Origin of the sequence: Lapidilactobacillus mulanensis, assembly GCF_003946215.1 — a bacterium.
GTDB lineage: Bacteria > Bacillota > Bacilli > Lactobacillales > Lactobacillaceae > Lapidilactobacillus > Lapidilactobacillus mulanensis.
On sequence record NZ_RHOW01000017.1, the window covers coordinates 1 to 55,362 of the forward strand.

Genomic DNA, 55,362 nt, shown 5'->3' on the forward strand with positions numbered 1-55,362 from the left:
AAAAGGAAGAATTAGTCGCTTAAATTATACATAAACGTGTCCGGATTCTTGACTCAGATCCATTTAATACTGGTTTCGATCTGATGATAAGTTTCAGTTGTTGTATAAGTTGTTGTGGTATCACCGTTCTCTGCAGTAACGACGGATTTGACTGGGGTAGAGGTGTTGATCAACTTGTATCCGTCTGTTGATGTTAAAGTCGCGCCAGCTTCATCTTGTTTCACGACTACATTTATATCTGTGTTAACTGGGACATGCGTATCAACATGTTTCTTATAAATAATTGTCGTCGTATAAGTTGTTGTCATGTTGCCATTCGCATCAGTCACTGATTTCCCAGCATCTGTTGAACGTGAAACCTCATCATATCCATCAGTCGAAGATAAAACGTTGCCGGCTTCATCAGTGGCAACAGTAACTTTCTCGCTAGAATTTGTGCGCTGATTATAAATTGTTGTCGTTGTATAAGTTGTTACTGTGTCACCATTCTCCGCAGTAACTACTGTCTTGTAGGGCTTTGAGACTAGGGCAACATAATAGCGACCAGAAGCTAATTGTTCTGCGGTCAAGACGTTACCAGCGCCATCGACCTTAACTGTCACATACTTGTTAGTGTTGACTGGAACGTGAACCGGATTCGTTGGATCTACCGGTGTCGTATCATCGTGTAACTTATAAACAACAGTTGTCGTGACGGTGATCGTCATATTTCCGTGAATGTCAGTAACAGAATTACCCTTATCACTCGAACGAGAAACTTCATCATAACCATCAGTTGTTGATAAAACTTTACCCGATTCATCGACGTTAATGGTGGCTTGCTTCGTTGTTGTCGTGATCTTATTATAAATAGTCGTTGTCGTATAAGTTGTGACCGTATCCCCGTTAGCAGAAGTGCCCACGGTCTTATGTGGAACCGAAGTTGATGAAACATAATATCTGCCAGACGCCACTTGTGCAGCAGTTAAAACATTACCGACACCGTCGATATTAGTCGAGACGTATCTGTCAACGTTTACAGGTATATGACTTGATGTTGACGGAGCCCCAGTTTTAGTACCCGCATTGGCGGTATTAGTGCTTGATTGTTTAGGAGTACTTATACTACTAGTTGTGTTCGTAGTTGGTTTAATTGCTATTTTATCTGTAGAGGTGCCAGTTGAAGAATCTGGTGATGCGACAGAAGTTGTGTCTTCACTAGGTTGTAGAATTAATTGGGTGCCCGCATAAATTAAATCAACGTTAGTAATATGATTTATTTTTGCCAATTGCTTAACACTCGTATTAAAGCCCGAATTATTGAGTGCTTCCGCAATTGTGGATAAAGTATCTCCCCACTTGACGTCATAAACTTTCTTCTCTGATTCATCATATTGCTTTTTTATTTCTTGAATCGGTCTCACTGACCATGCTGGTGGTGAACTGATATCAGTGGTCGTAGAAACAGCTCCTGCCGTATCAGGCGCTGACGCACTGACAATTCGATTAGAACTTAACCCAATGCCACCAGCTATAAAGGCAACAGTCAACCCGACTGTTAGCCACCCTTTACGACTGCTATGTACAAGTTTAACGTGTTGTTTGTGCGTTTCTGTTGCTTGCTGTAATCGTCTCTGCTCTCTAGTCATATTCATTTCCATTTCTCCTCAAAAATTTCTAGTCAACCCAGTGCTTAATCGTGAGTGCAATCGTAAATTTATAATTACGCTCACAATCAATATTATCCATACATCTTTGAAATTACTTTTGTGGATAATACGTTACTGCCGTATATACTACAACTTGACTGCGATATATAATGTCGTTTGAAATATATTTGTGAAGAAATGTTATTATTTTCTATTTAGTAGATAACCCGACTTTACTTAAGTTGAAATTCACCAAAACTCCAGAGGATTTCTGGCGCGCCCCATTTTATAGGCCGATGTTTCTGTCAAAAACTTTTATCTAAACGTAATCCATTATCTATAGAATAAGAAAAGTCATTAACTTTTAAGTAATCGCTTTATTCCCTGCTAATATCTGCTAGAATATGAATCAGCAGACACAATCGAATCGGAGGGCAAGATGATGATTGAATTAACGCACGTGAATAAAACTTACGGGGAAACTGTTGCACTAAAAGATTTGTCGCTGGAAATTAAATCCGGCGAGATATTCGGGCTATTGGGGCACAACGGCGCTGGTAAATCGACTACGATCAAAAGTTTAGTCAGTATTATTGAGCCTACTTCTGGAACAATCACTTTTGATGGCAAGGACTTGAAAGAAAATCGGCTCGCCATCAAGCAACGTATTGGTTACGTGCCAGATACACCGGATATCTTTTTACAACTGACTGCTGCGGAATATTGGGATCTGATCGCCGCGGCTTATCAGCTACCCGATGCGCAAGTTCAACGGCGAATTGACGAATTGACGCAACTGTTCGAAATTGCCGGCAAAGAGAATGAAACAATCGAGAATTTTTCGCACGGGATGCGTCAGAAGACCATCTTGATTGGGGCCTTATTGCCCGATCCTGACGTTTGGATCTTGGATGAGCCAATGCAAGGGCTTGACCCGCAGGCGGCCTATAACCTCAAGCAATTGATGAAATCGCACGCTCAACGAGGTAAGACGGTTATTTTTTCCACTCATGTATTGGATACGGCGCAACAATTGTGCGATGACTTAGCTATTTTGCGGCAAGGTGAGCTCATTTATAACGGCTCGGTCGATGATTTGTTGGCGACAGAACCCGACCAAAGTTTAGAGACTATTTACCTGCACCTCACTGGCCAAAAAGATAACGCCGCACTCTTGAACAACGTGCAAACAGATGGTGAGTCGCATGAATAAAAGCCAGCTCAAACAATTGATCAAGATTAATCTACTCTACCTTAATCCGCAACAAACCCAACAGTATCGCAAAAAAGGCAAGACTGGTTCGGCGATTACGGCGGCGATTTTGCGTCAATATTTAATGTTGACGATTCTGTTTCTGGTTCTTTATAGTGGCCAATTGTTCCCAGTCAATTTTCTCAAGTTTCCCGGACTCTTCACCTATTATTTAGGGCTATTTGCCATCATGGAGATCACCCAGATCATCACGTCCGTTTACAGCGTTTTTTATAATAGCCAAGACTTCGAAGCCTATGCGCCACTGCCGTTCAGTCGCAATGCCATCTTTTTCTCAAAGCTGATCGTCGTGGGCCTGTCGGTGACGCCGTTCTTGATTCCACAAGTCGCGCTGTTTATCCTAACCGGAATTCGCGCCACATATGGGGTTGTGCTTGGGGCGATTTGGGGAGTTTTGCTGATCTTGGTTGTCTTACTTCTCGTTTTTTGTATCGGCGCCTTACTTGTATTCGGCATTAGCAAAATTAGTTATTTACAACAACATCGTAAATTATTAACTTCGATTTTGGTCTTCTTGCCAGTGATGCTCATGTTCTTCAGTATCTTCATCATCAACTTCACCACCAATTCGAGCTCGGCAACCAGCGTAGACGTGAAACCATTTGCACTTTTACTACCCTTCTATCAATTACTGAAAGCACCCACTCAAGTGAGCCAATTATTATTCTTCGTCGCGATTCTTTTGGTGATTGCGGTCACACTCTGGTTGATGATCAAGTTTCTGTTGCCAACTTTTTACGCCACCAAGTCTGTTTCTGTTAGCAAGAAAAAAACGCGTCACCATCGATATGGTGCGCGCAATTTACGGCGGCAACTTTGGCATTATAACTTTGGCTTGATCAAGGATCCCAACTTACTGATGCAAGTTTTTGCAAATAATCTGATGCCGATCATGATGATCATGATCGTTTTAATGGGCGGTGGTCGTCTGTCACTGGCGAAAGTTTCCGCCAATTATTGGGGCGCCTTCATCCTCGCCGGCATCTTTTTCGCGGTCTTCTCCATCAATCAAGCCTCGATCGTCGCCAACGTTATTTCGTTAGACCGCCAGAATTTCAGTTTCATCAACACCTTGCCTATTGAAATGAACACCTATCTGCGGCATAAATTTAATTTTGCTGCTTTCTGCCAGATCCTGATTATGACTGTGATCCTCGTGATCGCCAGTCTATTTCTGAAAATTCCGATATTGTTTGCGCTCATTTTACTTGCCAGCAATATTATCGCTGGCATTCTTGTGAGCGAGATTTATTTCACACGTGATCTGCGCCGTTTGAATTCGGAGTGGACCAACGTGAATCAATTATTTACCCGCGGTGGTGGCAATTTCATGGTGATGATCACCTTATTTCTGACGATCATCGCTGCCGTGGCCGTGATCGGTATTTATTTCGCGCTGCTGATGATCCCGCTGATTTCGCCAGTAATTATTAATTTAGTCATCCTCCTGATTGCAATTATCGTTGGCGGTTCAGTTGGCTGGCATTACCATAACAAATTCTGGCAACAATTAGATCACGTTGATATTAAGACGTTTATTAAAACTCAAGAATAGTTAAGTCCACAAAAATAACCGCTAGCAGGAAGATAATTCGACCTGCTAGTGGTTATTTATTTCAACAATTAAATAAATTGAATGACTTGCATCAAAATTGGCATTACGATCACAAACAAGATCGTACTCGTGGTTACCACGTTAGTCGCGTACTCAACGTCACCGTGCGCTTGGCCAACTAGAATTGGTAAGACGGCTAAACCTGGTGCGGCTGATTGAATGATCAACGTATTTTGTTCGAGTGAAGGAACAACTTGTCCCATTCCTTTGAACACTGTCAAAACAACGATCATGATAATTGGGGCAATGATGAAACGGCCAGCCAATGCGCCGATCGTATCTTTATCGAAGTGGATTGATTTCAATCCGGCATCGGCTAAAACAATCCCAATATAGATCAATGACATTGGTGTGACGATATTGCCGACCATTGTGAAGGTGTCCTTGAAGAACGTCGGGAATGGTAAGCCTAACAATAACCAAACTAACGCAACCAAGAAACCGAGTAATGGTGCTGGTAATAATTTTTTCCAATTGAATTTTTCTTTAGACTTTTCTTTTTTACCCGTTGGATCATCGCCGGAGATGAAGAAGACGCCGACAGCCCACGTTGAAACAGTATTCATGACGTAGTAAATCAGGAAGTAAGGCATGCTGACCTTGCCGAACAAAGCCATGTTCAGAGGCAAACCGATAAAGATTGTATTGGCGTTCACAAACATATTTACGAAGGCTCCCTTTCTACCGGGACGAACTCGTAAAACTTTCACCATAATAATGGCGACGATATAGCCAAGCAAGAAACTGGCCAGTGTATAAGCCAATCCGCTCGATAAACCGATCAACGTTTTACGCGTCAAGTTACCTAATACCGACACGAAGATCGAAGCCGGCAACGCAATGTTCATGATCAAAAACGAAATACTACTCTTAAATTTCTCGTCCAACTTGCCCGAAGAACGTAGCCAAAACCCTAAAGCAATGACAACAACGATTTCACCAACGCTGGATAATGAAGTTAGAAACGCACTCATCTGTATAACCCCCGTATTTTAAGTTGTTCGAACCGAAGATATGACTGCGTTAACTTTTTCATCGCAGACAATCGGTGAGAACATTTTTACTATTGTTGCTTGATTCCGCAAAACAGAACCCTTTTAATCTAATGATCGATATTCTGGTACCCATTTTTCATTGGCAACTGCTGCTTTCGCATCCGCAATTGGTTCGCGGTTCAAGCCTTGCGCAACGACGTCTTCCGCAACTGCTTGCGCAACCGTTTGCGAAAAAGCATCGAGTTTAGAAACGGGTGGTAAAATTGCCGCACCAGCCTGGGCTGGATCGACGATACCACCTAATGAATGAGCGGCCTTGCTAATTGTTTGGTCGTTCAAAACTTTAGCGGTTGATGCGATCGCGCCTAAACCTAAACCGGGATAAACTAACGCATTGTTAGCCTGACCGATTTCGTACGTAACGCCGTTATATTCCACTGGATCGGTAGGAATTCCGGTTGCAACTAACGCGCGGCCTTCAGTCCATTCGATCAAATCAGCGGCTTTAGCTTCAGCAAGCTTGGTTGGATTAGACAACGGTAAGATAATTGGGCGTTCAGTGTGAGCGGCCATTTCTTTAATAATTTCTTCTGTGAAGGTTCCTGGTTGTGTAGACGTCCCGACTAAAATTGTGGGATGGATAGCCTTAACAGCTGCGGCTAAACTAGTCAGCTCATCTGCATTGGCAAATTCAGAACGTGAACGTGCAAATGGCTTCTGTTCTGGTGTCAAATCAGGCATATCATCAAACAATAAGCCTTGCTTGTCGACCATGTAGAAATGTTTGCGTGCTTCTTCTGGATCGACGCCAGCCTGGATCATTTCTTGCCAGATCCGCGACGTAATCCCAGCACCGGCAGTACCAGCACCGAAGCTCAGATAAACTTGGTCTTTGATCGACTGCTTAGAAATATTTAACGCACCTAGAATCGAAGCTAGAACAATGATCCCAGTGCCTTGAATATCGTCGTTGAAAACAACATTCTTTTGTTGATAGCGGCGTAATAATTCAGCAGCTGTACTACGACCAAAATCTTCGAAGTGCAAGTAGACATTAGGGAACAATTTTTCAGCGGCATTGACAAACTTGTCGACAAATTCGTCGTAGCGTTGGCCGCGGACACGTTCGTGACGATTACCCAAATATAAAGGATCATCTAATAAACTCTGACGATTTGTCCCAGCATCTAAAGAAACGGGCAAAACTTCGCTTGGATCGATTCCTGCGGCAGCCGTGTAAACCATCAGCTTACCAACAGAAATATCGACACCTTGCACGCCCCAATCACCAATGCCAAGAATTCCTTCGCCGTCAGTAACAACGATCAAACGAATCTTGCGACCATCCGCGGCGTTTTTCAAAATTGATTCGACCTGATCTGGTTCATCGATCGACAGAAAAGCGGCGTTTTGTGGCTGAACGAATAACGCACTATAATTTTCAATCGTGTCGGCGATCGTTGGATCATAAACAACTGGCATGAATTCAGCGATGTGTTGGCTGAACAAGTTATAGAATAAGACGCGGTTCTCGTTGAATAATGACATCAAGAAGATGCGTTTTTCGAGTGGGCTAACTTTAGTTTGATATTGGGCATAAGCCTGTTGTGTTTGTTCGGAAACAGTTTGGATATGGCTGGGAATTAAGCCGGCTAAGCCTAAGCTTGCGCGTTCCTCAGCAGTGAATGCAGTCCCTTTGTTTAAAAATGGGTTATTGATAATGCTTTGAGCAGATAATTTCATATGAAAAACCTCCCGTATTTAATTTACTTACGCATTGTAAAACGTGGTTTAAAATATAGTCAAAAGATGGTAGGATGATAAATATAATTTATAACGAGATTGTGCTGAGACCATCTTCAATCTTCGATTGGGTTGATTTTGTGCGGTTCCGGCTAAATTTGTGGTGGGAACTGGGAAACTGCTGTGGGGACGGCTGCAGGATTTCCAAAGTACGGAAATTCTTCCGCCTGAAATCTGAGCTCTTCCAAGAACGGGAAGATCTCAGATTTCCCCATTTTGTAAATTCGCCAAAACCGCTCATTAACAAAATTGCCACTGCAGTCCCAGTTCCCACCACAAATTTTGCCTCGTCTATTCGGACGAGCTCGATATATTCAACGTCAAATATTTAATTTACTTTTCTATTCCCATCAATATTTTTTTAACGCGCAAAACTAAAATCGGTAATTTAAGTACACGACCAATTTAAAAATAAGCGCAATCTGTTGTCTAAAACGCCTTGTTGTCGGTTCTTGAACTAATCTGCACCTATTTTAAAATTTGTCGTGTCCTAATATGCTCAGATTTGAAATTCATCACAATTTTTATTTTGTTATTCCTAGTAAAGGCTACCTTGAAAATCAACTTCCAGGAACCCTGTTATTCATTTCCTACACTAAACAAATTAAGTTTAGGTCGAAAGTGCTGGGGCAGGCAGTCGTGGCAGTGACAACCATGTTGGTGGGCCGTTTTTGCCCGCCTTACATGGTGGATCGATTCGAGATTTTGCCGGTTTTGCAAAAGCTCAAATCGAAGCTTGAAGACTTCCATGAACCTCGGAAGGCTTCAAGCGATCCCACAGCCACAGACCTGCCTGACCCAGCACTTTCGACCGAAGGTAGATCTATTATTTAAATCAAAAAAGGAAGGTACCCCATGAAACTCCAAGACTTATTCTACTTCGATAAATTAGTCGAGCTCAAAAGCTATAGCGGCGTTGCAAAACACTTTGACGTCAGCCAACCCACCATTTCTTACGCCATCAAACGCCTAGAAGAAGAATTCGACGTTGCGCTCGTCAATCGCGACGTTTATCAACAGATCAGCATCACACCCGCCGGTCAACAGTTTGATCGGCATATCAAAATTGTGATCAACGAACTCAATATCGCCCAAATGGATTTGGCAGCCAGCCAAGAAAAAGTAATTAATTTCGGTTTGCCGCCGATCATCGCCAATTATTTTTTCCTTCAGTTCGTCGATCAACTCGTCAAAGCTGATCTATTGAATAATTTGAAGACAACTGAAGGTGGATCGAAGGCTCTATTGCCCGAGCTGGAAAATGGCCACCTAGATATGGCGTTGCTAGGATCACTCGCCCCATTACAATCAGAAAAGTTACAAGCAACCATCTTAGCGCGACACCATTTCAAAATCATCACCGCCGAAAATTCACCCCTCGCCACCAAGAAAACGGCCAATTTTCGCGACTTAAAAAACGAGCCGTTCATCATTTTGACCGATGGTTTCATCCATCGCCAGATTTTCGATCTACTTAGCGCGGCCAATCAGGTTTTTCCACTGATCATTTATCAAGCAACCGATGTAGAGTTGCTGAAACGGCTTGTCGGTCAGGGTATGGGCGTCGGTATTTTAACAGAGACCGCCATTTTGCCCACGGATCATTTACACGTAATCGATTTAATCGATGACAATTTGCCGGATTTTATTATTTCGTTGGTTTACCGCAATTCGACTTTACTCACACCACACCAGCAACAATTGATTTCAATTCTGAGGGGGAATTAACTCATGAGTATTTATCTTTATGACGTGCGCATGGCCGTGACTATTTTTCCATTCGTGGCGATCCTGATCACCCTGCCCATTCTCACTTGGCATTATCATAAATACGGCGCGATCACCAATTGGACGATCGTGATGCTGTATAGTTTCGTGTTATATCTGATGTGTGCGTATTTCCTGATCATGTTGCCGCTGCCGACGCGTGCCTCCGTGGCCAAATTGACGACGATCAAATATAATCTCGTCCCCTTAACTTTCGTCGGCGAATTTCTGAAGTATAATCCACTACGGCTGAGCGATACCAGTACTTGGATCCCTGCACTCAAAAACGCATCGTTCATTCAGCCGGTCTTTAATATTTTCCTGACTGTACCACTGGGTATGTATTTGCATTACTATTTCCATCGTAATTGGAAACAAACTTTAGCCTTTAGTTTCTGCCTTTCATTATTCTTCGAGCTCACCCAGCTCTCCGGATTGTACGGCATTTATCCGCGACCTTATCGTTTATTTGATGTCGACGATCTGCTTCTGAATTCGTTGGGTGGCTTGCTTGGCGCCGGCATTGCCACCTTGATCAGTCCACTTTTACCGAGCAAAGAAAGAATCAATGCGTCGATCAAAGAAAACACTCAGCGAATCTCTATTTTTCGGCACGCCGCCGCGTTCTTCTTGGATTGGGGCGCGATCTTGATCTTAACGATCATCAGCACGGTCCTGCTCGATCAGCGCGGGTTGCCACTTGTCTGGATGATATTTACCTGGGTCATCATCTGGCTGATCATTCCAGAACTAATTTGGCAACGCACCCTCGGTATGAAAATTATCCATCTCAAAATCACCGATCATAACGCCGATACGCTGAAACGCCGGCGGATTTTATGGCGCAATTTTCTCGGATACGGTTGGTTATTTGGATTGCTTTTCTTAATGACGATTATTGATGACCTACTGACGAATAGTGTGCATAAGCAACTGGCCACGCTGATTTTTCTCGGTTTAGCGTTAGTGTTTCTCACCATTTGGGCAGTGGATCTGCTCATCTACTTATTCCGGCCACAGCACGAACTTTTTTTCGAAAAATGGAGTCGCACCGAATTAAGCTCGACGATTCATTAGGCAGCCGTAATTGTCGTTCGCAATCAAGACACAATTTTCCAAGCGAGATGACTGTTTGCAACCTTGATCAGGCTAACTTTTGATCAGGCTTTCTACTCTAATAAGCATTGTCTAAACTGCTTGGGTGCAGTAAACTGGGAGTAATCACAAAGAAATATCGATTAGAAACACGGGGGATATGGGATGAGTATTTACTTAGTTGGACCAGATAATAAATCACTTTTTCATCAGAGAAGCACTTGGGATTTCGACCAAGCATTAGCGGCCGCTGAAGACGGCGACACGATTGAATTGCAAGAAGGATTTAACCCTTCAGAGTTTCAAGAAGGTAAAAGTGTATCGATCACGAAAAGTATCACCATTCAGGGTACTGTCAAAGAAACCGATGAGGGACCGACTTTCACGAATACGATCGATGGCGTTTATATTGCTAATGGCGCGACCGTCACTTTAAAAGAGTTGGTTCTTTATAAGTGGGCGGATCAAAGTAACAATGTTCGCGTCACAGAGGGTGCGACGCTGATTTTGGATGATGTTTCCATTGCCTCTGGCGCTACAGAAGGTAAGAATTATCCGGCCGTTTATATTGACGATCATTCGACGGTGCAATTTAACCAGGTCGTCGTTCATCCCGGTGAGATTCACGATGCCAACTGGCGCGTTTATGTAGCCGATTCAAAAATCGAATTGAACGACTGTGACATCAATGCAAAAGTAGAACTCGTTAATGCGACCCTGGTTTGTGAAGATACCACCATCACCTACTCAGAAGCAAATGCCGTGAATCTTTCTAAAAAGTCGGTGGCAACGATCAAGTCATCGACCATTGACGGTGGCAATGCAAAATTGAGCTTACCCTGTTTGCGGCTGGATGACTCGAGTCTGACCGCCGACAACATCAAGGTCATCGAACCCAATTACACAGCCGCTTTATATAGTGTCGATTCAAAGATCGTCCTAAATAACGGCGAGTTTGATTCTGCCTATTTTAATCACAGTGACGTGCAAATCAACTACACCAAATTTATCGAAAGTCTCATCGTTCAGAAACATTCAACCGTTAAATCCGAAAATAATATTTTTATCAACGGTCGCGCAAACGGCAAAATTAATTTGTGGGCAGCCGAAAATTCGTCGATCGAAGCCAAGGGTCTTTATTTCGGTCGTGCGACTACTCCGAATATCAAACTCGAACGAAATGTTAAATTCAAGGTGCCCTCACTGAAGTTTCTCGAGTACGATCAAGAAACAGAAACCTTCACTGCCAACGAGCAAGGTGAATTTCCATTCGTCAAAGATGCCAGTCAGATCGACTATTACGGCGACAAGACCGCTTGGGAAAAGCTCAATGAGTTGGTCGGCATCAAGAGCGTGAAAGATGAGATCACGGAATTTATCGCCGTGACCGAAGTTAATAAGAAACGTGCAGATCAAGGTTTTAAAAGTAGTGCAATCACCCTGCATTCACTTTTCTTAGGCAATCCCGGAACTGGGAAAACAACGGTTGCTCGAATTGTCGGTGAATTATTATACGAAAAGGGAATTATTGCTAAAAATATCTTTATTGAAGCCTCACGTTCTACCTTGGTCGGTCAATATGTTGGTCATACGGCACAAAAAACCAAAGAAGTTCTTGAATCAGCTTTAGGCGGGGTTTTATTTATCGACGAAGCCTATACACTAGCTAGTGAAACGGCTAATGATTTCGGTCACGAGGCCATCGATGAGATCCTGAAGTTTATGGAAGATCATCGTAGCGACATTGTCATTATTTTTGCCGGTTATACAGATAGCATGGAGAAATTCTTGGCAATGAATGAAGGATTGCGTAGTCGGATTCCAAACCGTTTCACCTTCGAGGATTATTCAGAAGATGAGCTGGTGCAGATGGGTCTCATTCAACTTCATGCTCAAGGTCTCAAGATCGATAAAGATGCCTATACTGATCTGATCCATCATAATTTCTCACTGTCAGATGATCACAGTAACGGCCGTTGGGTTCGTAACCTAAACGAGAAACTCATTCGCAAGCAGGCCGTTCGTCTCTCTGGGAAAGATGATGTGGATCTCACAACACTCACGCAAGAAGATATTCAGGCTGCTTATCTTTAAAACTTTTTTTCGTCAGCCCCACTTATTGATCGTCATTCAAAATTTAAATTGTATCTAACTCAGAAAGAGGCGTTATAATGCCCAGCAATAATCAACAGTATGTTCAACCACCAAAGCAAAACAAAGTTAAGTCAGCCACGACTCAATTGCGGGGTGCCTACCAATATCTCCAGCCCAGCTATTGGAAACGCAAGATATGGCATCTCCTCTTCGTATTCCCGATCGTTCTTATGATCGATGAAGTTATTGTTGGCGGTCTCTTTTCTACCTCGCCATTATTACCCGTAGCTGTTATCGTAGCCCTAGCCTTAGCCGTGGTCAGTGCTTACTTCTATCCATTTTCACTTTATTGGTATAAAGGCAGTTTCATTGGCAGAGTCCTGAACGGCATGTTTTACTTCGGCGGCTTCTGGGCAGTCATTGGTAAAATCATCGCAACGATCGTTGGTGGCTGTTTGATTGCCGGTGTCCTTGCCCCAATCGCCGGTCCACTAACCTTAAAAAAAGCACGGAAGAATAATTGGGTGCTCGGTGAAGATAAAGACTTCGACTAAAATAAATTGCTCCAGAAAACCGGTTTGCGCATCGTGCGACGGATTTTCTGGAGTATTTTTTTGCAGACGTGCGCTAAGTCGCTTTCATTCTGCTATTTCAATCACTAGCGTTATAATATAAATGACTTGGCAGTTTTTTCTGCTAAAAATAATATTCAGCAACATTTATGGGAGGTTCTTTCAATGACCGAAAAAGTTTATACCGATTATTTCTATGATGAGCCAGCATTTAACACGCACGATGGTGGCTATGTGCCACTTGAACGCATGGACGTTCCCGAGCAGCCTCTAAGCATTCCGCCGCTACTGGAGCCGGATAAATCAACCGATACCGATACTTATTACACTTTGATCGCCCAAGCTGGTGAAACGCAGATTTTGCCAGGCGCCAAGACGAAAACTTGGGGTTATAACACCACGCTTCTTGGCAAGACGATCGTTTTTGAAAAAGGCAAACATATTCACGTCACCTTGAAAAACGAACTGCCTGAATTGACGACTTTTCACTGGCACGGCCTAAATGTGTCGGGTCCGATCGTCGATGGTGGCTGTCACGCCCCCGTTTATCCTGGTGAGACGAAACAGATCGACTTCACGCTTGATCAACCGGCCGCAACCACTTGGCTACATGCGCATCCATGTCCTTCTACTGCCGAACAAGTTTGGCACGGCCTGGCTGGCATCACGATTATTAAAGATAAAGAAGAAGCTAAATTACCTTTGCCACGCAATTACGGTGTCGATGATATTCCGTTAGTCTTGCAAGACCGCCGTTTCCACGAAAACAATCAGTGGGACTATCATGCCGATTACGATCCAGATGGCGTACAAGGTCCAACCGCATTGATCAATGGCACAGTCAATCCTTATTTCGACGTTAAAACACAAAAAGTTCGTCTGCGAATTTTAGACGGTGCCAACCGTCGCGAATGGCGGTTGCATTTCAGTGACGATTTAGTTTTCACCCAGGTCGGTTCTGATGGTGGTATTCTGCCAGCACCCGTTAAATTTACGAAGCTGATGTTAACTTGTGCTGAGCGCGCAGAAATTGTGGTCGACTTCGGTCAATATCATAAAGGCGACGTTGTGACGCTCTATTCTGACGATGTGCCGATCGTAAACTTCCGTATTGGCAACTTCGCCCCAGACGACAGCGTCATCCCCGAACACTTGGCAGCGATTCCGAATCCAGAACCAACACCTGATCTACCCGTTAAAAAAGTAGTCATGTCTGGTATGGATGAAGAAGTCATGATCGACGGGAAAAAATTCAACATGCAACGAATCGATGCACGACAAAATGTCGGCGATGTTGCCATTTGGGAAATCACGAACACCAATAATATGGACGGCGGTATGGTTCATCCGTTCCATATGCATGGCTGCCAATTTTTAGTTTTGTCACGAAACGGCCATGAACCTTATCCTAACGAACATGGATTCAAGGACACAGTCGGCGTTAACCCAGGCGAAATTGTGCGTATTAAAGTCTGGTTCACCTTGCCTGGCGTTTATATGTATCACTGCCACATCATCGAGCACGAAGATGGCGGCATGATGGCCCAAATCGAGGCCGTCGATCCCAAACATCCACAAACTTACGAGTTGATGGACATGGACACGCTGATGAACGCCTTCGCAAAAGAACGCGGCATCGACGTTAAAGACCTCTGGATGGCCGGCATGGATTCCTACGACAAAATGGGAATGGAAATGTAAAAAAACAAGCTGTGAGAGCTGATGGTTGGCTGCGTAAGATAAGTTTCATTCATGACTTAATTTGTTCTTTGAATTCAGTCATGAATGAACTTATCTCTAGCAGACAATCAGCTCGAACGCGATTAGCTACGGAACAACACGGGTTGAAATTGAGGATTAACTTTAAAACACACCAGAATTCGTTCCTTAATTCTGATGTGTTTTTGAGTTAACCGGAAATTTCAGTGTTGTGGAGCGCGATTATGCTGTGAGAGCTGATGGTTGGCTGCGTAAGATAAGTTTCATTCATGACTTAATTCGTTCTTTGAATTCAGTCATGAATGAACTTATCTCTAGCAGACAATCAGCTCGAACGCGATTAACTGCGGAACAACACGGTTGAAATTGAGGATTAACTTTAAAACATACCAGAATTTGCGCCTTAATTCTGATGTGTTTTTGAGTTAACCGGAAATTTCAGTGTTATGTAGCGCTGATGGTTAATATTAATCAGGCCAAACAAAATGACGCTTTCTAATTTTGAGTTATCCTCAAAAATAGAAGGCGTCATTTGTTTACGATCATTTATTTAGAAGTGATCTCGCCATATTCGACAACGTCGCGTGCAATCATCAATTCTTCATTGGTAGGCACGACTAGAACTTTCACTTTAGAATTCGGTGTGCTGATAATTTGTTCGGTGCCACGCGTCGTTTTGTTGACTGCTTCGTCAATTTTAACGCCTAAATAACCTAGCGCTTGGCAGATCCGACTACGAATCAGCGATTCATTTTCACCAATGCCGGCTGTAAAAACTAACACGTCTAATCCGCTCAATTGTGCAACGTAAGAGCCAATATATTGCACAATGCGATCAACGAAAATTTCCACGGTAACTTTAGCCTGTGGATCAGTTCCTTCATGAGCCAACAAATCACGCATGTCTGAGGAAACGCCTGACAATCCCAACAAACCAGACTTCGTATTTAAGATATGAATCATCTGTTCTGTGGACAAATCCATTTTTTCTTCTAAGAAAGCCACTAATGAGGCATCAATATCGCCTGAGCGCGTGCCCATCGTAACCCCGGCTAACGGTGTGAAACCCATGCTGGTGTTAAATGACTTGCCGTCTTTGATCGCGTCAAGTGAAGTCCCGTTGCCTAAATGCGCGACGATCATCTTCAAATCGGTTAATGGTCGTTGTAACAGATCGGCGGTTCGTTGAGAAACATAACGATAACTCGTGCCATGGGCGCCGTATTTACGCGCGCCAAACTTCTTGTAGTATTCATAAGGAATACTGTACAAGTAGTTGACTGCTGGCAAAGTCTGATGGAATGACGTATCAAAGACCGCCACCTCAGGAACGCCGGGCAATGCTGCCATAAAAGCGCGAATGCCCGCAGCTTCGGCCGGATTATGCAGTGGTGCATATTCGGCGAGCGATTCAATTTGGGCAATAACTTTCTCATCGATCAGAGTTGAACGATGAAAGATTTCACCACCGGCAACAACGCGATGACCTACGCCGACAATTTCCGTAAAACCGGTAATAATCTTATTCTCGGTCAATGACGTGAGCAACATTTTGACCGCTTCTTGGTGAGAAGGAATCACGACTTTGCGCTCATCGCTCCGGCCATTAGCCACAACTTTAATTCTGCCGAGCTCCTGACCAATTCGTTCGGCGACACCTTTCGCAATAACTTTTTCAGCTGGCATTTCAAATAACTGCCACTTTAGTGATGAACTTCCAGCGTTGATTGCAAGTATTTTCGACATAACAACAGCTCCTTGAATAGACACTAACGTATAATTAAAAAGTTATCGATTATCTGTCTAGATTTCTTATAGCAATTTATATCATACTGAAAATGATTTCAAAAAGCAACTATGATGTAGCCTGTGGTAACACTATTTTACAATCAAGCGGATACATTTATTTCTGAACAAAATTAACGTTTTTTTCATAGCAGAGATTATAAATCGTAAACAAATCATGCTTGGTTGCCAATTTATTTTCAGGTGCTGATTATCTTTGGTGATTTTATGATTCGCGTTCCGCAATCGTGACCATGACTTGATCGCCGATTTGTTTATTGATTTGCGCGCGTATCGCTCTTTGAATGCCAATGATATAACAAATCGACCCGTCCGAATTTTTGACACCCATATTTACAACGCTGCCGTCATATGGCACGTCGTCAAAAGTGGCGTGCACTTTTACCCGGCCGCGGCCAAACTCGGTTCGAACATCGAATGGAAAAATAACGTACGCGCCCCCTTTGCCAACTTCAGAGGCGATAATTTCAGATTCAAATCGATAAACTTTCTCATTCATGATTGATTTACCTTCTCCCATTTCGTAAATGGTTTTAATTATTGATCGTATCACCGACGCTGAAATTATCGGAGAGCCATAATTGCTAACCTTTGTCTTTTCGCCAATTACAAGTGCTTGACTTTAAACTTTTATCTGATGTTGTGAAGGCATAATCATTTTAGTATAGACTTATCCCAAAGAGGTTGACGACGATGAAATTGAAAGACAATCAAATTATCGCGATACTTGGACAAATTATGATCATTGGCGTTGTTTCCTACCTCGTCATCGGTATCTTCATGACTGGATTGGGCGCGGTGCGTATTCACACCGTTCTGGTCAACGACAGAACCTACCAGAATATTTTGCTGGGTAACGTTGTCAATAATCATGTTGTAAAAACAACCTCACTGGGCTGGTTCGGCAGCTATTTCATCAATTTCATCGATGCGACCATCACCGCACCCGTGACATCCGCCATGAAGCTTAATTTGATTGTTGTGTCTATTTTCAAATCGCTGAAATGGTTGGTCGCGGCTGCTTTGATCAGTCGAATTCTGGTCAGCATTTACCACGGCCAATCTTTTACAGAAAAGAATGCCCATCGTTTATTTGCTGCAGGCATCACCGGAATCGCGCTCAGTCTCTTTAACTTTGCTTTGTTGCCGGGACTAATAACTTCGCTGGCAAATGATCCGATGAACGCCGGCGACAGCGTGCTGTATGTTGATAGCATTATGTTGAATCGCGTCTTCGATCTTAATTCCGACCTGATTATTTGGATCTTATTAATTGTTTTGAGCTATTTAGTTCGCGATCACATTAAAAAAGCGGATAAAAAACAGATTGCCTGAATTTAAACTGTTGTTAGGACCAAAAAAATCACCCCTTGAAAAGAATTTCAGTGGGCGACTTTTTTCGGTTATTTTTTGACGAGCTGCTTAACTAACTGACGGTAGGATAGTTTCGATTGGCGATGAAGCCTGATCAAACTGCCAATGTTTACGGCAAATCCGCCCGCCGTGAAATATAACCCTAAACTTGCCGCGAGGAAAACGAGCGCCACTTTAATCATTGACCTGACCTCCAACTCTGCTAAATAACACTGGCAATTCATTGAGTTGTCACTATCTAACAAGCACAGTATATGCCGATTAGGGAATTAGACAATATTTAAGCTCGAGGCCGCAAATAACGCTTTGCTTATTGGTTGAGTTGATTTAACCACGCAATCAAATCCTGCGCAACTTGTTTTTGTTGTGCAGCATTTGTGATCATGGCTGAGTGGTCGCCTTTTTGCTGACCATAACTGCCGAAGCCGCCATGATTGCCACCTTTAATTTGTTGATAGTTGGTTGTTGTGGGCAGATATTTTTTGGCTTTTTCATAATTCGACCAATTCAAAACCCCATCGCGGCTGGCGGTCAAGGATAAAACCGGCAGCTTTGTTTGATCTAGCCGGCCTTTTTCGTCGGGATAGCTGGCCATGTAGAAAACACCCTTGAGTTGCTGATCGTCATGATTTTTAGCATAGCGACTGGCCATAACGCCGCCTAAAGAATGACCGCCGATTACGTAATCGCGTTTGCTGCCGTTCAAAATTTTTGTCGCCACGTTAGGTGAAAGCACCGCTAAATTCAACGGAAATTTGGCAATATAAACTGGATAACCGGCGGCTGCAACCTGTTGCGCCCAAATACTGTAGCTTGCCGGCGTGACCAATGCGCCAGGATAGAAGACTACCAGCGGTTTCTGATGATCGTCACTAGGAAAATAAAGACTATTTGTGGTGGACTGCGCAGATTTTTCTGCGGTTTTCGCAGCGGTGGTCGGCTGGTAGGCCGTCGCTTTCAAATAGACGATCCCACCCGCGATCAGAACCACGAGCGCAATTAAAAGCGGCCACAGAATTCGTTTCACTTTTTTCATCATCAACATCCTTTCCACACTACTTAATTAGCATAGCAAAGATTTCGGCCCGATAAAAGACGCGACTCCAAATAAACCGGCAATCGGTCAGATGTGACCGATTTTCAGCCTATTGTTTTATTTTCTGATGAATTTTTTGACCGATCGCAACTAATAAGTAAACAATGCAGATCCAAAAAAGTAGACTTAAGCTCAATTTCACCGGATCAAAATCAGTTGTGACTCCCGTCGTGGTAAACACGGAAAAGAAGCGCGCTTGAAAAAGGTCACTAGAAGTTGCCGTCAACCAGTAAAACGGTCTACCGAAACTAGCAACGTAAAAACTTTCGGTCGAGCCATCCGCCACGCCTTGGAGCGGTTGGATAAAAACGGAAGCGATTCCGACTAGAATGCCAACAACGAGGCTGATCAGTAAACGTACTTTAGAAGTTCTCTTCACCCAATCCACCTTCTGATTCGTTTAGAATATAATATCACAAATAGCTGTGTTAGTAAAAAAGTATCAGCTATTTATAGCATATTTGTCGGCCAATGCGCGTGCTCTTAGATTTAAGATCAATTTCACTTTTAGCCCTTAAAAAGGCTTTTATTTTTTTACATTCATGTTAAGATTGACCATATAGTAATCAGTTCACTCAATTTTAATTAAGGCGGTGTTGATGATGAAGAAAAAAATGTCGACTGAAAAATTTGCTAAACTTCTCATTTGGTTATTGCGGATCGCTCGCATTCTGACAATCGTTGGAATTCTGATTTTTCTCTATTTAGCCGGGCGTTTAACTTGGGCCTTTTTAGCGTCCGGTCCTGACGCCTTGTCCGGCTATGTTAATATCGAAAATATCGATCTTCCCATTATTGCGCGCAATATTAAAGAACTGACGGGTTTTCAATTCTTAGGCATGCTCGCTAGCTTTATACTCGAACTCATTTCGCTCATCATTGTTTACCGTATCTTAAAACAGCTTCAAGTCGGGATTGATTGGCAGCGAAAAGATGCATACAATCACAATAGTCTGCCATTGATGCGCTCGATTTTGCACTCACAGGTGACCCTGCTCGTGTTGAGTGTTGTCGGCCTAATAGCCACGATCTTTTACGGCAACCTCAACATCGAGATCAGTCAAGTCATTTTCCAAGTGGGCATGTTAGCCGTTACTTTTTTGGCGGTTGAGGCCTTAGAACATAGCTAAATTGAATTGGCATTCAAATCATGAAAACGTAATGGCACGCGAGCGAAAAATACGCTGATAATTGCGACAACCCGGTCAGCCAAGTGCACGCAAGACCGAATCTAGCTTGAAAGGAGCTTTTATATGCAAGAGGAATCAGATTGGCTCACACGTCAAATCAGAGCCTTTGCAGAGGGGTTAGGCTATATGCTCTCACATGAGAAAAGTGGGGCCTCAACACAAATCGTTTTCCCGCAAAAAGACGCTCAAGAAATACCGCACCAGGCCGAACTCCAGCATTTAATCGACACCAAGCGTTATAGCGACGCTGCAGAAAGATTATTTGATTTACGGTATGCACTATTGCCGGATGACTTTTTCAAACTTGGCCTCTGGTTCTACAGCACGCTCAACGAATTCTCACCAGCTGATCTCGCAACTGGTAACTTTTCAAAGGACTCGATCCTAGCTGGTGTCACTCGATTAAAAGAAATGACGATATAAAAAATTCTGAAGGTCATGAGACCTCCAGAATTTTTATTTGATTTGAAACTTAACCGGACTTCCTGATCTATCCCCAAACTTCTTCCGCAATCGATTTAACCAGGGCGATTTTTGCCCACTGATCTGCTTCGGTTAAAATATTTCCTTCTTCAGTCGAAGCGAATCCACATTGGGTACTCAAGCAGAGATGATCTAGTGGTACATATTGTGCAGCTTCGTGAATCCGATCGATAATGACTTGCCGATCTTCCAGCTTGCCGTCTTTAGACGTTAATAAACCTAGCACTACATATTTTCCTGCAGTCAATGCTTTCAAGGGTTCAAAGCCGCCAGAACGGTCGCTGTCATACTCTAAATAATAAGCATTGACGTTTTCTTGATCGAATAACGGCGTTGCAACGGTGTCATAACCGCCTGCAGCTGCCCACGTTGAGTGATAATTACCACGACAAATATGCGTGTTGATCGTTAAATCGGCTGGCAGATCTGCGATGGCATCATTGTTAACCTTCAAATATAGAGCCTTCAATTCATCGAGCGTTTCCGCCTCACCTTCACCGAAACTGTTGATGAATTTTTCCGACGTCTTGGAAACGAGCATACCCCAAGTACAGTCGTCCAATTGAATCGTGCGCGCACCGGCGTCGTACAAATCCAAGATCACTTGATGATAGGCGGCAGAAACAGCTTGGAATAAGTCTGCAGTATTAGGATAGAATTTGCGCGCCTCAGCAATATTGTTCGGGCTGAGCAACTCGACTAACAATTGTGCAGGTGCTGGGATCGTCTGCTTCACTTGCACGCCTGCACTGACATGCGCCTGCGTAAATTTAAAGGCCGCAACAAACGGATGATTTTCGCCAGAGATTTTCCCTGTGACCGTAACCGTACCCTGTCGCGTTTCTTCGCCGTGGAAAAAATAACCGTGTTCTGGTTTCTTGAATGCCACGCCAGTTAATCCCCAGAAGAAATCTAAATGCCACCAACTGCGCCGAAATTCGCCGTCAGTCACTGCCTTCAAACCTGCGGCCTCTTCTTTTTTGATCAGTTTGATAATTTCTTGATCTTCAACTGCAGTTAATTCAGCCTGCGTGATGTTGCCAGCAGTGAATTTCGCTCGAGCGTCTTTTAACTCAGTTGGTCGTAGAAAACTCCCCACAATATCATACCGAAATGGTGATTTAGTTCGCGCTGTAAATTTAGTTGTTGTGCTCATAATATTGCCTCCAAAGTTTGATGTGAATTAATCTGACCAAATAAAAAAACCGCCCCTGCTGCTGAATTGCTTCAACAAACAGGGACGGTTTTGCGACCGCGTTACCACCCAAATTCATATTTCTCTCACGAAAAATATCTCAAAAGTACCTACTGATACCCGGCAAGTTAACGGTCGCACCCGTTCAAACAGCGTGAACTGCTTGAAACCATTCTGAGTTCATCTTCGTTAGTTGCTCACTGCCCCTTTTTCACCGACCGGGTTCTCTTTACCAGTTATTAACTAACTACTCTTCTCATCATTGATTCATTTGTGTCTAATTAATTCTTAATGTTGTCTATAATTTACGCCAAGTTATTCAGCGTGTCAATGACTTTTTGAAAATAATTTTAAGACTTCGTCGGCGTTTACTTTTTCCGGCGCTGATATAAATAAATCAGTAAACCACAAGCAACACCGACGACCGCGAATGGCACCCAATCCAATCCTACGGCAGCTAGCGGTAAATAAGTCATTCGCAATTTCGTGACCCAGCCGCCAAAGCCACTTTGACTGATTACCGCTGGAAAAGCTGAGATCATATCTAAAACCGCCGGAATAATTGTCAGGGTGATCGCTACTTGATAAACGATCCGCACGTTTTTGAAAAGTGGCGAAGTTACCGCCAGAACGATCAAAACCATTGCGATCGGATACAGCAGCATTAAAATTGGGAGCGACCAAGCAATGATCTTAGTCAATCCGAGATTAGCAAAAAGAAACGATAGAACGCTGGTCACCAACAACCAGGTCGGATAACTGACTTTAGGGAAATGCTTGTGGAAATCTTGCGCGAACGCCGCCAACAACCCAATTGCGGTCGTTAAACAAGTCAAGACGATCAAAGTTGCCAACAGCGCCTGCCCAGCAACGCCCGAATAATGGGTGACCATTTGGCTAAAGGCAACGCCACCATCCGCTGAAAGTTTAAAAGTGCCGAGTGACATTGCCCCGATCAACACGAGCGCCACGTAAATGACGGCTTCAGCTCCCATCGCAATGACGCCGGAACGGGCAGTGATCAACGCGATTTCTGAATCTTTAGTTTTTCCCAGCATCTTGATTGTGGTTACAATGGTCACACCAAACGCCAATCCCCCCAGCGCGTCCATCGTATTGTAGCCCTGCAGAAAGCCGTTGATAAAAGCACCACTGGTATAATCAGCCGTTGCTTTAACCGTGGCCGGATCTCCCATTGGATTCATAAACGCGATGAAGAAAACCACAAATAGCAAAATCAAAAACAGGGGATTTAAAATTTTGCCGACGCTGGAAATGATTTTATTTTGTTTACGTGCGAAAAAGAATGCCGTACCGAAAAATAGGGCTGTAAAAATCAAGAGCCCCATAGCTTGATAGCGCGCGGGAATTAAGGGCGCGATTCCAACGGTGTAGGAAACCGTCGCCGTTCGTGGCGTGCCGAACAGCGGACCGATCGTCGCTTGGATCAACACCATGAATATCAGTGCGAATTTTGCGCCCACCGGTCGGCCGATATCATAAACGCCATCGGAATGCGTTACGCTGATCGCGAGGACTGACAAAAGCGGCAGAAAAACGGCAGTCGTCAAAAAGCCGAGCACAGCAGGCAGCCACTGATTACCAGCCAACTGTCCTAAATGGATCGGGAAAATTAAATTCCCGGCGCCGAAAAACAAGGCAAATAACATCGAACTGATCACAAGGTAGTCGCGTTTGGTTAGTTTCCGTTCTGGCATTGGTCGCCCTCCTTCTCTGTTTTAAAAATGCCGATTACCGCTATTAACCTGCGCCATTTCATAGACGCTCAATATCCGCTAAAATTTTCGTGACCACATCTTGCTGGACCAGCGTCATTTCATCGGTAAGCAGATGTTCTTCCGGTACATTTAAATAATCGTGTGGTAGAAACCAACGTTGCATTGTTTCACGTCCAAATCCTGATTGCTTTTTTTGATTGCGATTTAAAGTTTCTTCAAAGGTCAAATCATAGTAATAAACCGCGACGTGTGGCGTAAACTTAGCAATCAATTCACGAAGCATAACGCCATAACGGTCCTCTGCCAAAATTCCTTCGACGATAACGACTTCACATTTTCCAAATCCATACCCCGCAATCTGACCGATAAGATCGACTGACAAATTGTGCGCCGTATCTTTGACTTGCAATATTTCTCGCCGCACCACATCTTGTGAGACTAATAAAGTCCCGCTGCCTAATTTTCGATGCAAAATTCTGGCTGTCGTTGTTTTGCCGCTGCCAGAATTTCCGCGAATAATAATTAATTTTGTTTGCATCCGTCGATTCTCCCCCCGCCCTGCATTAATTGTTAATCTTATTAGACCACAGTCTATTTTCTTTTGCATTCTTTATTTTTCATGAAAGTTGACCTACAATAATGATTAAACATAATTGTTTGAAACATTAAGGATAGGAATGATCACATGACAAAACGTTATCACGGTTCTTGTACGACGATCCTCGTCGGCAAAAACGCCACAATTGACGGCTCCACAATGATTGCTCGTAATGAGGACGGCCCCGGCCCACTCAACCCAGAAAAATTCGTCGTGGTTAATCCAGAAGACCAACCAAAACATTACCAGTCAGTTTTAAGCCCCGCAAAAATGGAGCTACCCGACAATCCACTGCGTTATACGTCCACACCAGATGCTAGCGGCGACACCGGAATCTGGGCAGCTGCCGGAATTAATTCAGAAAACGTCGCTATGACGGCGACGGAAACGATCACGACTAACGCCCGCATCCTCGGCGTCGATCCTTTAACTGACGACGGCATTGGCGAAGAAGATTTCGTCGTTATAACGCTGCCTTACATCCACTCTGCACGCGAAGGTGTCAAACGTTTGGGCGCCTTACTGGAAAAGTACGGCACTTATGAAACCAATGGTATTTGTTTCTCCGACAAAGATGAAGTCTGGTATTTCGAGTCGATTGCAGGCCACCACTGGGCAGCCATCCGCGTTCCCGATGATGCCTATGTTGTCGCACCCAACCGTTTGAACATCGATCAATTCGATTTTGATTCCGATGATACGCTATTTTCAGCCGATCTCCCAGAATTAATTGAAAAATACCACTTGAATCCAGACCGCGACCAAGTTAATTTGCGCCATATTTTTGGCAGTGCCACGATCAAAGACTCTCGTTACAACAATCCCCGCGCTTGGTACGGTCAGAAGTATTTCAACTCCGAGATTGAAAACAGTCCTTTCGATCAGGACTTGCCTTTCATTTGCCGCACCAACAAAAAAATCAGTATCGAAGATGTGAAGTGGGTTCTGAGTTCACATTATCAAAATACCGTTTATGATGCTTACGGCACTTTGGGCACCGACGAAGAAAAGAAACTATTGCGGCCAATCGGCATTAATCGCAACCAGGAATTACACATCTTGCAAATTCGCAACGATGTTCCTGCAGCCATTGCCGGAATTCACTGGCTCGCATTTGGTCCCAACACGTTCAACGCGGTAGTTCCTTTCTACGCCAACGTCAAAGACACGCCAGTTAATTACAAAAATACCGGTATGGAATTGGATCCCAACAATATTTACTGGCTATCCAACATTCTCGCCTTGATCGGTGATGCTGATTTCGATCTATACGAAGACGAAGAAAATATCTTCGAACAAAATACGGTCGCAGCATGCCGCCACTTGCAAATTGAAGCCGACGCTGCTTATGAGTCACAACCAGATGTAGAAGCTTACCTAGAGGGCATTAACGGCCAAATGGCAGCACTCTACCAGAAGAACGCCAATCACCTACTAGGCCAAATGCTCGCATTCGGCGAACCCAAGATGAAATTACAGTTCCAGCTGCATGATTAAAGACAAGTTGTGAGGTGGCACTTAATTTCAGTGCCACCGAACACAATTCAAGTTGTGAGCAGCCATGGGTTGAAAGTGAGGATTAACTCTGAGTCATCCTAAAATCTGCTTTTTGATTTCAGGATGACTCAAGTTAACCGCAACTTTCAATGGCTGCAAACACAATTATGTTGTGAAAGGCCGTGAACCACATGCATTTTTTTGCATGTGGTTCACGGCCTTTTCCATTTCCCCCAATCCCCTTTTAACACACTCAAATCATTGACATCTTTGCTGCAAAGTCTAATATTAATTTTAACAGTATAATTATGAGATCATTCCGAAAATCGGCACGAAACGGCAACCTGCTTGGTTAAAATCGACAAGTTGCCTGACATGCACAACGGCAATTTCCCTATGACCTTCAAGGTGGGGCTCATTATGAACGTTCTACGTACGACTTTTTCGTCGTTACACTCTAAAAACTTCAGATATTTCTGGCTCGGTCAATGCGTTTCGGTGATGGGAACTTGGGTGCAGCGGACTGCGCAGACCTGGCTTGTTTATTCGATGACCAAATCGGCGTTATTAGTTGGTGTGCTGTCGGCTTGCCAGTTTGCGCCCATTTTAATTTTCACCTTATTTGCCGGCTCCTTGATCGATCGTTATCCGAAACGGCGGATCTTGATGATCACCCAAGCCGGATTTCTAGTCTTAGGCGTGATCATGACCCTGATCGTCTACTTTAAAATTGTTCAGTATTGGCAAGTGTTGTTGATCGCGATCGGCTATGGCGCTTTGCAGAGCTTCGACACGCCCACACGCCAATCCTTCGTGGTCGAATTAGTCGGTCACAAAGATTTAATGAACGGCATTTCCTTGAACTCAACGATTTTCAATTTGGCAAAAATTGCCGGTCCTTCTCTGGCCGGTTTATTGATGGTTCAATTCAGCGTCAGCTTCTGTTTCATGGTCGACGCCATCAGTTACCTGGCCGTTTTACTCGGCTTATTTCTGATCAAGCAGACCAATGCCGTCGCGTCCCATTCACACAAAAATATTATCGTCGACGTCAAAGATGGCCTCGCTTACGTTTGGCAGCATGCTGAAATTCGCTTAAGTGCGGAATTGATGATCATTATTTGTACGCTGTGCTATAACAACAACGTGATTATTCCGATCTTTGCCAAAACTGTCCTACATTCTGGCGCCCAAACTTATGCCAACTTGCTCTCCGCAACCGGTATCGGTTCTTTGATCGCCGCATTTCTGATGAGTTATTTATCGCGCTTTGGTTTACAACGCAATATTTATTTGGTGGTCGCAGCCGGTACCGCGATTTTGCAATCGGCGATGTTATTCGTTCACAGTTATGGTTTGGCAATGGTGATGATGGTCGCCATCGGTTTTTGTAATATGGTTTTCTTGAACCAATCCAACGCGGCCTTCCAATTCAGCATCCCCGACGAATTACGCGGGCGGGTCATGAGCGTTTACGTTTTGCTGAATCAAGGCACCACACCTGTCGGCAGTTTATACGTCGGCGGAATCATGGACGTCACTTCTGGACTCTGGGGTTTTCCAGCTTCCGGCATGTTAGCGCTCGTCTTATTGATCCCCGTTTTGCTCACACATCGACCAACGGTGAAAAAATGGCTCCAGCCGCAACCACGCCACTTGCAACTTTGATTTTTCTCGCAAGAATTCGCTGCTCTGGGTGTTAAACTTTTTCGTTCACAACTGACGGCTTATCCGTTATACTTAGGGCAAATCCGCGTTCGCTCGAGGTGAACTGACCAATGACAAATATGCTGACTTACGTGACTGAATATCAAAATATGACCTTCGCACAATTACCTTTCAATGAACTCGATGGGGTTATTTTGGCGCAGCTGGCGTACGTTGACTATAATATTCTGCAGCAACAACCCCAACGGCAATTTTCTCAAATCGATTCCGTGACTCTTTTAGAAAAATCGGTTGCGCAAACGTGGAATCCAGCCGCCAACTACGCGTTATTATTGGCGCTACGCCAAAGCCGCCGTTATCAACAATTAAGGTGGTCGAATTGGGTCCAACACACCAACGTTGCCGTCGAAGAACAGTTCAGCGCCGTCACACTAACTTTTGCGCCGCACCGCTACTATATTGCCTTCCGCGGAACCACGGCGACTTTGATGGACTGGAAGGAAGATTTCAATATGACTTTCCTCGACACCATTCCGTCCCAACGCACTGCGCAACGCTATTATGATAAAGCTGCCCGCGAATTTCCTGGCCGTTATTATTTAGGCGGTCATTCCAAAGGCGGCAACCTCGCGAGTTATGTCGTGGCCCACAGTCGCGGCGCGCTACAAGATGCGATCGTGAGCGCCTATAGTGCTGACGGCCCCGGCTTAAAAACGCCATTGTCGCCACAAATCAAACAGAAGATCCACAAGTTTATTCCCGAGGCCTCGATCATCGGTCTCTTGTTAGAACCAGGACTAGATTATCAAGTCGTTAAAAGTAATGCGACCGGCATCAAACAACACGATCCTTACACTTGGCAAATTCAGGATCGCAAATTTGAATTGGTCGCCACTCCCAGTCACCTTTCACAATTCACGCAGCATTCTGTGGCGGGTTGGCTGGACAATTTGGATGATGCCACCAAGCAAGAATTTCTTGACTCACTTTACGCCTTATTCGCGGCGACTAAATATCAACGGATCGATGATTTCACGACGAGTTGGCGTAGCACACTAAAGTTATTGGCACCGGAATTATTGAACACCAAGCACGAAACACGGCAGCAGTGGCGCCACGTCACCGGTCAATTACTCAATTCAGTTTTACACGAGGCCAAGAATGTCTTGGACGAAAACAGACCACACTTGAGAAAATAGCCCACGCACCATCTTGCTTTAAAAGCAATTATTGTCCTGACCGACCATTCAGGAGGATGATTGCTTTTTTGCTGATTTCTGATACGCTTGTCTTGTGTAAAAACAAACTTTGAAAATGGAGGCCCATCCATGATTCATATCGGCAATCAACTCTATCAACCGCACGATCAGTTAAATTCTGGCATCGTATTCGCACTGTTACTGATTATCTTCGTGATCATGGTCATTCGGCGGCGTTCGCGTAACGTCAGCTTCATTCACTTAATTATTTTAGGCGTCTTCTTTTTGTACCTCGGCGTTTTACTGTCGTTGACGATTTTCCCCATCAATCTTTTCGCGCCTAATAGTGCTGTCTATCAGCATGGCTTGGGGCAACAAATGGTGATCAGCGTTAACATCTTGGATATTTTCAACTGGCAGAAAACACAAATTATCGGTAATCTTCTGCTGTTCATGCCCCTAACTTTTTTAACTAGCCTCCTGAATCGTCCGCGTGATCTTACCCGAAAGCGGATTGCCACAGCGAATCGCAAATCGCTTTACAGTGGCTGGTATCGGGCATTCCACCTGTCTTTTCTAGTCAGCGGATCGATCGAACTCACACAATTGGTGATGAGCTATTTCTATTTGAGCAATCGCGTATTTGATTTTGCAGATTTGATTCTCAACACCATTGGCGGTTTGTTAGGCTACCTCGTCTTTGCCCTTGTCGTCAAAAAAATACCTTCCTTAGCAACCGATCTGTGATCTGGGGAACGCAGATCGGCTATCAAGGAGGGTATTGCTAGATTTATTTAGTCCAGGTCGCGTTTAAATGGGATCGCGTTTTGCGCGCCTAATTTTTGCACAGTTAGTGCTGACGCACGGTTCCCATATGTCAGCGCCTCGGTGATGTTGGCAAAATTAGGCCTGAGCACACTAGCCACCGCGCCGATAAAAGTATCGCCGGCTGCTGTGGTGTCCACTGCCTTAACTTTCAATGCTGGAATGAGACCACTTTGATTGCCCACGTGATAATAAACCCCGCGACTGCCTAATGTGATCACCACTGTCCCAACACCGAAACTGATCAACTTGGCTGCTGCTTGCGTCATACTTTTTTCGTCCGTAACTTTAATGCCCGTCAAAATTTCCGTTTCCGTTTCGTTGGGGACGATCAGATCCGTCAGCGCTAATAATTCGGTGGGAATTTCTTTCAAGGCTGGTGCGGGATTCAAAATAGTTTTGACACCGGCCTTATGCGCAATTTCGAAAGCTGCCACACTATCTGCAACTGGACTTTCAAATTCGACGATCACGAAGTCGCTGTTTTTGATTGCATGTCGATATTTGCGGACGTGGGCAGCGTCAAACTTAGTATTGGCGCCGGCGTTGATCATAATACTATTTTCGCCATGCGCATCCACGCTGATAAATGCTTGTCCCGTCGTCTCTTGCGCGAGCACCGCGACACCCGCCACGTCGATCGATTCCTTGCGCAATAACGCCAGCATTCCTTCGCCGGCATGATCAGCACCCACCGCACCGATAAAGGCCGTCTTGGCGCCCAATCGTTGCGCGGCGATCGCCTGATTAGCACCCTTGCCGCCACCAGAAACGACCATTTTATTGATCCTGATCGTTTCGCCGGGCTTGGGCATCGCTTGAACATATAAAGTGGTGTCCTGATTAATGCTACCCACAACTGTGATCGTATTCATTACACTCATCCTATCCTGATCGCTACTTATTTCATCAAACGCTGAACTTGCATCCGCAAAGCTGGCACCACATCGGTTTCAAACCAAGGATGTTGGTGCATCCAGCCATAATTCAAAGGTGACGGATGAACTAACGGAAAATAATCGGGCAAATAATCCGAAAAGTTTTGTACGGTTTCCGTGAGCGTTTTTTGTCGTCGTTTTTGCAAATAATATTTCTGCGCATACTGGCCGATCAACAAGGTCAGTTCCACATTAGGCATCAGCTGCAAAAGCGGTTGGTGCCATTTTTCTGCGAAACCCTTGCGTGGTGGCAAGTCGCCGTGAGCACCCTTGCCTGGATAATAAAAGTCCAACGGCATCACGGCAATTTTTCCCGGCTGATAAAATTCGGCCTTGGTCAAGCCCATCCAATCGCGTAATCGGTCGCCACTAGGATCGTTCCAAAAAACCATCGATTCCTGTGCTTTGCGACTCGGTGCTTGACTGATCAACAAAATTTTAGCCGTCGGTTCGATTTGATAAAGCGGCAAGATGCCGGCTTGTTCATAGTCACGATTTTGTGGATCTTGACGAATTTGTTCGAAAATTTCTGTTGCACTCTTCATAGTGAGTTCCTTTTTAAAACTTGACTTAGCTCTCACAAATAATCATGAGCTAAACCATTTTTTCTGTCAACCAAAACCCATTAATTTCACCTTGATCACAATAACAACGATAATCTAATTCTCACTTGTTCCACTTTTTTTGTGAAGACCACTACTTTTGACCTTGACAGTTATCCGAATAATTCATAGTATGAAATCGTTAACATGCTTAAGATGACAATATTTTGGAGGTCAAAAAATGGGGTTACAACAATTAAATCATTCATCCCGTAAATTACCACAATATCCAACCAAGGTGATCCAATTCGGTGAAGGTGGCTTTTTACGCGCATTCGTCGATTGGCAAATTCAACAAATGAATCAAAAAGATCTGTTCCAAGGCGGCGTGGCGGTCGTTCAACCCATCGGAAAAGGCATGACGTCCATGTTAGACGCGCAAGATGATCTATACACCGTTTTGCTTGAGGGTAAACTGAACGGCGAGAAGATCCAAGAACACGAAGTTATCGAAGCCATCAACGAAACCGTGCGTCCTTATGAAGATTACCAAGCTTATTTGGACCTCGCTAAAAACGACGACGCCGAATTTATTTTTTCCAACACAACCGAAGCAGGCATTGCCTTCGACGAAAATGATCAACTCGCCGATCGACCGCAGAATTCTTATCCCGGCAAATTGACCGCGCTACTTTACGAACGCTTTACGTTGGGCAAGAAGGGCTTCCAGATCATTTCTTGCGAGCTAATCAATCACAACGGCGATGCGCTGAAAAAAATCGTCCTGCAATACGCGACACTTTGGAATTTAGGCACAGATTTTGTCAACTGGCTCAATTCAGAAAATAATTTTTACTCGACGCTAGTTGACCGCATTGTTCCCGGCTATCCACGTGATCGCGCGGCCGAATTGGAACAAGAATGGGGCTATCGCGATAATTTGATCGTCAAAGCAGAACCATTTCTGATTTTTGTCATCGAAGGCGATCCTAAGCTGGAAAAATTATTGCCATTGCGCGCAGCCGATTTAAATGTGGTCGTTACCGACAACATGCAACCCTACCGCAACCGCAAAGTTTCCTTGCTGAACGGACCGCATACGACCATGAGCCCGATTGCGCGTTTAGCCGGCATCGAAACCGTCGGCCAAGTCATGTCTGATCCCGACTTTTATCAATTCATTAACGACGAAATGTACGAAGAAATCATCCCCACCGTTGCGCTACCACAAGATGAACTAACGGAATATGCAGAAGGCGTCAAGGAACGATTCGAAAATCCTTACGTCAAGCACGAATTAAGTTCGATTGCCTTGAACAGTATTTCTAAATTCCGCGCGCGTTTATTACCAACGTTCAAACGCTATGCCGCCGCGCGCCATCAATTGCCACAACGGATCACTTTGGCATTAGCCGCTTACCTTAAAATTTACGCTGGCAAGGCCGACTTTGCGCCCCAAGACACGCCGGAAGTGATCGCCGAATTTGCGCAGCTGATCAAAACTAACGATTACATCCACGCCGCACTTGCGGACACCACGCTCTGGGGCGAAGATCTCACACAATATCGCGGGCTGGCAGAATTAGTCACTCAGGACATTCGGGTTCTCGATGAGCTTGGGGCGCGTGCAGCGGTGTTGCAGATTAATCAGTAGCTAGTGTGATGTGAAATTCTGATGCGCTTCCGGCGAAATGTGTGGTGGGAACTGGGAAACTGCTGTGGGGACGGCTACAGGATTTCCAAAGTACGGAAATTCTTCCGCCTGAAATGTGAGCTCTTCCAAAATCGGGAAGAGCTCACATTTCCCCTTTCTGTAAATTCGAAAAGTACGCTCATTAACAGAAATATCACTGCAGTCCCAGTTCCCACCACACATTTCGCCTATTCTATTCAAATGAGCTAAGTAGATCAGTCTAACCAAGCCGAACTGACTAGAAAAATTTCAACCTTTTCTTAATAACTGACAACCACTAACTTGTTATTTAAATCCTACGCTAAACGAAATAAGTTTAGGCAGAAGTTGCGGAAGAAAATGGACTGACTTGCAGTGACACTGGTGTTAATGAGCCGGTCTTGCGAATTTACAGCAGGGGGCGTATTTGAGACTTTTACGGTGGTTTTCCCGGAAAAGGCTCAAATCGTGCTCGAAGACAATTTGCTTTTTAATTGGCTTAGAGCTATCCCCCACAGCAAGTCAGTCCATTTTCTGGAGCAACTTCTGCCGCAGGTAGAACCGTATTTTTTAACAACCATTCCCCCATCACAGCAATTCGAAAGGAAGCCCAACCCATGAACTCATTTATCATTCTCAATTCCAAAGATTCCGTCGGCGTCGCCCTAGACGATATTCCGGCGCAAACTTTACTGCACACCGAAAAAGGCGACGTCACCACTCAAGAAGAAATCAAACGTGGGCACAAATTTGCCTTAGAAGCGATTCCTGAGGGTGCTGACGTGATCAAATACGGTTTCCCGATCGGACACACGGTCGCAGCCGTTCCCGCCGGTGGGTGGCTCCATACGCACAATTTGAAAACCAACCTATCTGGCGAACTAACTTATGATTATCAACCGATCGCGATCCACAATGATATTCCCAAAGACGAACGCACATTCATGGGTTACAAACGACCCAACGGCAAGGTCGGCATTCGCAACGACCTCTACATTATTCCGACAGTGGGCTGTATCAATCCCCTGCTGGATATTATCGTCCAACAATTCAAGGCGTTACATCCCGACAACGGAAATTTCGATAACGTGATGGTTTTGAAACATCCTTATGGTTGCTCGCAATTAGGCGACGACTTTGAACAAACGCGGAAAATTTTAGTCGATGCGGCGTTACAACCAAATGCTGGCGGCGTTTTAATTTTCGGACTAGGTTGCGAAAACAACCAGATGGATGGGATGATTTCTGAAATTGAACGTCTAGGTGGTCCGATCGATCACAACCGCATGAAATTTATCGTTGCTCAACAAGTCGTCGATGAACTCGAAGGCGCGCTCGATATGTGCGAGGAATTAAACGACGCGGCCAAGGATGATGTCCGTACGCCGCAACCCTTGAGTGAATTAAAGATCGGCTTGAAATGTGGTGGTTCCGACGGACTTTCCGGTGTAACCGCCAATCCGTTATTGGGCCGCGTCTCTGATTTTGTCACCGCGCAAGGTGGTTCGACTGTTTTGTCCGAAGTGCCAGAAATGTTTGGCGCCGAAACGATTTTAATGTCGCGCGCCAAAGATGAAGCCACTTTCCACAAAGTCGTCGATCTGATCAACGGCTTCAAAGGCTATTTCGAATCCTTCCACCAGCCGATTTACGAGAATCCTTCGCCCGGCAATAAAGAAGGTGGCATTACCACGTTGGAAGACAAGTCTTTGGGTTGCACGCAGAAATCCGGTACGAGCGCAGTCAACGACGTTTTACAATACAGTGAAAAAATTAAATCGCCCGGTTTATCCTTGCTTCAATCTCCTGGCAATGATTTAGTTTCCTCTTCTGCCGAGGCCTCCGCCGATTGCCAGATGGTTTTATTCACAACCGGGCGGGGCACGCCATTCGCAACTTATGTGCCAACGGTTAAAGTTGCTTCGAATTCTTACATCGCTGAAAAGAAGCCCCGCTGGATCGACTTCGACGCCGGTCGCTTAATGAATACCTCGATGGATGATTTGTCCGCCGAATTTATTTCCTTCATCATCGCAACTGCTAGCGGTCAAAAAACCAACAACGAAAAATACGGCATCCACGGTTTGGCCATCTTCAAAACCGGTGTGACCGAATAATGAATCTACGAAACCACCTGATCAGGTGGTTTTTTAGTCGCAAGAAAAGCGTATAATCCCCAAACTTGCGTCGTAAATACGTCATCTTTTGCTCACAAAATTCGCATATACTGAATTTTGTATTGAAATTAATTTTGTTGGAGGAAAGTAACATGCCCTTATATTATTATCTGATTTTAGGTGCCGTTTTGCTGATCGCGCTTGGTTTATTCGTGCTGTATGGCGTTCAGACGCGGAAATTGGCGAAAAAATTCCCGGTAACGGCGAAACATCCGCAAATGTCTAAGAAAGAAGTCTGGCAACTTAACGAGCGATTACAATTAACGCTGAATAAATTCGACGAACACATTTACAAAGATATGATGCAATTCGGGTTGGCCGCATTACTATTCGTTGCATCCGCGGGCGCCTTGATCGGTAACGTTCCCGCACTGACCAGCTATAATGAACTCGTTGTTTTGATCTGGCCGATCCTGGCAGCCATCAGTGCCATTTATTTCGTCATTGCTTATCGCCGGCGTCAAAAAAATATTTATTTTGCCACCAAGAAGCTGAGCGACGAACATCCCGATCAAGCCAAGGAAATCGGCATTGATCCCGAACAGGTCGGTAATCTCTGGAAGCGTCTTGAAAAACAACTTTCATTGATCAATGTCTGGCTACTGGCCTATTGTTTGATTATCGCCGTCTTAATTTTCAGCGCCATCATCAACAACTATATGGGTTATTGAGCCACTAAAAAAGTCGTTGCAATATGCAACGACTTTTTTATTAACTCTCTTATGAATTGAGCAACGGTAATTTTGGCTCCCCAAAATAATCGCCCTCTAAATAATTAATATACTTCTGCGCTAACAACCATTTCAATTGTTCTTTATCATTGACGCCGTCAATGATAAAACGAATACGCCAAGTTTGCGCGACTCTGCCCCAGAATTGAATGTTCTTTTGTAAGTCAGGTAACTTCGTCGTCGAAATGATTTGGCATTTAACCCCATCAAGATAGCGTAAGCTGGCATTCACGCGCTCGAAGTGGCGACTACGATCAACCTGTCCAAGGACAATTTTAATCCCTTGTTGATGATAGAATTCCACGCGCGGAATCAATAAATTCATCGCCGGTAATTGATCCAACTCGAGATATAAACTGTCAGGACCATCCGGGCTGTGAAAATAAGCCGCTAATTTCGTCCCCACGTCTTCGTTGAGGAAATCGGCGATCGACAATGTAGTTACCAAGGTGCGCGTGTGACTATTGACTAGCGCATCTCGTGTGAGGTCGATCCGCGTCTCGATATTCAGATGACGTTGTTCAGGAACGACCCAGGTTTGCGACTTGCGATCAAATCGACGTAGCGTTAATTCATTGGCCGCGAGTTCTTGACCGGAATCACGTTTGAGGTCATAGATTCCGCGCACGAAATATGCGTAGGTCACGTGATTCGAATCATCTTGCAACTGTTGCGTTTTTTCATTGATCGTAATTGTATCTCGTCCATTTTTCTTACTGATGTATAACGAATCATCCGCACGCTTGTAGATGCCTTCAGGCGACTGATCGTCTGCGCGCATCCCGGTCATCCCCGCCGAAATCGTCACGTGAATCGCCTGTTGACCATAAGTGAAAGTCTGCGTCCGAATCTCTTGCCAGCAATGGATCATGACCTGCAGCGCTTCTTCGATCGACGTATCCGCGAAGATCAACGTGAACTCTTCGCCACCGGTTCGATAAACTTCATAACGTTCGCCATATTGCGAAATAATTTCTCTGAGTGTTTGCGCCACATCGGTCAAAATTTGATTACCAGCCAAATGGCCATACTGATCGTTGACCAACTTAAAATGATCGACATCGATCTGAGCAACGGTCAAAGGCAGCCGATTAACGTGTGCACTGCCGAAATAATTAATAATATCTTTCTGATAGGCCATGAAATTCTTAGTACTAGTCAATTCATCATAATTGGCCAAATGTGCCGTTTTCAAATTTTCGAAAAATTGACGTTGTTGCTCACCCGTCGACAGTTTCATTAAGAAGAACATGACAACGGCACCAACCACACTCAACTGCGTCGTATTCATATCCGCTGGATGCGCCGGCAAATTAAACCAGAAGTCCGCAGCTAGCGTTGTCGCAATAAGTAGTCGATATTTAAAGTGCGGACCAATAGCCACCCGGAACAAGCGGACCAGAATTAGAACAACCACCAAAATCGCCATCGAGATCAAAAAGCGGATCTGCGAAAAATGACCGACGTAATAAACCATCCAAATCGCGACAAGCATCAAGCAACGCAATAAATATTCGCCGATATTGGTATCCTCATCCAGCAAGGCCAAGATGACGATAAACAACCCCACGTTATGATAGAAAACCGCACTAGTCCCACTAATATACCCGACCGCATTTAGAATCGTCGCACAAACCAAAGTCATCAAAATAATAAAAATTCGATAGGCGCTCCGATTTACTTTAGAACGCTCCGGATCTCGAAAGCCGCGACTCCACATTCTCATGTAGAAGCTAACATAACCAGAAATAAAGAATACCGCAACCAGTAATTGGCGATCCATAATAAAATGGTGACAAATGTACTATTCCAGTTCAATATGCATCCCCCTTAATGCTGGTGAACAACGTGCTTGCTGTATGCAAATTAGCAACACGAAAAACGATTTTGATAATGATCGATCGGGTAATCAGACATAATTTTTTAAATCACTGGTTTTATACTAACACAATCTTTTAGATAGATGTAGGTTACATCGAATTTGAGCAAGCAAAAAGGCCAGTTCACTGATGAACTGACCTTCAAACTAAATTAGTTGGCTTTTTCTGTCGACATTTTATCTGCAAGGCTTGCTTTTTTATCAGCAGCTCCTTGCATCTTACCTAAAACACCACGAGCAATCGGACCAACAATAATTAATTGTAGTGGCAAAGCAACGATCAAGTTAAAAATCCATTCATGACCATAGGTTGCTAATACATTACCGCTTAATTCATGAGACATGATCATTCCAAACAGTGACATGAATGTAACCATTCCGAGGACCATCATAACTGAAATCGTGATCCCGATCAGGAAAACGTTTTTCTTCATATATTCATTAATAATATACTTGAAGGCAAGTTTCTTCGCGATAGGACCGACAATAAGCAGATCCAAAATAATCGCAACCAGTAAACCACCCGGATATTCCTTAACAGCAGTCAATAAAAATTCCCCGGTAAATCCTTGTGCCAATACGACATTATAACAAACCATTACGAACACCATCAATCCAGCCATGATGGCAGTAAAAACAACTTCTTCTTTCCAATTACGAGGCATATTTTATCTCCTGTTCCTATTTTTAATGCAATAGTAAGTAGTATACATAGATTGTGGAAGCCACGTAAGTTACGCTTTGATTACAATTAGGTTACGAAAACATTACAATCTAATTTTTATTTTTTTAGGTCTTTTACGATTAGTCTTAATGACGTCCTTAATTGATGCTATTTTCCTCTGTTCGGCAAAGAATTGCGGACTTAATTATAAAAGAGCTAAGAGCTGCTCAGATGGCGGCCTTTAGCTCTTTTAACTTTTTTAGCCTATTGATTCGTCGCCGCGATGATCAACATCATCGGCCGCCGCATTTCATCCTTCATGCCTGGTTGGTCGATCATATTCCGAGGTGGCATTGGTTCTTGCACGTGATCGATCGTAAAGCCATTATCGATCAGGCCCTCAATATACGTCGTGAGTGTGCGGTGATATTTCGTGACCGGCGTTCCTAAAAAGTTAGCCGTCCGCACACCCTCGTCGAAATAATGGTCGACTGGGAAATATTTAATTTTCCCATCCGCATCATAAACCCAATCTTGACTACCTTCAGCGGTAAAAATCGGGTGCTCGACAGAAAATACAAACTTACCTTGTGGCTTCAGATAACCATGAACGGCCTGAGCCATCTCTGTAAACGAAGGCAAATAATGAAACGCTAATGAACTGATGACGACGTCAAAACTATTTTCTGGGAATTCAACCTTCGCAATATCGGCCTGCTGATAGGTTACATTTTTTGCCGTCGTCTTCTCGCGGGCAACTTGCAACATTTTTTCAGAAAGATCGACACCCGTGACTGTTTTTGCACCGTGTTCTGCGGCGTAAATACAATGCCAGCCATAACCGCAACCGAGATCCAAAACGGTCTGTCCTTGAAAATCTGGCAATAATTTTTCAAGCGTCTGCCATTCGCCGGCACCTGCCAAACCGTTCTTACTGCGATTCATCTCACTATATTTCTTAAAAAACTGCTCATTATCGTAAATATCTGTCATTATTTTCACCTCAATAATTCGCGTTATCAATGTTTAATTGGTTATTCAAATAAATGACCGGTGCCTGAGAAACCCGTTTTTGAGAACTGGCCACATTTACATCCGCTGTTTTCTCAAGCGTCGAAAACGCCATTGGCACTTCCACCGAGTCGATTTTTCCGGCTGTCATCGTGATTCGAATCACCGCCGCAAATGGGATCCGCTTGAAAAAGGCTTGTCCGTGCTCCGGCCAAGCAGCTTCAACAACGCTGCTCATCGCGGTTCCGTGTGATCCGATCGCCACGTGCGCGTCTTCTGGCAGAGCAGTCATGAAATTCAGATAACGTTGCTGAACTTGTCGAATTGTTTCGCCTGCAGCAGCAGAAAAATCCAAATTTTGCCATTGCTGATCACTGTACTGGGCAAAATCTGGTAGCCAGCCTGAGATCTTTCGTTCAACTAGCCGGTCATCGAGCTGAATTGGCATTTTAAGCCGGTTTGCCAGCGGTTCGATCGTTTCAATGGTTCGTTTGTAGTGGACTACTGTAAATGGCCGTATACGACTCCTTACGTAGCAATTCAACCATCCGTTGTGCTTGCGCGCGACCTACTGGGGTTAATGGTCGCTGCTGGTCATCATGCACAGAAGTATCCGGTTCACCATGGCGGATCAGATCAATAATCGTCATTTTAAAGCCTCCTTGAGACTCAAGCACGTATTTTTTAAGGCTTCAATTTGAACGTCATCCGCACAGGATTGTGGTCAGAATCTTGGAAGCCGGCATCAACGACGTGGACAGAAGAAGCGGTCACGTTGGGCGACAAAATAAAACCATCCACCAAAGTGACAAACGAATTACCTTTTTGATAAGGTTTATCCAACGCGCGCACTGATGGTACGGCAGCTTTCGCTAATCCCATTGTGGGCACATGGAAACCACTGGGTAAGTCAGTAAATGGGAACAAATGCGTCCAGGTCATCGTCTCGTCAGAAGTGTTAAAAATTTCTGGCGCGTTCTTCAACAATCGGTGATTATAATCGCCGGCGACAACAATATAATTGCCGCGCTTGTAGGATTGATTGATATACGTGAAGAGCTTTTTGAATTGCGCTTCCTGAATACTGTGATCTTTTGTAAAAGCAGATAAATGAATGTTGACGAGTTCTAATTGTTTCCCGTTATTAGTCGGCAATTTAGTGACGGTAAAGGCGCGATCGAGATCGATAAACTTGTTAAAATTCGTTTCGATCGGTAATGAATAGCGACGCGCACCGGCGACTTTTTTATTCGTGAGCGTGATCAAACCAGATTTCGCCTTCCCGATCGGATCATTAAAAGGATAAAACAAATATGGCGAGTCATAATTCTGACCGTAAACCGCACTGTGATCGGTTTTAAAAGCATTCGAAATATCGGCAACTTGATCGACATGCTGCGAACGATCACCATCTTGATCGACTTCTTGGAAGAACATAAAGTCTGCTTTAGCTGCCTTAGTCGTCGTTATAACGCCGGCCGTCGATTTTTCAACGGCGGCTTTACTGTAAGCTCGCGAATATTTGCCGCCATCCATGAAGAACGAATAGCTTGGCGGATATGAACCATAACCCACATTCCAAGATTGGGCGTGATAAGTGTGATCGACTTGAACAACATCGTCTTGCGGATGCTTGACTGCCAACGCCCGATCATCCGGTAAACGGTAATAAGAAATATAGGCGTACGCCAAATAACCGCCCGCGACCACGACGACTGCCCCAAGAACGCCACCGAAAATTTTCAAAAATAATTTATGCTTCACTTTAATTGCCCCCAAAATATTTAACTAACTTAATGTTATCACGATTGAAGTGGGCAAACAACGCGCGGATCAACGTCGAAAGTTTTCCGATAATAAAAAAGCATCTAGTCGTGTCGTCGTTCAAAAAAAGAACTTTTTGAAGTGACAATGCAACTAGACGCTTATTAGTATGTTAGTACTTTATTTTGCGATGAAAATATTTCTGGATATTTCTGTTCAATATAAATTTGATGCCACTTCATAAAGGTCAGCACAGTCCAAATCTTGCGCGAATTATCCCGCTTACCAGCTTGATGATCGTGTAAAAGTTGACGAACATAATCTTTATGCAGATACTCATCCACTTGCGATTCATCGATGATTTTTTCAGCCCAGTCAGCTAATTCATCCATCAGCCAAAAACGAATCGGTACTGGAAAGCCTAATTTCTTACGATACAACACATTATCAGGCGTGAAACTTTCTGCAGCCTTACGCAAAATGTATTTCGTCGTATGATGGGCAATTTTCAAATCAGCCGGAATTTCACTAGCCACCTTGAAGACTTCCTTATCGATAAACGGCGTCCGCAATTCTAGACTGGCGGCCATGGTCGTCCGATCTGCATTCAATAGTAAATCGCCGATCAACCATGTATTCATATCGATATCTTCCATCCGCGTAATCGGATCCAGGTTTTTATCCGCCTCGTACAAAGCCTTGGTGATCAAAGTGTATGGTAATTCTGGATGATAATGCGTTAATAACCGCTTCTTCTCTGGCTCAAGGAAAATCTTGGCGTTACCAACAAAACGTTGCTCCAGCGGCGTCGTGCCGCGCTCCAAAAAACTCTTGCCTTTCACGCCTTCTGGTAAAGCTTTCGCAAGATGATTCAACATCTGGTTGAGCGAATGCGGAAATTTTTCAAACATCTTCAATGAATTCGGTTCGTTATAGATCGTATAGCCACCGAACAATTCGTCGGCACCCTCACCTGTTAACGCCACCTTACAATATTTACGGGCGAGTTTCGCCAAGAAAAACTGTGGAACGGCTGCCGGATCCGCCAATGGATCATCCATGGCATAGACGAAATTAGGAAACTCATCGATAAATTCCTGAGCCGTGATCACCTTGCTGATATTTTCCACGTCTAAACGTTCGGCCGTTTCTTTAGCCACATCGATTTCGCTATAACCTTCGCGTTCAAAGCCAACGGAGAACGTCTTAATATTAGGACTCAATTCGCGCGCCAAGGCCACAATGATCGAAGAATCAACGCCGCCGGAAAGAAACGAGCCAACGGTCACATCTGCCCGCATATGTTTAGCAACACTATCACGCAAAACATTGGTCACTTTGTCGATCAATTTATTTTCATCTACATGCGTTTGTGGTGCGAAAATCGGTTGGTAATATCTTTTAACTTGGCAGGCTTGGCCGGGCTCCTTAATAAAATAATGACCGGCCGGAATTTTTTTGATCGACGGTGTAAATGTATCCGGATCCGGTGCGTATTGATAAGTTAAATACTGTTGCAACGTTTGATCATCGACACGCCGATCATCCAGCAGTTTGACGATCGCTTTTTTCTCCGACGCAAAATAAACATTGCCATCTTTCTCCGCGTAATGAAGTGGCTTAATACCAAAATGATCGCGAGCACCATAAATCTGATGTGTTTCCGTATCCCAAATCACGAAAGCAAACATTCCCCGCAAATATTGTGCGGTTCCCTGACCATATTTCTGATACATCGCCAGAATCACTTCGGTATCGCTATCCGTTTTGAATCGATAGCCTTCTTTTTTCAATTCATCGCGCAACTCGACATAATTATAAACCTCGCCGTTAAACACGATCCAATAGCGTTGATCGGCATATGACAACGGCTGCGCGCCATGAGCCAGATCGATAATACTCAGTCGCCGAAAGCCAACGGTAATGTCGTCGTTATCGAAATAGCCCTCATCATCCGGTCCGCGATGCGAAATCACTTGGTTCATCATTTTAATATCAGACAAGTCGACCTGGGTCCCGTTCTGATGAATTGCCCCTACAAACCCACACATATTCATTCCCCTAACGAATATTTTGAAAAATACATTTAGTTCACGACTAAACTTATCACAATTAACTTTTGATCGATTTAAATCCTTGTTATTTCGAGTATTTTGATAATTCAACAACATTATCATAGCATATTTTTGCTCACAAACGAATTTTTCGAAGCTTTCTCATTTTTCTAGTTATAAACTCTCCGCGTATAATCATTCAGTGTCCTTTAGTGACACTATAACGACAAACTGTTAATTCCACCCGCCTTTAACTTTAAAACGCCATGACCATGATTAAAAAATCCTGGGCATGGATAAAAATACATAAAAAAATAAAAAACAATCTTACTTTCGTCTAAAAAGCGCCTAATTTTTAGGTTAAATTAATTTACAACAGAACGTCGCTATTTGGCAAGTAATAATGTCTGAACTGAGGACTGGCAAGCGGCTGACAAAAAAGAGGTTATATTATGAATGAAGCTAACACCGAACAACAAATCGCCGAAAATATCAGTCAAGAACACGCGCTGGTTTTCCACGCCTATCGGATTGCGTTAACAAACTATCTCGAAGCCCTGCAAACTTACCGCCACTCACCAGAAACAACGACAAAAAAAGACGTCGACGACGCGCTCGACATCTTGCAGGAACTAACTCATAAAATGAATGATGCTTTACAGATCATTGACTAGCAAAGTGACCCGTTTTACTTAGTTCACATCGTAATGCCGACCCAAAATATCCAAACTGCGCCGCTGACCATCCATGACCGCCACATCAGGCAAATGTCCCCAGACTTCGAAACCATTTTTCTGAAATAGTTTTTGACTAGGCAAATTATGGCTAAACACATAGGCAACGATGGTATCAATTCCTAATCGAGATAGCTGACCGCCGACAAAATCCAGCGTCTGCTGACCAATGCCTTGATGCTGAAAGTGATCATCGAGATACAGGCTGATCTCCACCGTTTTAAAATATGCGGGTCGTCCGTAAAAAGATTCTAGACCCACCCAACCGACGATTTGATCATCTTTTTCGATGACCCACAACGGCCGTTGATCAGGATTGAATTCACTGAACCAAGTTTGTCGCGATGCCACAGAAACAGGTTCCAAATCTGCGGTCACCATTCGACTGGGAATCGTTTGATTATAGATTGCCACGATACGCGGCAATTGTTGCTCCTGAGCATATTCAAACTGAATTGCCAAATTAATGCCCTCACTTTTTCAATCTGTTGTAGCGTTATAGCGGTAGATTAATTACCACAAATAATCGACTGGATCTTTAATATATTGATCATAAACGTCTTGGACAATCTTCATCTGTGTTTCCGTAAAGGCGGGTAATTCTGCTGCGGCCGCATTGGCAGTGATCTGCTCAGGTTTACTTGCGCCAGGAATAACCGCTGTAACGGCGTCATACATCAGAATATAGCGCAATGCCATACCCGCAAGATCGTCGGTTGCTAACCGCTGTTTCAATTCAGCTGCCGCTTTAAGACCCGTTTCATAATCCACACCTGAAAAAGTCTCACCCTTATCAAAAGAGGCGCCATCACGGTTGAACGAACGATGATCGTTCTCGCCGAATTTCGTCTGTGCCGTATATTTACCACTCAATAAACCACTGGCCAAAGGAACCCGCGCTAAAATACCGACGTTAGCTGCCTGAGCTTTAGCAAAAAATTCCGCAGCTGGACGCAACCGAAACATATTAAAGATAATTTCTACAGCCGAAATATCAAATTGTAAGGCTTTGGTGGCTTCTTCCACACGTTCAACACTCACACCATAATTTTGAATTTTACCGGCGCGTTTCATTTTGTCCAACGCTTCGAAAACTTCTGGATCATAATAAACGCTAGTTGGTGGACAATGCAACAGCACTAAGTCTAAAGAATCAAGCCCCATATTCTGCAAGGAACTATCGACGAAAGCATTTAAATTCTTCTTAGAATAATTGGCAGCCACGTGTGGTTCCAGCTTGCGTCCCATTTTAGTCGAGAAATGAACGTCTGGATGTGCTTTGATAAAGGCACCAACTGCTTGCTCACTCAATCCGTCTTGATAAATATCGGCGGTATCGAAATAATTAACGCCAGAATCATAAGCGGCTGCTAACGTGTTGGCCGCATCTGTCGCATCGAAAGGATCGCCCCATTTTGAGCCCAGCTGCCACGTTCCAAGTGAAACCTCGCTGATTTTAAATCCTGTTTTACCTAATGTTCTATATTTCATACTGATCCTCCTGCAAATTGGCTTATCTTTTACTTGGCAATATCAACGAACTGATCCGTAATACGGTTGTCAAAAGTTGGTGAGAGTTGATTGATATAACTCAGCACCGACGTTTTTTCTGCGCCCGTATATGGTGTTGGCACGTAATCATTTTGACTATCTGTGGATGAAATACGCGTCGGAATAACCTTGAATTGCGAACCGGTCACTTTTTTATCTTGGACCGTTAGATTCGCTTGTAATAACATTGAGCGTTTATCTGCCGGATTAGAATTCCCACCAAAGGCGAAATTACTCATCGAATACGCGATCAGCTTACCCTTGTAAAGTTCCATCGACTGAATGACATGCGGATGCGAGCCGATCACCATGTCCGCACCTTGGTCGATCGCATAATGCGCCAATGTTTTTTGCGTCGCGTTCGGATAAGCGTCGCGTTCGATTCCCCAATGAAAATAAGGAATCACAATTTGGCAGCCGAGTTTGCGCATCTCTTTAATATCGTTGGCAATTTTTTCTTGATCAGCAGTCGTCGCTGTCCAACCAGTATAACCGAGCAAACCAATTTTGATCCCTTTGATTACATTCGTATATTTATAACCCTCGCCGAAATAACCGACGTGTGCGTCTTGCAACGTCTTGATCGTATCCTTGAAGCCTTGCTGCCCATAATCGTAAATATGATTGTTACTAACAGTCACCGTGTCGATGCCACTAGCAGTCAGCGTCTTGACTAATTTCGGATCACCCTTGAAATGAAAGACGACATCCCCAGCCTTGTAAGCTTGCTGAGTGGAATTGGTAAAAGTCGTTTCGAGATTGGCAATCGTTAAATCATCGCCCTGAAAATAACTTTCCACATTTTTGAAAAAATAATGCGGATCATTGCCATGTTGCGCCCAAACCGTGGGCAAACTCGTCGCACTTGAAAACTGCGCATCCGTTCCCAGCGTGTTATCACCCATGAATGTGAGCCGGATTGTCTCTGGTTTCGATGCTGTCTTAGACGATTTGGCCGTCGAAGTTGCGGACTTCTGGCTCACAGAACTGCTACTACTGGTTGCTTTTGACTTCTTTTCTGAACTTCCGCAGCCCGTCAATACAAGCACTAGCAATGCAGCCGCCAGCAAACCACCGATAATTCGCCTGCGTTTTTTAAAAGTTGGTCCCATAATTAAATCCTCCCGGAATAAGACTGAATATTCAAACTCATTTGTGTTCTCAGTAGACTAAGTGGTTATTTCCATTTAGGAAACAACCTCCACAGCCCACCAGATGGTCACTAATTTTTAACCACTAAATGCACCGGATTTTCCGGTAATTCGCTAATGATCTTGTCGATTCCATGTGGTAATAATTCACCCCACTGTGATTCTGGCAGCCATCTAAAATCCTGATCATCTGCCATAACTGCAAGCTCATCAAGGCGTCGCTCGCCAACAGCTCCGATTAAATACATAAAGCCAATTTCCTGCCAAGATTTGCCCTCAACCTCGAACAGATTTTCAATCACGGCTAATAAACGCGCTGGTCGAACAGTCATGCCCGTTTCTTCCATGAATTCGCGCACGATTGCCTCCTGAGAAAGTTCGCCAAACTTCTGCTTACCGCCGATCAGGGAAAAAGCTTCCCCGTCCGTCACCGTGAGAACACGATGCTGATCATCAAAAATCACGCCGGTCACTCGCACTTTTAACCCGTGTTCAGCCGTCTGCATTTTCAAATCATCCCGTTCAACTGACATGCGCATCACTTCCTAACAAAATTAAGTCATCTATCGGGTGAGCTAGTCGTTTTCGGCCAACCAGCGATCAAGCACCTCAATAAATTCATCATGTTGATCTAACAACGCCAGATGGCGACTGTTCGCAAACAAATGCCACTTAGCACCCGGAATATGATCATAAACCGACTTGGCGATCAACGGCGTGCATAAATCGTCTGTCCCGCTAGTCACAAGCACGGGTACGTGAATGTTTTTGAGCTGATCAGTCACATCAAAATCGCTAATCGTGCCATTTTCGGTAAATTCATTCGGTCCTTCTGCAATTAAGCTGGCGCGTTTTCCATTCGTCGGTCGTCGCAAAGGCTCAGGGGAATTTTCGTCTGGATCATCCCAGCAATAGCGCTCCATATAACAATCATTCGCTGCTAAATACTTCACGTTGGTAAAATCACCCGTCCGTTCTGCTTCAGCAATCGCCTCACGATCCTCATAACTCAAGTAAGAAATCAACCGATGCTGTTCCTGCGTCCATAATTTAATGGAAGCAGGCGAACCGTCGATCATCACACTCTTGATGCCTTGAGGATCATACTGCGTCAAATAATACATTTCGAGCATCCCACCCCAAGATTGACCCAACATATGGAGTTGATCTAAATGCAAATATTTGCGCAAAGCCACCAGTTCTTCCGCCCAAGTTTCTTTCACGTAAACAGCCGGATCCTCTGGCAGCGACGATTTGCCACACCCAACCTGATCATACATGATCAACTGACGACCTGTCTGCGCATAATCATCCAACAATTCGAAATAATTATGTGACGACCCTGGGCCACCATGAATCAGCAATAAAGGCGCCTTATCCGGACTAGGTTCCCCCACGATCCGATAATAAGTTTGATACTCACGAAACGGCATGTAACCTTCTTCAATCTTCATACAAAAATCAGTCCTTCTATTCACGAATTATTTCTTTAACTAATTGTACCGCTAAAATCATTCAGCCAGCATCCGCACTCAGCAAACATCACTTAATTTTTTTCGGTATTTAATTTTAATAACTCGGCATCAGTGTAGACGTAATCTAAATGTGCAGTTTCCGGCACATCATCCCACTGAACGGGATAACCAGCGCCATGCGCACAAAAGACCGACCCCGATGTATTATCCAAATCGCCGACTGGGTCATATTGTGCGTTATTAATTACCATATCGGCGTTGTGACATGGTCGATAGCCATCAACGACACACTCTAGTTGACCTTGCCCATGCGTATAGGCATAGACTTCCTGCACATAACCGCGCATTTCCGATACGGGTGCAACGCCCGTTAAGGTCGTTTCCGCAGAACCGGTCTCCGGCGTATCAAAACGGCCATTCATGCGCTGAATATCATTCATTGCGCGTCCAACTTGATCTTGACCAACGACAAGTCTGAATCGATACCAAGGTTCCAACAACTGACAAGCTCCACGCACTTTTAACATCATTAATCCCTGTCTGACTGCTCGCCAAGTTGCCTCACGGAAATCACCGCCAACCGTGTGAACGTTGCTTGCCCGACCGCTGACCAAACTGATCCGCATATCTGTAATCGGTGAGCCAGTCAAAACACCGAGGTGTTCTTTGGCCTGTAAATTCGTTAAAACTTGATGTTGCCAATTACGCCCGAGAACTTCCAACGGACAATCTGCATCGATCGTGAGCCCACTACCCGCTGCTGTCGGCTGTAGCAACAAATGGACCTCCGCATAATGACGCAACGGTTCGAAATGACCCACGCCTTCGACAGCCTGCGTGATCGTTTCTTTATAGAGAATACTGCCTTCGCCAAAACCGACATCTAACTTAAAACGTGCCAATAAAATCTGCTGCAAGACTTCCAATTGAACTTCACCCATAATCTGCACGCGAATTTCCTGCAGATGACTCGACCAAGTGACATGTAGTTGCGGATCCTCGTCTTCTAACTGGCGCAAAGCCGCAAGACAAACTTGAATATCCACGCCTTTAGGATCGAGCGCATAATTAAGAACCGGCTGAATCGTTGGCGCCTCTCCATCCACTTCCGTACCTAAACCAAGACCAGGATGTGTATCCACTCCTGTGATTGCACAAACACCACCGGCCGGAATTTCGGGTTGGACCGTAAATTTAGCACCATTATAAACTCGCAACTGATTTGCTTTTTGTTCATTGACCAGAACATCCTTGGTGTGTAAGACACCGCCAGTTACGCGCACCCAAGTTAAGTGTTCGCCTTTCTCATCATGAGAAATTTTAAAGACTCGCGCACCGAAATCTTGCGAATAAATCGGCACATTCGTCCAGCGCAACAATCCAGCCAAGAACGTCTCGACGCCGCTCAATTTGAGAGCCGCCCCAAAATAACAAGGAAAAATCTGACGATGCCTGATCATCTCTTGAATCGTCTGATCCACTATTTTTCCAGAGTCCAGAAACTTTTCGAGCACGGTCTCATCACGCAACGCAATTTCTTCCATAGATTCTGCTGAAATTTCGGCATCAAAAGCGACGCAGCCTTCTGACAAACTGTTCTTTAATTCATCGAGAATTTTCCCACGGTCAACGCCATTCGCATCCATTTTATTCACGAAAATAAACGTCGGCACTTGGTAGCGCGCCAATAACTGCCAGAGTGTGCGTGTATATCCTTGAATGCCATCCGTTGCAGAAATCACCAGGATCGCATAATCGAGCACGCTCAAAACTTGTTCCGTTTGCGCGGCAAAATCCACGTGACCCGGCGTATCCAATAAGGTTAACTCAAGATCGTTATATTTAAGATTCGCTTGATGCGAAAAAATGGTGATTCCACGTTTCTTTTCGAGATCATCAGGATCCAAAAAAGCATCGCCATTATCCACGCGGCCAAGTTTACGTAACTCGCCAGTCTGATAGAGCATTGCTTCTGACAACGTTGTTTTACCTGCATCGACATGCGCAATAATTCCTGCGACGATTTGCTTTGCCATTAATTTTCTCCTTCTGTAGCCAACACACAACTGCTTACTTCTATAGTCCTTATATTATCATAATATGACCCGCAGATTTTTTTAAACGTGTGCAAAATCTCACTCAAATTTTCGGGCACAAAAAAAGGTCTCGTGAACAGCGGATAACGATCCGTGTTTACAAGACCCATTCATTATTCAACAGCCAGGTTTCGATGCATTCTCTCGGTTCGAATGACGATTCCTTGTCCTTCACTGGCATAATTCACATTGGGTTCATCCATTAAGACGAGTCCGGAGAAAGCCAATCCATCCTCATAGTCGAATTCCGGATCATGATAAATCGACTGGCATTCATTGATCCGATAGTTATCCTCAGGGTGTGTCCTTAAATAATCATATAATTCTACCTTATTAGCTAAACTCAACTGTTTTTCAATCATTAAAATTACTCCCGCCTGTGACTTTTTCAACAAGTATCTTGTAAGAATAATTTTATCTGATTGGTCTGGGTCAAAGCTAGGAAAAAGCAACTTACACTTTAAAAGATGTACGGCAATACATAAATGAACAACACGATCAAAACAACAACGACCAACATCACCCAAAATTGCCATTGAAAAATCGTCAATTGCATATTGACATTGCCCAGTAACATATTCAAAAGTTGATGACGAACAACTTTATCCGAAACATCGATATGCTGCATCCCGGGAATTTCTAGAAGGTTCTTCTTAACTAGCCAAGCATTTCTTCTCGTTAGAATCTCCGTAAAGATATGACCATCCGCAGTTTCGAAATCAAACGTATACCAATACGAATATTCCCGTCCTGTGAAAACGTGCGAATCTCCGGACTCCTTAGGCACACTCATTTCATGTTGCTTCAGTTTAATATGCTGCAAGTCCTCATAACGATAAGAAAAATAAGCACTCGGATCGTCAATAAACTCAACCACAATAAAGAAAATAATACGCTGATTTGTGAAGATCATTAATCGATTACCGCGCAAGTTATCTTGACTCTTAATGTAATTACGCGCCGCCTGCGTGTGTGGTGCATACATGCCCATCACGCCATCGGTTGCGGCCGCAGAATTGTCTTCGTTAGTCATTGGCAACAGATTGATAATTTTTTCATCCGGTGCCAATAACGCGGTCGCTTGCTTGATCACCCGCTGTAAAATAATTTCCAAAGACATCCGCCTTGCCTGATAAATACGGCGTAATTCAGGCGTGGGTTTATCCACATATTTAATATTGAAACCATTCATTGCATTGACAACATCGATAAATGGGTTAGTTAGAATTGCCATCTCACATCAGCCTCCTTGATTTTCTTGCGTCCACGAGACAAATTGGTATAAACCGCGTTCGTACTCATCTGCAATTTTTTAGAAATTTCTTCTGGATACAGATCCTCGTTGAAATACAAATCGAAAACCTGCCGCTCCGTCGGTGTTAGCAGCTTAAAAATTGGTTCAAGATCAATTTCATCATGACTCGCTGGTGTTTCATGCGTCGCAATAAACGAATCGTCGATTTCCATGTCGCGCAAACTTGCCCGTAAACCGCGCTTGTAATCAATTGTTTGATACTTGACCACTGTTCCCAGCCAGGCCTTGAATTCGCCCTTAGACGCGTTATAAGAGCCGATTTTAGACCATATTTGATAGAAGCACCGGTTTTCAATATCTTCGAAAAATTGGCGGCTATATGAATCGCGCAAATTATAATTGATCACTTGCCCAATGAAGTCCCCATACGCGGTCATAAAATCCACCAGGACCGATTCATCTTGTGCCTGCAGTCGCCTGACTATCTCTGTTTCCTCCACATTCTCACAACCTTTCGCCCGAAACTTGCTTACACTTATTATAACGAAAGCGATTGCTGAAATCTTACAGCGTATCCAATTTTGATCTTGGTTTAAATTAAAAAAAGCAAAACCATTTCTGGCTTTGCTTACTGAATTTAGAAAATTGAAAGTTGTTAATCAGCTCGATGTTTCTTGACGAACATTAACATCCCGCTTACCGCAGCCACTATGACCAAAATCAAGCCGGCAATCAATGCCCCAATGTTGGAATTTTCGTTGGTTTGAGGCAAGGTTTGCAGTTTATTCTGATTGGTGGTATTGGTTGAACCATTCCCGTGATGTCCAGAATTATTCGGTTTGTTGGAATTACCGGGCTGATCTGGTTTGTTCGGTTTTTCAGGCGTCGTTGATTTTTTAACGTACACATAGGTCACTTCTTGCGTCCCATTTTCAAAATCACCTTCCGATTTACCGAGCACCTTTTGCCAAGTATAACCGGCAATTTGTTTTTGAGTCGTTTGATAGTGGTCACCAACATTACCGTTTAAAATAATATCAGCGCTTAAAATCTGGCCGTTTTCATCTTGATAATGGACAATAACACGACCTGTTTTGATTGGATCCGGATTTTTTGTATAAATATACGTTACTGTTTGTTGATCGGCCGTGAATTTCCCGCTCGCATTATTATTTTCGACTTTTGTGAAAGTATAGCCTGCAATATCAAGCTGAGTTGATTGATAATCGTTACCGACGTTACCGCTCAAAATATCGTCGGGCGCAATTTGGTTACCTTCATTATCTTGATAATGAACCATCACATCAGCACCTGCTACTGGATTCTTCGTGTAAATATAAGTCACTGTTTGCGCGTTGCCTGTGAAAATCCCGGTAACGTTACCCTCTACTGCTTTGAAAGTGTAGCCAGTTACTGCTAACTTTTCAGTTTGATAAGCATCGCCAATATTACCACTCAAAATTTTATCAGGTGTGATCGGATTGCCCGCCTCATCCTGATAATGAACCGCCACATCAGCACCCGCTACTGGATTCTTCGTGTAAATATACGTCACCGTTTGCGCGTTCTCTGCGAACGTGCCGCTAGTCTGGCCCTGAACTTCTCTGAAAGTATAGCCAGAAATATCTAGTTTTTCAGTTTCATAGGCTTCACCAATATTGCCGCTTAAAATTTTATCAGGTGCAATCGTTTGACCTTTATCATCTTGATAATTCACAGTTACCCCGCCACCAACGACAGGATCTTTCGTGTAAATATACTTCACCGTTTGCGCGTCCGCTGTGAAAGCACCCGTTACATTTCCCTGAACTTCCTTAAACGTATAACCAGGCAGCACAAGTTTTTCAGATTGATAGGTTTCACCAATATTACCACTCAAAATTTTATCAGGTGCAATCGGATTGCCTGCCTCATCTTGATAATGAACCGTCACGTCAGCACCCACAACTGGATTCTTCGTGTAAATATAAGTCACCGTTTGTTTTTCAGTCGTAAATTTACCAATTGCATTATCGTTTTCAACTTCTTTGAAAGTATACCCTGCTATTCTGAGTTGTGTTGAATGGTAATCATCGCCCACAAAACCTGTCAGTGTATCATTGGGTGCAATTTGGTTGCCCGCCTCATCTTGGTAATGAACCGTGACATTACTTCCTATAACTGGATCCTTAGTATAAATATAAGTTACAGTTTGAGCCTCTCCTGTAAAGTTTCCACTAACATCCCCCTGTACTTTTTTATAAGTATAGCCAGGAATTGTGAGTCGGTTCGTTTGATAGGTATCGCCAATATTACCACCTAAGATTTTATCTGGCGCAATGGTATTACCATTATCATCTTGATAATGAACAGTTACATCAGCACCCATCACAATATCCTTCGTGTAAATATAGGTTGCCTGCTGCTTCTCTGTGGTAAATATACCACTCGCATTCTCAACAAGTTTGAATGTATACCCAGGTATGTCAAGTTGTGTTGATTGATATTCATCACCCACAAACCCAGTGAGTGTATCGTTAGGCGCAAGCTGATTACCTTCTTCATCCTGGTAATAAACAGTGACATCACCACCCGCTATTGGATTCTTCGTGTAGATATAAGTCACCGTCTGTTTTTCAGCTGTAAACGTACCACTCGCATTATCATTGGCAACTTTCTTGAAAGTATAGCCAGCAATATTAAGCTGAGTCGAGTGATATTCATCACCGACATATCCGGTCAAGGTATCATCCGGCGCTATCTGATTGCCGGCCTCATCCTGGTAATGGACAGCCACATCTACAGCTGCCGTGGCTATCGTATAAGGCACATAAAGTTTGAAGGTCGGATTATTTAGATTATCTTTAGTATATGCCCAAACAATTAAATAGTTCCTGTATTTCAGTGGCGCTAATTTGTAATCCACCCATGGACTCACCGTTAACCCTGGTTCTTGTGGTTTAATACCACTATAAGTTACACCAAATTTGTCATCAGTACCCCCTGTTGTTGCGCCATTCATAAATCCATAAACATAGCCAGGATTTGTCGTTAAAACGATACCTGAAGCAGCATTGGCATACGGCACTGGTGCTTGATACAGATCTTGCATGTTTTGACCATCAGGTATCGTGATGAATTTATCCGGTGAAATCGTAGCCGTTAAAGTCGCGGAATCCACTTGAATTGGATCAGCAATAACTACTTGATCGAAGTAATTGAAAAATGCAGGCATTTTTTTCAAAGGTGAAAAATCCGCAATCGAATTCGCACGAATATCTAAGTAGGTCAGTGTGCCACTGTTGACGAGGTTTGCAATCGGCTTGAGATCAGAAATTCGATTCCCGTCGACAACCAGATACTTTAATTTTTCCAATTCAGAAAGTGGTGATAAATCTGTGATGTCCCCATGAACCACACCCTCATTTGAATCTTGCCTCAGAGAAATCATCACAACATTGGTCGCATACTGCAGACCTTCTAGAGAATATGAATCAGTACCAATATTACTCGTGATTATGTTAATGTTTTTCGCAATCGGAATGGAAATATTCGTGTTACCAACCGGGTCACCCGTGTCATTTTGAATGACTTTCAGCTCGGCCATTTTTTCTTTTGTAATATCCGCAACCGTGCTCACTCCAGCAATTTTTTGCGCAACCATGTTAGCCAGCACAACTTTCTGCAGCGACGCATTAGGCATCCAGTCATTAACATCTTCAGCTACCTTCGTAGTTGTGACAATATCTGTGGCTGCTAGAACATTCGTAATACTCGCTGCAAAAGCACTGCCGAATCCAAGTACACCAATAACACCAAGCAAACTCAAACGCGAAATAATCTTGTTTATTTTCATCTCTGCTCCCCCCGGAACGATTCGTAGACGTGTCTGAACAAATATTTCTAGAGTATCCATGATTCGCTGCAGTCTAGCATGTTTAATACTCAAAAGTAAACGTTTTAGCTTGTGATATGTTCAAAAGATGGTTCGTATTTGAGAAATATACCTCATTATTTCAAGATATTACTTCTAACTATGTTCAGTTGCGTATTTTTGATATGCTTAAATTAACAGATCTACACAGCAACGTACTTTTGAATCGGAGGGATCATATGAAGAGTAAACATTTTTTAATTGTCTCTGCCGCCTTCTTATTAACAACCAGTGGATTAGTAACACTACTAGATAGCGTTAAATTGCCTACACATACACACCACCGCGCACCAGTCACTAATATGCTTGCAACGATAACCACTTCACAACATTTGAATCATTCCGTGAGGTCTTCGTTACCAAAAGGATTAGGATGGAACTTTTTTGAACATCCCAATCCAGATGAGGAATCAGAACGCTAGGCCTACTTGAACAACCACAACTACCATTCGTCAAAATGGCTATACTCCTACTTAAGTAGACAAGCAAATAATCAAAGCTTGTACACTTAGGAAGGAGTTTTT

The 55,362-nt window shown here is 43.9% G+C and carries 50 protein-coding genes; 20 read left to right on the forward strand and 30 right to left on the reverse strand.

The genetic code is table 11. The features are described from left to right. Nucleotides 1-53: 53 nt before the first annotated feature. The gene (locus tag EKM67_RS05720; protein WP_164506583.1) at nucleotides 54-1,634 is read right to left on the reverse strand and encodes a LysM peptidoglycan-binding domain-containing protein; all 1,581 of its coding nucleotides are present in this window, start codon (nucleotides 1,632-1,634) and stop codon (nucleotides 54-56) included. A 436-nt stretch (nucleotides 1,635-2,070) separates the two neighbouring features. Between EKM67_RS05720 and EKM67_RS05725 the strand changes: the two genes are divergently transcribed. Both EKM67_RS05725 and EKM67_RS05730 read left to right on the forward strand, forming a co-directional pair. Next, on the forward strand, nucleotides 2,071-2,841 hold the full coding sequence (locus EKM67_RS05725; protein WP_125578115.1) for an ABC transporter ATP-binding protein: 771 nt from the start codon (nucleotides 2,071-2,073) through the stop codon (nucleotides 2,839-2,841). Next, complete coding sequence (locus EKM67_RS05730) at nucleotides 2,834-4,456, forward strand: ABC transporter permease (RefSeq protein WP_125578072.1); 1,623 nt, start codon at nucleotides 2,834-2,836, stop codon at nucleotides 4,454-4,456. The genes EKM67_RS05725 and EKM67_RS05730 overlap by 8 nt, the downstream gene beginning before the upstream one ends. 68 nt (nucleotides 4,457-4,524) lie before the next feature. On the opposite strand, the gene EKM67_RS05735 is transcribed toward EKM67_RS05730, so the two are convergent. Both EKM67_RS05735 and EKM67_RS05740 read right to left on the reverse strand, forming a co-directional pair. Next, the gene (locus tag EKM67_RS05735) at nucleotides 4,525-5,490 is read right to left on the reverse strand and encodes an AEC family transporter (protein ID WP_125578073.1); all 966 of its coding nucleotides are present in this window, start codon (nucleotides 5,488-5,490) and stop codon (nucleotides 4,525-4,527) included. A gap of 123 nt (nucleotides 5,491-5,613) precedes the next feature. Then, nucleotides 5,614-7,254 carry a malolactic enzyme gene (locus EKM67_RS05740; protein ID WP_125578074.1) on the reverse strand — a complete coding sequence of 547 codons (1,641 nt, stop codon included), beginning with the start codon at nucleotides 7,252-7,254 and terminating at the stop codon, nucleotides 5,614-5,616. Between the two features lie 699 nt (nucleotides 7,255-7,953). Between EKM67_RS05740 and EKM67_RS05745 the strand changes: the two genes are divergently transcribed. The 6 genes from EKM67_RS05745 (at nucleotide 7,954) to EKM67_RS05770 (ending at nucleotide 14,543) form a co-directional block, all read left to right on the forward strand. After that, entirely contained in the window at nucleotides 7,954-8,148 is a 195-nt protein-coding gene (locus EKM67_RS05745) for a hypothetical protein (RefSeq protein WP_125578075.1), read from the forward strand. Nucleotides 8,149-8,169: 21 nt separating this feature from the next. Beyond that, nucleotides 8,170-9,042 carry a LysR family transcriptional regulator gene (locus EKM67_RS05750; protein ID WP_125578076.1) on the forward strand — a complete coding sequence of 291 codons (873 nt, stop codon included), beginning with the start codon at nucleotides 8,170-8,172 and terminating at the stop codon, nucleotides 9,040-9,042. Between the two features lie 3 nt (nucleotides 9,043-9,045). Beyond that, complete coding sequence (locus EKM67_RS05755; RefSeq protein WP_125578077.1) at nucleotides 9,046-10,158, forward strand: VanZ family protein; 1,113 nt, start codon at nucleotides 9,046-9,048, stop codon at nucleotides 10,156-10,158. Between the two features lie 183 nt (nucleotides 10,159-10,341). Next, nucleotides 10,342-12,270, forward strand: coding sequence for an AAA family ATPase (locus EKM67_RS05760; RefSeq protein WP_125578078.1), 1,929 nt, complete (start codon nucleotides 10,342-10,344; stop codon nucleotides 12,268-12,270). A gap of 77 nt (nucleotides 12,271-12,347) precedes the next feature. Further along, on the forward strand, nucleotides 12,348-12,824 hold the full coding sequence (locus EKM67_RS05765; RefSeq protein WP_125578079.1) for a hypothetical protein: 477 nt from the start codon (nucleotides 12,348-12,350) through the stop codon (nucleotides 12,822-12,824). Between the two features lie 183 nt (nucleotides 12,825-13,007). After that, nucleotides 13,008-14,543 (forward strand): multicopper oxidase family protein, encoded by a 1,536-nt coding sequence (locus EKM67_RS05770; protein WP_125578080.1) that lies wholly within the window; start codon nucleotides 13,008-13,010, stop codon nucleotides 14,541-14,543. 564 nt (nucleotides 14,544-15,107) lie between these two features. On the opposite strand, the gene EKM67_RS05775 is transcribed toward EKM67_RS05770, so the two are convergent. Both EKM67_RS05775 and EKM67_RS05780 read right to left on the reverse strand, forming a co-directional pair. Further along, nucleotides 15,108-16,307 (reverse strand): acetate/propionate family kinase, encoded by a 1,200-nt coding sequence (locus tag EKM67_RS05775; protein WP_125578081.1) that lies wholly within the window; start codon nucleotides 16,305-16,307, stop codon nucleotides 15,108-15,110. 265 nt (nucleotides 16,308-16,572) lie between these two features. Beyond that, on the reverse strand, nucleotides 16,573-16,866 hold the full coding sequence (locus tag EKM67_RS05780; protein WP_125578082.1) for a DUF1905 domain-containing protein: 294 nt from the start codon (nucleotides 16,864-16,866) through the stop codon (nucleotides 16,573-16,575). Between the two features lie 194 nt (nucleotides 16,867-17,060). Between EKM67_RS05780 and EKM67_RS05785 the strand changes: the two genes are divergently transcribed. Next, on the forward strand, nucleotides 17,061-17,702 hold the full coding sequence (locus EKM67_RS05785) for a hypothetical protein (protein ID WP_125578083.1): 642 nt from the start codon (nucleotides 17,061-17,063) through the stop codon (nucleotides 17,700-17,702). A gap of 68 nt (nucleotides 17,703-17,770) precedes the next feature. Here the strand turns inward: EKM67_RS05785 and EKM67_RS10775 are convergent, their stop codons facing one another. The 3 genes from EKM67_RS10775 to EKM67_RS05795 form a co-directional block, all read right to left on the reverse strand. Next, nucleotides 17,771-17,923: a hypothetical protein gene (locus tag EKM67_RS10775; protein ID WP_164506584.1), complete on the reverse strand. Its 153-nt coding sequence runs from the start codon at nucleotides 17,921-17,923 to the stop codon at nucleotides 17,771-17,773. 128 nt (nucleotides 17,924-18,051) lie between these two features. Beyond that, on the reverse strand, nucleotides 18,052-18,777 hold the full coding sequence (locus EKM67_RS05790; RefSeq protein WP_125578084.1) for an alpha/beta hydrolase: 726 nt from the start codon (nucleotides 18,775-18,777) through the stop codon (nucleotides 18,052-18,054). 109 nt (nucleotides 18,778-18,886) lie between these two features. Then, a complete protein-coding gene (locus EKM67_RS05795) occupies nucleotides 18,887-19,216 on the reverse strand; it encodes a hypothetical protein (protein WP_125578085.1) in 330 nt (109 codons plus the stop codon). A 220-nt stretch (nucleotides 19,217-19,436) separates the two neighbouring features. On the opposite strand from EKM67_RS05795, the gene EKM67_RS05800 reads away from it, so the two are divergent. Next, nucleotides 19,437-19,967, forward strand: a complete 531-nt coding sequence (locus tag EKM67_RS05800; protein WP_125578086.1) for a hypothetical protein — start codon at nucleotides 19,437-19,439, stop codon at nucleotides 19,965-19,967. Between the two features lie 123 nt (nucleotides 19,968-20,090). Continuing rightward, nucleotides 20,091-20,450 (forward strand): DUF6483 family protein, encoded by a 360-nt coding sequence (locus EKM67_RS05805; protein ID WP_125578087.1) that lies wholly within the window; start codon nucleotides 20,091-20,093, stop codon nucleotides 20,448-20,450. 67 nt (nucleotides 20,451-20,517) lie between these two features. On the opposite strand, the gene EKM67_RS05810 is transcribed toward EKM67_RS05805, so the two are convergent. The 3 genes from EKM67_RS05810 to EKM67_RS05820 all read right to left on the reverse strand — a co-directional run bounded on the left by EKM67_RS05810 (nucleotide 20,518) and on the right by EKM67_RS05820 (nucleotide 23,982). Continuing rightward, nucleotides 20,518-21,666, reverse strand: a complete 1,149-nt coding sequence (locus EKM67_RS05810; protein ID WP_125578088.1) for a 5-methyltetrahydropteroyltriglutamate--homocysteine S-methyltransferase — start codon at nucleotides 21,664-21,666, stop codon at nucleotides 20,518-20,520. Between the two features lie 407 nt (nucleotides 21,667-22,073). Then, a complete protein-coding gene (gene brnQ / locus EKM67_RS05815; RefSeq protein ID WP_125578089.1) occupies nucleotides 22,074-23,423 on the reverse strand; it encodes a branched-chain amino acid transport system II carrier protein in 1,350 nt (449 codons plus the stop codon). A gap of 58 nt (nucleotides 23,424-23,481) precedes the next feature. Further along, complete coding sequence (locus tag EKM67_RS05820) at nucleotides 23,482-23,982, reverse strand: kinase (RefSeq protein WP_125578090.1); 501 nt, start codon at nucleotides 23,980-23,982, stop codon at nucleotides 23,482-23,484. A gap of 147 nt (nucleotides 23,983-24,129) precedes the next feature. On the opposite strand from EKM67_RS05820, the gene EKM67_RS05825 reads away from it, so the two are divergent. From EKM67_RS05825 to EKM67_RS05840, 4 genes are all read left to right on the forward strand, one after another. Then, nucleotides 24,130-25,539: a C69 family dipeptidase gene (locus tag EKM67_RS05825; RefSeq protein WP_125578091.1), complete on the forward strand. Its 1,410-nt coding sequence runs from the start codon at nucleotides 24,130-24,132 to the stop codon at nucleotides 25,537-25,539. A gap of 420 nt (nucleotides 25,540-25,959) precedes the next feature. Then, on the forward strand, nucleotides 25,960-27,207 hold the full coding sequence (locus EKM67_RS05830) for an MFS transporter (protein WP_125578092.1): 1,248 nt from the start codon (nucleotides 25,960-25,962) through the stop codon (nucleotides 27,205-27,207). A 110-nt stretch (nucleotides 27,208-27,317) separates the two neighbouring features. Further along, entirely contained in the window at nucleotides 27,318-28,406 is a 1,089-nt protein-coding gene (locus EKM67_RS05835; protein WP_125578093.1) for an Mbeg1-like protein, read from the forward strand. Nucleotides 28,407-28,535: 129 nt separating this feature from the next. Next, complete coding sequence (locus tag EKM67_RS05840; RefSeq protein WP_125578094.1) at nucleotides 28,536-29,153, forward strand: VanZ family protein; 618 nt, start codon at nucleotides 28,536-28,538, stop codon at nucleotides 29,151-29,153. Between the two features lie 47 nt (nucleotides 29,154-29,200). On the opposite strand, the gene rbsK is transcribed toward EKM67_RS05840, so the two are convergent. Both rbsK and EKM67_RS05850 read right to left on the reverse strand, forming a co-directional pair. Next, nucleotides 29,201-30,106, reverse strand: coding sequence for a ribokinase (gene rbsK / locus EKM67_RS05845; RefSeq protein ID WP_125578095.1), 906 nt, complete (start codon nucleotides 30,104-30,106; stop codon nucleotides 29,201-29,203). A 26-nt stretch (nucleotides 30,107-30,132) separates the two neighbouring features. Further along, nucleotides 30,133-30,714, reverse strand: coding sequence for a uracil-DNA glycosylase family protein (locus EKM67_RS05850; RefSeq protein ID WP_125578096.1), 582 nt, complete (start codon nucleotides 30,712-30,714; stop codon nucleotides 30,133-30,135). Nucleotides 30,715-30,952: 238 nt separating this feature from the next. Here EKM67_RS05850 and EKM67_RS05855 point away from each other — a divergent pair, with 238 nt between their 5' ends. The 3 genes from EKM67_RS05855 to EKM67_RS05865 all read left to right on the forward strand — a co-directional run bounded on the left by EKM67_RS05855 (nucleotide 30,953) and on the right by EKM67_RS05865 (nucleotide 35,231). Beyond that, nucleotides 30,953-32,365: a tagaturonate reductase gene (locus tag EKM67_RS05855; RefSeq protein ID WP_125578097.1), complete on the forward strand. Its 1,413-nt coding sequence runs from the start codon at nucleotides 30,953-30,955 to the stop codon at nucleotides 32,363-32,365. Between the two features lie 635 nt (nucleotides 32,366-33,000). Then, a complete protein-coding gene (locus tag EKM67_RS05860) occupies nucleotides 33,001-34,500 on the forward strand; it encodes a UxaA family hydrolase (protein WP_125578098.1) in 1,500 nt (499 codons plus the stop codon). A 152-nt stretch (nucleotides 34,501-34,652) separates the two neighbouring features. After that, on the forward strand, nucleotides 34,653-35,231 hold the full coding sequence (locus EKM67_RS05865) for a hypothetical protein (protein WP_125578099.1): 579 nt from the start codon (nucleotides 34,653-34,655) through the stop codon (nucleotides 35,229-35,231). Nucleotides 35,232-35,280: 49 nt separating this feature from the next. Here EKM67_RS05865 and EKM67_RS05870 read toward each other — a convergent pair whose 3' ends face one another. From EKM67_RS05870 to asnB, 7 genes are all read right to left on the reverse strand, one after another. Then, nucleotides 35,281-37,074 carry a sensor domain-containing diguanylate cyclase gene (locus EKM67_RS05870; RefSeq protein WP_225417324.1) on the reverse strand — a complete coding sequence of 598 codons (1,794 nt, stop codon included), beginning with the start codon at nucleotides 37,072-37,074 and terminating at the stop codon, nucleotides 35,281-35,283. Between the two features lie 248 nt (nucleotides 37,075-37,322). Next, the gene (locus EKM67_RS05875; RefSeq protein WP_125578100.1) at nucleotides 37,323-37,835 is read right to left on the reverse strand and encodes a DUF2798 domain-containing protein; all 513 of its coding nucleotides are present in this window, start codon (nucleotides 37,833-37,835) and stop codon (nucleotides 37,323-37,325) included. 263 nt (nucleotides 37,836-38,098) lie between these two features. After that, nucleotides 38,099-38,827, reverse strand: a complete 729-nt coding sequence (locus EKM67_RS05880; RefSeq protein WP_125578101.1) for a class I SAM-dependent methyltransferase — start codon at nucleotides 38,825-38,827, stop codon at nucleotides 38,099-38,101. 10 nt (nucleotides 38,828-38,837) lie between these two features. After that, the gene (locus EKM67_RS05885; protein ID WP_263853142.1) at nucleotides 38,838-39,293 is read right to left on the reverse strand and encodes a histidine phosphatase family protein; all 456 of its coding nucleotides are present in this window, start codon (nucleotides 39,291-39,293) and stop codon (nucleotides 38,838-38,840) included. 31 nt (nucleotides 39,294-39,324) lie between these two features. After that, on the reverse strand, nucleotides 39,325-39,495 hold the full coding sequence (locus EKM67_RS10930) for a histidine phosphatase family protein (RefSeq protein ID WP_263853143.1): 171 nt from the start codon (nucleotides 39,493-39,495) through the stop codon (nucleotides 39,325-39,327). 34 nt (nucleotides 39,496-39,529) lie between these two features. Then, complete coding sequence (locus EKM67_RS05890; RefSeq protein ID WP_225417325.1) at nucleotides 39,530-40,609, reverse strand: endonuclease/exonuclease/phosphatase family protein; 1,080 nt, start codon at nucleotides 40,607-40,609, stop codon at nucleotides 39,530-39,532. 164 nt (nucleotides 40,610-40,773) lie between these two features. Continuing rightward, complete coding sequence (gene asnB, locus EKM67_RS05895) at nucleotides 40,774-42,660, reverse strand: asparagine synthase (glutamine-hydrolyzing) (RefSeq protein WP_125578102.1); 1,887 nt, start codon at nucleotides 42,658-42,660, stop codon at nucleotides 40,774-40,776. A 455-nt stretch (nucleotides 42,661-43,115) separates the two neighbouring features. Between asnB and EKM67_RS05900 the strand changes: the two genes are divergently transcribed. Further along, nucleotides 43,116-43,337: a hypothetical protein gene (locus EKM67_RS05900; RefSeq protein ID WP_125578103.1), complete on the forward strand. Its 222-nt coding sequence runs from the start codon at nucleotides 43,116-43,118 to the stop codon at nucleotides 43,335-43,337. Nucleotides 43,338-43,355: 18 nt separating this feature from the next. Here EKM67_RS05900 and EKM67_RS05905 read toward each other — a convergent pair whose 3' ends face one another. From EKM67_RS05905 to EKM67_RS05950, 10 genes are all read right to left on the reverse strand, one after another. After that, nucleotides 43,356-43,859 (reverse strand): GNAT family N-acetyltransferase, encoded by a 504-nt coding sequence (locus tag EKM67_RS05905; RefSeq protein WP_125578104.1) that lies wholly within the window; start codon nucleotides 43,857-43,859, stop codon nucleotides 43,356-43,358. A gap of 51 nt (nucleotides 43,860-43,910) precedes the next feature. Beyond that, nucleotides 43,911-44,888 (reverse strand): aldo/keto reductase, encoded by a 978-nt coding sequence (locus tag EKM67_RS05910; protein WP_125578105.1) that lies wholly within the window; start codon nucleotides 44,886-44,888, stop codon nucleotides 43,911-43,913. Nucleotides 44,889-44,917: 29 nt separating this feature from the next. Next, nucleotides 44,918-46,060, reverse strand: a complete 1,143-nt coding sequence (locus EKM67_RS05915; protein ID WP_125578106.1) for a CapA family protein — start codon at nucleotides 46,058-46,060, stop codon at nucleotides 44,918-44,920. A gap of 110 nt (nucleotides 46,061-46,170) precedes the next feature. Continuing rightward, nucleotides 46,171-46,632: an NUDIX domain-containing protein gene (locus EKM67_RS05920; RefSeq protein WP_164506585.1), complete on the reverse strand. Its 462-nt coding sequence runs from the start codon at nucleotides 46,630-46,632 to the stop codon at nucleotides 46,171-46,173. A 42-nt stretch (nucleotides 46,633-46,674) separates the two neighbouring features. Next, nucleotides 46,675-47,553, reverse strand: coding sequence for a proline iminopeptidase (pepI, locus tag EKM67_RS05925; protein ID WP_125578108.1), 879 nt, complete (start codon nucleotides 47,551-47,553; stop codon nucleotides 46,675-46,677). A 92-nt stretch (nucleotides 47,554-47,645) separates the two neighbouring features. Continuing rightward, complete coding sequence (locus tag EKM67_RS05930; protein ID WP_125578109.1) at nucleotides 47,646-49,610, reverse strand: elongation factor G; 1,965 nt, start codon at nucleotides 49,608-49,610, stop codon at nucleotides 47,646-47,648. 173 nt (nucleotides 49,611-49,783) lie between these two features. Further along, the gene (locus EKM67_RS05935) at nucleotides 49,784-50,032 is read right to left on the reverse strand and encodes a hypothetical protein (RefSeq protein ID WP_125578110.1); all 249 of its coding nucleotides are present in this window, start codon (nucleotides 50,030-50,032) and stop codon (nucleotides 49,784-49,786) included. Between the two features lie 98 nt (nucleotides 50,033-50,130). Then, entirely contained in the window at nucleotides 50,131-50,904 is a 774-nt protein-coding gene (locus EKM67_RS05940) for a hypothetical protein (protein WP_125578111.1), read from the reverse strand. Continuing rightward, complete coding sequence (locus EKM67_RS05945) at nucleotides 50,892-51,362, reverse strand: sigma-70 family RNA polymerase sigma factor (protein ID WP_125578112.1); 471 nt, start codon at nucleotides 51,360-51,362, stop codon at nucleotides 50,892-50,894. The genes EKM67_RS05940 and EKM67_RS05945 overlap by 13 nt, the downstream gene beginning before the upstream one ends. Before the next feature lie 218 nt (nucleotides 51,363-51,580). Next, entirely contained in the window at nucleotides 51,581-54,760 is a 3,180-nt protein-coding gene (locus EKM67_RS05950; protein ID WP_164506586.1) for a MucBP domain-containing protein, read from the reverse strand. Nucleotides 54,761-55,017: 257 nt separating this feature from the next. Between EKM67_RS05950 and EKM67_RS05955 the strand changes: the two genes are divergently transcribed. Continuing rightward, a complete protein-coding gene (locus tag EKM67_RS05955) occupies nucleotides 55,018-55,260 on the forward strand; it encodes a hypothetical protein (protein WP_125578114.1) in 243 nt (80 codons plus the stop codon). The last annotated feature ends 102 nt before the right edge of the window (nucleotides 55,261-55,362 follow it).

Coding starts and splice junctions, on each gene's coding strand:
- EKM67_RS05780 (WP_125578082.1), bottom strand. CDS start 16,866: ATGAATGAGAAAGTTTATCGATTTGAATCTGAAATTATCGCCTCTGAA.
- EKM67_RS05885 (WP_263853142.1), bottom strand. CDS start 39,293: ATGCCAATTCAGCTCGATGACCGGCTAGTTGAACGAAAGATCTCAGGC.
- EKM67_RS05755 (WP_125578077.1), top strand. CDS start 9,046: ATGAGTATTTATCTTTATGACGTGCGCATGGCCGTGACTATTTTTCCA.
- EKM67_RS05860 (WP_125578098.1), top strand. CDS start 33,001: ATGAACTCATTTATCATTCTCAATTCCAAAGATTCCGTCGGCGTCGCC.
- EKM67_RS05790 (WP_125578084.1), bottom strand. CDS start 18,777: ATGAAAAAAGTGAAACGAATTCTGTGGCCGCTTTTAATTGCGCTCGTG.
- EKM67_RS05880 (WP_125578101.1), bottom strand. CDS start 38,827: ATGACAGATATTTACGATAATGAGCAGTTTTTTAAGAAATATAGTGAG.
- EKM67_RS05920 (WP_164506585.1), bottom strand. CDS start 46,632: ATGTCAGTTGAACGGGATGATTTGAAAATGCAGACGGCTGAACACGGG.
- EKM67_RS05840 (WP_125578094.1), top strand. CDS start 28,536: ATGATTCATATCGGCAATCAACTCTATCAACCGCACGATCAGTTAAAT.
- EKM67_RS05865 (WP_125578099.1), top strand. CDS start 34,653: ATGCCCTTATATTATTATCTGATTTTAGGTGCCGTTTTGCTGATCGCG.
- EKM67_RS05730 (WP_125578072.1), top strand. CDS start 2,834: ATGAATAAAAGCCAGCTCAAACAATTGATCAAGATTAATCTACTCTAC.
- EKM67_RS05935 (WP_125578110.1), bottom strand. CDS start 50,032: ATGATTGAAAAACAGTTGAGTTTAGCTAATAAGGTAGAATTATATGAT.
- EKM67_RS05835 (WP_125578093.1), top strand. CDS start 27,318: ATGACAAATATGCTGACTTACGTGACTGAATATCAAAATATGACCTTC.
- EKM67_RS05805 (WP_125578087.1), top strand. CDS start 20,091: ATGCAAGAGGAATCAGATTGGCTCACACGTCAAATCAGAGCCTTTGCA.
- asnB (WP_125578102.1), bottom strand. CDS start 42,660: ATGTGTGGGTTTGTAGGGGCAATTCATCAGAACGGGACCCAGGTCGAC.
- pepI (WP_125578108.1), bottom strand. CDS start 47,553: ATGAAGATTGAAGAAGGTTACATGCCGTTTCGTGAGTATCAAACTTAT.
- EKM67_RS10775 (WP_164506584.1), bottom strand. CDS start 17,923: ATGATTAAAGTGGCGCTCGTTTTCCTCGCGGCAAGTTTAGGGTTATAT.
- rbsK (WP_125578095.1), bottom strand. CDS start 30,106: ATGAATACGATCACAGTTGTGGGTAGCATTAATCAGGACACCACTTTA.
- EKM67_RS05930 (WP_125578109.1), bottom strand. CDS start 49,610: ATGGCAAAGCAAATCGTCGCAGGAATTATTGCGCATGTCGATGCAGGT.
- EKM67_RS05850 (WP_125578096.1), bottom strand. CDS start 30,714: ATGAAGAGTGCAACAGAAATTTTCGAACAAATTCGTCAAGATCCACAA.
- EKM67_RS05800 (WP_125578086.1), top strand. CDS start 19,437: ATGATGAAGAAAAAAATGTCGACTGAAAAATTTGCTAAACTTCTCATT.
- EKM67_RS05740 (WP_125578074.1), bottom strand. CDS start 7,254: ATGAAATTATCTGCTCAAAGCATTATCAATAACCCATTTTTAAACAAA.
- EKM67_RS05875 (WP_125578100.1), bottom strand. CDS start 37,835: ATGCCTCGTAATTGGAAAGAAGAAGTTGTTTTTACTGCCATCATGGCT.
- EKM67_RS05955 (WP_125578114.1), top strand. CDS start 55,018: ATGAAGAGTAAACATTTTTTAATTGTCTCTGCCGCCTTCTTATTAACA.
- brnQ (WP_125578089.1), bottom strand. CDS start 23,423: ATGCCAGAACGGAAACTAACCAAACGCGACTACCTTGTGATCAGTTCG.
- EKM67_RS05760 (WP_125578078.1), top strand. CDS start 10,342: ATGAGTATTTACTTAGTTGGACCAGATAATAAATCACTTTTTCATCAG.
- EKM67_RS05940 (WP_125578111.1), bottom strand. CDS start 50,904: ATGGCAATTCTAACTAACCCATTTATCGATGTTGTCAATGCAATGAAT.
- EKM67_RS05910 (WP_125578105.1), bottom strand. CDS start 44,888: ATGAAATATAGAACATTAGGTAAAACAGGATTTAAAATCAGCGAGGTT.
- EKM67_RS05945 (WP_125578112.1), bottom strand. CDS start 51,362: ATGACCGCGTATGGGGACTTCATTGGGCAAGTGATCAATTATAATTTG.
- EKM67_RS05720 (WP_164506583.1), bottom strand. CDS start 1,634: ATGAATATGACTAGAGAGCAGAGACGATTACAGCAAGCAACAGAAACG.
- EKM67_RS05830 (WP_125578092.1), top strand. CDS start 25,960: ATGAACGTTCTACGTACGACTTTTTCGTCGTTACACTCTAAAAACTTC.
- EKM67_RS05870 (WP_225417324.1), bottom strand. CDS start 37,074: ATGGATCGCCAATTACTGGTTGCGGTATTCTTTATTTCTGGTTATGTT.
- EKM67_RS05855 (WP_125578097.1), top strand. CDS start 30,953: ATGGGGTTACAACAATTAAATCATTCATCCCGTAAATTACCACAATAT.
- EKM67_RS05820 (WP_125578090.1), bottom strand. CDS start 23,982: ATGCAAACAAAATTAATTATTATTCGCGGAAATTCTGGCAGCGGCAAA.
- EKM67_RS05950 (WP_164506586.1), bottom strand. CDS start 54,760: ATGAAAATAAACAAGATTATTTCGCGTTTGAGTTTGCTTGGTGTTATT.
- EKM67_RS05750 (WP_125578076.1), top strand. CDS start 8,170: ATGAAACTCCAAGACTTATTCTACTTCGATAAATTAGTCGAGCTCAAA.
- EKM67_RS05765 (WP_125578079.1), top strand. CDS start 12,348: ATGCCCAGCAATAATCAACAGTATGTTCAACCACCAAAGCAAAACAAA.
- EKM67_RS05825 (WP_125578091.1), top strand. CDS start 24,130: ATGACAAAACGTTATCACGGTTCTTGTACGACGATCCTCGTCGGCAAA.
- EKM67_RS10930 (WP_263853143.1), bottom strand. CDS start 39,495: ATGACGATTATTGATCTGATCCGCCATGGTGAACCGGATACTTCTGTG.
- EKM67_RS05785 (WP_125578083.1), top strand. CDS start 17,061: ATGAAATTGAAAGACAATCAAATTATCGCGATACTTGGACAAATTATG.
- EKM67_RS05735 (WP_125578073.1), bottom strand. CDS start 5,490: ATGAGTGCGTTTCTAACTTCATTATCCAGCGTTGGTGAAATCGTTGTT.
- EKM67_RS05770 (WP_125578080.1), top strand. CDS start 13,008: ATGACCGAAAAAGTTTATACCGATTATTTCTATGATGAGCCAGCATTT.
- EKM67_RS05725 (WP_125578115.1), top strand. CDS start 2,071: ATGATTGAATTAACGCACGTGAATAAAACTTACGGGGAAACTGTTGCA.
- EKM67_RS05810 (WP_125578088.1), bottom strand. CDS start 21,666: ATGAGCACAACAACTAAATTTACAGCGCGAACTAAATCACCATTTCGG.
- EKM67_RS05775 (WP_125578081.1), bottom strand. CDS start 16,307: ATGTCGAAAATACTTGCAATCAACGCTGGAAGTTCATCACTAAAGTGG.
- EKM67_RS05900 (WP_125578103.1), top strand. CDS start 43,116: ATGAATGAAGCTAACACCGAACAACAAATCGCCGAAAATATCAGTCAA.
- EKM67_RS05915 (WP_125578106.1), bottom strand. CDS start 46,060: ATGGGACCAACTTTTAAAAAACGCAGGCGAATTATCGGTGGTTTGCTG.